This window comes from Candidatus Avelusimicrobium fimicolum (assembly GCF_021632165.1).
GTDB lineage: Bacteria > Elusimicrobiota > Elusimicrobia > Elusimicrobiales > Elusimicrobiaceae > Avelusimicrobium > Avelusimicrobium fimicola.
On the sequence record NZ_JAJWTS010000009.1, the window covers coordinates 1 to 57037 of the forward strand.

At 46.1% G+C, this 57037-nt stretch carries 53 protein-coding genes and 1 tRNA gene (1 of these 54 cut by a window edge); 16 read left to right on the forward strand and 38 right to left on the reverse strand.

Features of this window, described 5'->3' with window-relative positions:
* The 9 genes from ACQY2K_RS04545 to rfbF form a co-directional block, all read right to left on the reverse strand.
* The coding region (locus ACQY2K_RS04545) for a glycosyltransferase family 2 protein (RefSeq protein ID WP_428040911.1) at positions 1-1054 on the reverse strand (1054 nt) is incomplete at its 3' end.
* A complete protein-coding gene (locus ACQY2K_RS04550) occupies positions 1051-2340 on the reverse strand; it encodes a protoporphyrinogen/coproporphyrinogen oxidase (protein ID WP_428040912.1) in 1290 nt (429 codons plus the stop codon). The genes ACQY2K_RS04550 and ACQY2K_RS04545, both read right to left, overlap by 4 nt.
* Positions 2324-3151 (reverse strand): NAD-dependent epimerase/dehydratase family protein, encoded by an 828-nt coding sequence (locus ACQY2K_RS04555; RefSeq protein WP_428040913.1) that lies wholly within the window; start codon positions 3149-3151, stop codon positions 2324-2326. Before ACQY2K_RS04555 ends, ACQY2K_RS04550 begins: the two co-directional genes overlap by 17 nt.
* Entirely contained in the window at positions 3148-4923 is a 1776-nt protein-coding gene (locus ACQY2K_RS04560) for a thiamine pyrophosphate-binding protein (RefSeq protein ID WP_428040914.1), read from the reverse strand. Before ACQY2K_RS04560 ends, ACQY2K_RS04555 begins: the two co-directional genes overlap by 4 nt.
* Positions 4924-4936: 13 nt before the next feature.
* Positions 4937-5752 carry an aldolase/citrate lyase family protein gene (locus ACQY2K_RS04565; RefSeq protein WP_428040915.1) on the reverse strand — a complete coding sequence of 272 codons (816 nt, stop codon included), beginning with the start codon at positions 5750-5752 and terminating at the stop codon, positions 4937-4939.
* A gap of 9 nt (positions 5753-5761) precedes the next feature.
* Complete coding sequence (locus ACQY2K_RS04570; protein ID WP_428040916.1) at positions 5762-6649, reverse strand: NAD-dependent epimerase/dehydratase family protein; 888 nt, start codon at positions 6647-6649, stop codon at positions 5762-5764.
* Between the two features lie 3 nt (positions 6650-6652).
* Positions 6653-8005 carry a lipopolysaccharide biosynthesis protein RfbH gene (rfbH, locus tag ACQY2K_RS04575; RefSeq protein ID WP_428040917.1) on the reverse strand — a complete coding sequence of 451 codons (1353 nt, stop codon included), beginning with the start codon at positions 8003-8005 and terminating at the stop codon, positions 6653-6655.
* A complete protein-coding gene (gene rfbG, locus ACQY2K_RS04580; protein WP_428040918.1) occupies positions 7990-9057 on the reverse strand; it encodes a CDP-glucose 4,6-dehydratase in 1068 nt (355 codons plus the stop codon). Before rfbG ends, rfbH begins: the two co-directional genes overlap by 16 nt.
* Positions 9058-9059: 2 nt before the next feature.
* Entirely contained in the window at positions 9060-9839 is a 780-nt protein-coding gene (gene rfbF / locus ACQY2K_RS04585) for a glucose-1-phosphate cytidylyltransferase (protein WP_428040919.1), read from the reverse strand.
* Positions 9840-10231: 392 nt separating this feature from the next.
* On the opposite strand from rfbF, the gene ACQY2K_RS04590 reads away from it, so the two are divergent.
* Positions 10232-14365 carry a hypothetical protein gene (locus ACQY2K_RS04590; RefSeq protein WP_428040920.1) on the forward strand — a complete coding sequence of 1378 codons (4134 nt, stop codon included), beginning with the start codon at positions 10232-10234 and terminating at the stop codon, positions 14363-14365.
* 84 nt (positions 14366-14449) lie between these two features.
* Here the strand turns inward: ACQY2K_RS04590 and ACQY2K_RS04595 are convergent, their stop codons facing one another.
* From ACQY2K_RS04595 to ACQY2K_RS04610, 4 genes are all read right to left on the reverse strand, one after another.
* The gene (locus tag ACQY2K_RS04595; RefSeq protein WP_428040921.1) at positions 14450-15394 is read right to left on the reverse strand and encodes a glycosyltransferase; all 945 of its coding nucleotides are present in this window, start codon (positions 15392-15394) and stop codon (positions 14450-14452) included.
* On the reverse strand, positions 15391-15822 hold the full coding sequence (locus tag ACQY2K_RS04600) for a GtrA family protein (RefSeq protein WP_428040922.1): 432 nt from the start codon (positions 15820-15822) through the stop codon (positions 15391-15393). The genes ACQY2K_RS04595 and ACQY2K_RS04600 overlap by 4 nt, the downstream gene beginning before the upstream one ends.
* A complete protein-coding gene (locus ACQY2K_RS04605) occupies positions 15819-16247 on the reverse strand; it encodes a VanZ family protein (RefSeq protein WP_428040923.1) in 429 nt (142 codons plus the stop codon). The genes ACQY2K_RS04600 and ACQY2K_RS04605 overlap by 4 nt, the downstream gene beginning before the upstream one ends.
* A gap of 209 nt (positions 16248-16456) precedes the next feature.
* Positions 16457-17377 carry a helix-turn-helix transcriptional regulator gene (locus ACQY2K_RS04610; protein WP_428040924.1) on the reverse strand — a complete coding sequence of 307 codons (921 nt, stop codon included), beginning with the start codon at positions 17375-17377 and terminating at the stop codon, positions 16457-16459.
* Between the two features lie 345 nt (positions 17378-17722).
* Between ACQY2K_RS04610 and ACQY2K_RS04615 the strand changes: the two genes are divergently transcribed.
* From ACQY2K_RS04615 to ACQY2K_RS04640, 6 genes are read left to right on the forward strand one after another with little or no spacing between them, the layout of a single operon-like run.
* Positions 17723-17956 (forward strand): hypothetical protein, encoded by a 234-nt coding sequence (locus ACQY2K_RS04615; RefSeq protein ID WP_428040925.1) that lies wholly within the window; start codon positions 17723-17725, stop codon positions 17954-17956.
* An 18-nt stretch (positions 17957-17974) separates the two neighbouring features.
* A complete protein-coding gene (locus tag ACQY2K_RS04620; RefSeq protein ID WP_428040926.1) occupies positions 17975-18601 on the forward strand; it encodes a GTPase domain-containing protein in 627 nt (208 codons plus the stop codon).
* The gene (locus ACQY2K_RS04625; RefSeq protein ID WP_428040927.1) at positions 18598-19038 is read left to right on the forward strand and encodes a hypothetical protein; all 441 of its coding nucleotides are present in this window, start codon (positions 18598-18600) and stop codon (positions 19036-19038) included. The genes ACQY2K_RS04620 and ACQY2K_RS04625 overlap by 4 nt, the downstream gene beginning before the upstream one ends.
* A 25-nt stretch (positions 19039-19063) precedes the next feature.
* Entirely contained in the window at positions 19064-19837 is a 774-nt protein-coding gene (locus ACQY2K_RS04630; RefSeq protein WP_428040928.1) for a hypothetical protein, read from the forward strand.
* Positions 19838-19894: 57 nt separating this feature from the next.
* Entirely contained in the window at positions 19895-20377 is a 483-nt protein-coding gene (locus tag ACQY2K_RS04635) for a hypothetical protein (protein ID WP_428040929.1), read from the forward strand.
* Entirely contained in the window at positions 20374-21093 is a 720-nt protein-coding gene (locus ACQY2K_RS04640; protein WP_428040930.1) for a hypothetical protein, read from the forward strand. Before ACQY2K_RS04635 ends, ACQY2K_RS04640 begins: the two co-directional genes overlap by 4 nt.
* Before the next feature lie 206 nt (positions 21094-21299).
* On the opposite strand, the gene ACQY2K_RS04645 is transcribed toward ACQY2K_RS04640, so the two are convergent.
* Entirely contained in the window at positions 21300-22541 is a 1242-nt protein-coding gene (locus tag ACQY2K_RS04645; protein WP_428040931.1) for a DUF2130 domain-containing protein, read from the reverse strand.
* A 121-nt stretch (positions 22542-22662) separates the two neighbouring features.
* Here ACQY2K_RS04645 and ACQY2K_RS04650 point away from each other — a divergent pair, with 121 nt between their 5' ends.
* On the forward strand, positions 22663-23244 hold the full coding sequence (locus ACQY2K_RS04650) for an inorganic diphosphatase (RefSeq protein ID WP_428038164.1): 582 nt from the start codon (positions 22663-22665) through the stop codon (positions 23242-23244).
* A 195-nt stretch (positions 23245-23439) separates the two neighbouring features.
* Here the strand turns inward: ACQY2K_RS04650 and jag are convergent, their stop codons facing one another.
* The 5 genes from jag to rpmH form a co-directional block, all read right to left on the reverse strand.
* On the reverse strand, positions 23440-24747 hold the full coding sequence (gene jag, locus ACQY2K_RS04655; RefSeq protein ID WP_428040932.1) for an RNA-binding cell elongation regulator Jag/EloR: 1308 nt from the start codon (positions 24745-24747) through the stop codon (positions 23440-23442).
* A gap of 11 nt (positions 24748-24758) precedes the next feature.
* The gene (yidC, locus tag ACQY2K_RS04660) at positions 24759-26366 is read right to left on the reverse strand and encodes a membrane protein insertase YidC (protein WP_428038162.1); all 1608 of its coding nucleotides are present in this window, start codon (positions 26364-26366) and stop codon (positions 24759-24761) included.
* A 79-nt stretch (positions 26367-26445) separates the two neighbouring features.
* The gene (yidD, locus tag ACQY2K_RS04665; protein WP_177747005.1) at positions 26446-26682 is read right to left on the reverse strand and encodes a membrane protein insertion efficiency factor YidD; all 237 of its coding nucleotides are present in this window, start codon (positions 26680-26682) and stop codon (positions 26446-26448) included.
* A gap of 16 nt (positions 26683-26698) precedes the next feature.
* Positions 26699-27076, reverse strand: a complete 378-nt coding sequence (gene rnpA, locus ACQY2K_RS04670; RefSeq protein ID WP_177747008.1) for a ribonuclease P protein component — start codon at positions 27074-27076, stop codon at positions 26699-26701.
* A 5-nt stretch (positions 27077-27081) separates the two neighbouring features.
* Complete coding sequence (gene rpmH / locus ACQY2K_RS04675) at positions 27082-27222, reverse strand: 50S ribosomal protein L34 (protein ID WP_177747011.1); 141 nt, start codon at positions 27220-27222, stop codon at positions 27082-27084.
* 218 nt (positions 27223-27440) lie between these two features.
* Here rpmH and recO point away from each other — a divergent pair, with 218 nt between their 5' ends.
* The 3 genes from recO to ACQY2K_RS04690 all read left to right on the forward strand — a co-directional run bounded on the left by recO (position 27441) and on the right by ACQY2K_RS04690 (position 29674).
* Positions 27441-28142 (forward strand): DNA repair protein RecO, encoded by a 702-nt coding sequence (gene recO, locus ACQY2K_RS04680; RefSeq protein ID WP_428040933.1) that lies wholly within the window; start codon positions 27441-27443, stop codon positions 28140-28142.
* A 54-nt stretch (positions 28143-28196) separates the two neighbouring features.
* The gene (locus ACQY2K_RS04685) at positions 28197-28919 is read left to right on the forward strand and encodes a hypothetical protein (protein ID WP_428040934.1); all 723 of its coding nucleotides are present in this window, start codon (positions 28197-28199) and stop codon (positions 28917-28919) included.
* Positions 28920-29080: 161 nt separating this feature from the next.
* Positions 29081-29674, forward strand: a complete 594-nt coding sequence (locus ACQY2K_RS04690) for a hypothetical protein (protein WP_428040935.1) — start codon at positions 29081-29083, stop codon at positions 29672-29674.
* Between the two features lie 66 nt (positions 29675-29740).
* On the opposite strand, the gene ACQY2K_RS04695 is transcribed toward ACQY2K_RS04690, so the two are convergent.
* Positions 29741-30400 (reverse strand): HAD family hydrolase, encoded by a 660-nt coding sequence (locus ACQY2K_RS04695; protein ID WP_428040936.1) that lies wholly within the window; start codon positions 30398-30400, stop codon positions 29741-29743.
* 77 nt (positions 30401-30477) lie between these two features.
* On the opposite strand from ACQY2K_RS04695, the gene ACQY2K_RS04700 reads away from it, so the two are divergent.
* Together ACQY2K_RS04700 and glyS are read left to right on the forward strand one after the other, a co-directional pair.
* Entirely contained in the window at positions 30478-31344 is an 867-nt protein-coding gene (locus ACQY2K_RS04700) for a glycine--tRNA ligase subunit alpha (RefSeq protein WP_177747280.1), read from the forward strand.
* Positions 31341-33419: a glycine--tRNA ligase subunit beta gene (gene glyS / locus ACQY2K_RS04705; RefSeq protein WP_428040937.1), complete on the forward strand. Its 2079-nt coding sequence runs from the start codon at positions 31341-31343 to the stop codon at positions 33417-33419. Before ACQY2K_RS04700 ends, glyS begins: the two co-directional genes overlap by 4 nt.
* Positions 33420-33487: 68 nt before the next feature.
* On the opposite strand, the gene ACQY2K_RS04710 is transcribed toward glyS, so the two are convergent.
* From ACQY2K_RS04710 to lipA, 3 genes are all read right to left on the reverse strand, one after another.
* Positions 33488-33718 (reverse strand): hypothetical protein, encoded by a 231-nt coding sequence (locus ACQY2K_RS04710; RefSeq protein ID WP_428040938.1) that lies wholly within the window; start codon positions 33716-33718, stop codon positions 33488-33490.
* 277 nt (positions 33719-33995) lie between these two features.
* Entirely contained in the window at positions 33996-34352 is a 357-nt protein-coding gene (locus tag ACQY2K_RS04715) for a hypothetical protein (protein WP_428040939.1), read from the reverse strand.
* Positions 34353-34364: 12 nt separating this feature from the next.
* A complete protein-coding gene (gene lipA / locus ACQY2K_RS04720) occupies positions 34365-35252 on the reverse strand; it encodes a lipoyl synthase (RefSeq protein ID WP_428040953.1) in 888 nt (295 codons plus the stop codon).
* Between the two features lie 84 nt (positions 35253-35336).
* Here lipA and ACQY2K_RS04725 point away from each other — a divergent pair, with 84 nt between their 5' ends.
* Complete coding sequence (locus ACQY2K_RS04725) at positions 35337-37427, forward strand: SpoIID/LytB domain-containing protein (RefSeq protein ID WP_428040940.1); 2091 nt, start codon at positions 35337-35339, stop codon at positions 37425-37427.
* A 61-nt stretch (positions 37428-37488) separates the two neighbouring features.
* Here the strand turns inward: ACQY2K_RS04725 and ACQY2K_RS04730 are convergent, their stop codons facing one another.
* The 4 genes from ACQY2K_RS04730 to ACQY2K_RS04745 all read right to left on the reverse strand — a co-directional run bounded on the left by ACQY2K_RS04730 (position 37489) and on the right by ACQY2K_RS04745 (position 44351).
* Complete coding sequence (locus ACQY2K_RS04730; RefSeq protein ID WP_428040941.1) at positions 37489-39258, reverse strand: hypothetical protein; 1770 nt, start codon at positions 39256-39258, stop codon at positions 37489-37491.
* Between the two features lie 87 nt (positions 39259-39345).
* Positions 39346-41094, reverse strand: coding sequence for an aspartate--tRNA ligase (gene aspS / locus ACQY2K_RS04735; protein ID WP_428040942.1), 1749 nt, complete (start codon positions 41092-41094; stop codon positions 39346-39348).
* Entirely contained in the window at positions 41091-42320 is a 1230-nt protein-coding gene (gene hisS, locus ACQY2K_RS04740) for a histidine--tRNA ligase (RefSeq protein WP_428040943.1), read from the reverse strand. The genes aspS and hisS overlap by 4 nt, the downstream gene beginning before the upstream one ends.
* A gap of 75 nt (positions 42321-42395) precedes the next feature.
* Positions 42396-44351 (reverse strand): hypothetical protein, encoded by a 1956-nt coding sequence (locus ACQY2K_RS04745; RefSeq protein ID WP_428040944.1) that lies wholly within the window; start codon positions 44349-44351, stop codon positions 42396-42398.
* A 212-nt stretch (positions 44352-44563) separates the two neighbouring features.
* Here ACQY2K_RS04745 and ACQY2K_RS04750 point away from each other — a divergent pair.
* Both ACQY2K_RS04750 and asnS read left to right on the forward strand, forming a co-directional pair.
* Positions 44564-44639: transfer RNA gene (locus ACQY2K_RS04750), tRNA-Ala, on the forward strand.
* Positions 44640-45247: 608 nt separating this feature from the next.
* On the forward strand, positions 45248-46546 hold the full coding sequence (asnS, locus tag ACQY2K_RS04755; RefSeq protein ID WP_428038150.1) for an asparagine--tRNA ligase: 1299 nt from the start codon (positions 45248-45250) through the stop codon (positions 46544-46546).
* A 69-nt stretch (positions 46547-46615) separates the two neighbouring features.
* Here the strand turns inward: asnS and ACQY2K_RS04760 are convergent, their stop codons facing one another.
* The 11 genes from ACQY2K_RS04760 to nadE form a co-directional block, all read right to left on the reverse strand.
* A complete protein-coding gene (locus tag ACQY2K_RS04760) occupies positions 46616-47341 on the reverse strand; it encodes a type IV pilin protein (RefSeq protein WP_428040945.1) in 726 nt (241 codons plus the stop codon).
* Positions 47342-47972: 631 nt separating this feature from the next.
* Positions 47973-49763, reverse strand: a complete 1791-nt coding sequence (locus ACQY2K_RS04765) for an ankyrin repeat domain-containing protein (RefSeq protein WP_428040946.1) — start codon at positions 49761-49763, stop codon at positions 47973-47975.
* Positions 49764-49775: 12 nt separating this feature from the next.
* The gene (rnc, locus tag ACQY2K_RS04770) at positions 49776-50441 is read right to left on the reverse strand and encodes a ribonuclease III (RefSeq protein ID WP_177747056.1); all 666 of its coding nucleotides are present in this window, start codon (positions 50439-50441) and stop codon (positions 49776-49778) included.
* Positions 50442-50443: 2 nt separating this feature from the next.
* Entirely contained in the window at positions 50444-50689 is a 246-nt protein-coding gene (gene acpP / locus ACQY2K_RS04775) for an acyl carrier protein (protein ID WP_177747059.1), read from the reverse strand.
* A gap of 48 nt (positions 50690-50737) precedes the next feature.
* On the reverse strand, positions 50738-51481 hold the full coding sequence (gene fabG / locus ACQY2K_RS04780; RefSeq protein ID WP_428038146.1) for a 3-oxoacyl-[acyl-carrier-protein] reductase: 744 nt from the start codon (positions 51479-51481) through the stop codon (positions 50738-50740).
* On the reverse strand, positions 51481-52524 hold the full coding sequence (gene plsX, locus ACQY2K_RS04785; protein ID WP_428038145.1) for a phosphate acyltransferase PlsX: 1044 nt from the start codon (positions 52522-52524) through the stop codon (positions 51481-51483). Before plsX ends, fabG begins: the two co-directional genes overlap by 1 nt.
* A 9-nt stretch (positions 52525-52533) precedes the next feature.
* Positions 52534-52740 carry a 50S ribosomal protein L32 gene (rpmF, locus tag ACQY2K_RS04790; RefSeq protein ID WP_177747091.1) on the reverse strand — a complete coding sequence of 69 codons (207 nt, stop codon included), beginning with the start codon at positions 52738-52740 and terminating at the stop codon, positions 52534-52536.
* A gap of 43 nt (positions 52741-52783) precedes the next feature.
* Positions 52784-53278, reverse strand: a complete 495-nt coding sequence (locus ACQY2K_RS04795) for a YceD family protein (protein WP_428040947.1) — start codon at positions 53276-53278, stop codon at positions 52784-52786.
* Between the two features lie 25 nt (positions 53279-53303).
* A complete protein-coding gene (locus tag ACQY2K_RS04800; protein WP_428040948.1) occupies positions 53304-54665 on the reverse strand; it encodes an MATE family efflux transporter in 1362 nt (453 codons plus the stop codon).
* On the reverse strand, positions 54662-55666 hold the full coding sequence (locus ACQY2K_RS04805; RefSeq protein ID WP_428040949.1) for a S8 family peptidase: 1005 nt from the start codon (positions 55664-55666) through the stop codon (positions 54662-54664). Before ACQY2K_RS04805 ends, ACQY2K_RS04800 begins: the two co-directional genes overlap by 4 nt.
* Position 55667: 1 nt before the next feature.
* On the reverse strand, positions 55668-57037 hold the 3' portion of the coding sequence (nadE, locus tag ACQY2K_RS04810) for an NAD(+) synthase (protein WP_428040950.1). Its footprint extends 139 nt past the window's final position; the window shows 1370 of its 1509 coding nt (coding positions 140-1509); its start codon lies beyond the right edge, outside the window; the stop codon is at positions 55668-55670.

Sequence of the window (57037 nt, forward strand, 5' to 3'; positions counted from 1 at the left end):
ATATTAAACGGAATAATGGAATGTTTTTATCGGATAGAGGTTCTCTATAAGATAAATATACGGGATGTTCCGTATATAATTTCCTAAAATCAGCAACAAAATAATTAAATTTGTGTTCTATAAGCAGACGGATTTCATCATTATTAAATATTTCGGATAAGAACATACGTCCTGCAAAAACCCTGTAAATATCAGGAGAATCTGCCAAATATTTGGCCACAGCAAAGGGTAATAAGTTTTCTTCTCCTTTTTGTAATTTTTGAATAATGGTATTATCTGGGAATGCTTGCTTTAGAAGCATAACATTTTTTATGTTTAAAAAAATTTTAAGATAATTAAACACCTCAAACATAGAGCGGAATACGGCTTTGTGGTACTGGGTCAAACCTGTTGTTTGCCCGGGATGAATACGATACAAGGCTACGGGAGTATCAATAAAAATAGGAGTATATCCCTTAACCAGTAAATTAGCGTAGATAGCCATATCAAACATCATAATAGTTGTTTTATCAATAGAAAAATCAAATGCTTCCCGTGAAGCCAAAAAACCCGCATAAGGAAATGGTGAAAAACCATTAATCATTTTTTTTAAATATTGTGGAGCCGTTGCATTAATATCAAACCCATCCCTGTTTTGAAAGAAAGTGGAACCAAGTTTTTGTAATTTTTCATTTACATATTCAGCATTTCCGAAACAAAATGATTGTGCAGGCGCTTTTTTTAGTGCCGTAAGCAAAAGTTCAAAACAATGCGGTAACAATACATCATCGGCAGAAAAGGTTTTGATATAATTGCCTTTTGCTTGCTTTAAAAATTCGTCAAACAAAATAGCCCCCACCGCTCCGGTATTATGTTGTATGTCAATATGTTTAATGCGGATATCCTTAAACGAGTGGGCAATATCCCGAGAGCCGTCTGCTGAGTCGTGATTGACTAAAAATAATTCCCAATTAGTGTAGGTTTGGGCTAATATAGAATTAATTGCTTGCGGCAAAAAATTCTTATCGTTATAATATGGCAAGAATATGGATATCAAATCTGTGTGTTGGTTCATATGTTATCTCCTGTGATTTGCTCAGCAACATTTTTCCCGTTAAGGACACATTGGTCGGTCCATAAATATTCCCACGTTCCAAAGCGGCCCGCAGGGATAATTTGGATATGTTTTAAATAATCTAAAACTATTTTTCTATTATTATAAATTTGCAAATCAAAAATTACATTTGCATATGGCTCAAAACGAATATCTGTAAATAAAATATCTTTCTCTTGGATAATACCTGTTGCCAACAAGCCTTGTATTGTGCGTGTTAAAATCATTTCCTTATTAGGAACAGGGGTATCATTGGCGAAAAATATTTCTGCTTGTAAAGAACTTGCTCCGGCAGGGACATTATCCGGCGATTTAATAGAAGGAAAATAAACCCGGGAGAACGGAATCTCTTTATCATATACATAAAACAGTAAATTGCCCTTAAAGTCATATGACTTTTTTAGTGCGACTGATACCATATACCCGCAAGTATAACGCAACTTACGGGCGGCATCTTGTACCGAGGCCGGAACATTAGGCAATAATTTAATTACTTCCGGCAAAGGAATTGTAGAAATAAGATTCCGATATGTTATCCTCGACCCATCTGCGAAAAAGACCTCTTTTGTGTTTGAGTTTATTTTTACAGCCTTTTTATTTAATCTAATATCTGTTTTTTGAGCCAAGACGGACAGAAAAGATTTAAAACCGCCTGTCTGGGGATAGCGCATATTTTTAGCATAATAAAGTGTTTTTTGTTTCTTATGCATAAGCCCTTGCAGCATTTCTTTTATGGTAATGGGGCGCATTCGCTTCCCAACCCATTTTGTTTCTAATTCTTTTGCTTCAAGCCCCCAATATTTACGGGTATAATTCTTCGGAAAATGTTCTGCAAAATAATTGCCATATTGAACACGCAACCATTCATCATAATTAGTGGGCGTAATATGCGGTTTAGTTAAAAAAGAAAGAAAAATTTTCACTTTTTCCTGGAAATTTAAACATTGTAAATTATTTTGTGCCGGATGTTTTAACCATCTTCCATAATAAAAATTAGTAAGTTCCGGTTTATGAACAAGAATTTCTAAATTATGGGTAAATAAATTTTTAACATATTCGTTTTCTGTAAACGAAAAATGTACAAATTTATCAAAACGGAACCCTTGTATAGAAAAGTTTCCGCACAGACCGCCCCAATCATTAGAGGCTTCGCAAATGATTGCTTGTTGTTTCTTTTTATTTAAATGAAACGCACAAGAAAGTCCGGAAATTCCAGCCCCTAAAACCAGATTATTTATCTGTTCCATATTCTTCTCTCATAATATTACACAGCCCTTGTTCCAGCGAAACCTCGGCTTTCCAACCTAATGATTCAAGGGCGGTTGTATCTAAATCATAATCCAGTTGTTCATTTTTTCTATATGGGAGCGCGCCAAAGTTTAGGCGCGTAGCCGTGTTGCCGCAGGTGCGTTGAACCAGTAAAACTAAATCTTTTATGCTTGTTTTGCGGTTTGTTCCAACCTCAAAGGCGGTTACCTTTCCGCGCGGAAATTCGTCCGAGTGTTTTAATATGGACAAATATGCGCTTACCACATCATCTATGTAAGTAAAATCCCGCGTTTGCGCGCCTTCCGTTAGGTTTAATTCGGGCACATTTTCGCGAAAACTTTTAAATAGAAACGCAATAAACTTATTAGGAGTATCAAATGGCCCATAAAAATGGTCCAGCCGGATATTTACCGCCGTGATGTTATCGGCTGATAGTTTTAGCCACTCCGCAAATTGCGCCTTAGACAGCGCGTACGGATTAAGAAAACGCGTTAAAATCGTATCCGTATTTAGGAAGGCTTTTACTTTATGTTTTATGGCAAGGTGGAGAACCTTTAACGGAAAGAGCAAGTTTCCCTCCGTTAGTTCAGCCATACTCTCCCCATTTCTTCCATAACAGGTGGCTAAATGAATAACGGCAAATACGGGTTGATGGGTAAATAAGGCTTCGGCTTGTTCGTCCGAAAAGGCGCGGCGCAAGCATAAAACGTGGTATCCCTCCGTCTCCAATGCGGACGATAAATGTCTGCCAAGATAGCCGGTTCCACCGGTAAGGATAATGGTTTTCATTTAATAGTATTTTCTTCCATTTCTTTGCGGTCCAGGAACGGATACATATCTTCCAGGGACGGGCTAATCATTGTGCCGTCAGGCAGTTTGCGCGCGGAAAGTTTCGGCGCAAAGGTATAATTTTCGGTGCAATCCACCTCGCACACTACGGGGCCGGTCATATCCAACACCTGTTGTATTTTGTCAGCCAGTTCGCTATTGGCGCTAATGCGCACAGCGGGTAAGCCAAAGGCTTCGGCCACTTTTACAAAGTCCGGCACTTCCACCCCGCTTTGCACGTTGCATCCCGTCAGCCGTCCGTCAAAAAAGTTGCGCTGGGTTTGGATAATAGAAATATATTCTCCGTTTTTCAGTACAAAAATTTTAAGCGGAAGATTATTGGTTTTTACGGTTTGCAATTCTTGCAAATTCATCATAATACTGCCGTCGCCTTCCAGACAGATAACGTCCCGGCGGTTGTTCGCGGCGCACACACCGATAGCCGCGGGCAGGCCATACCCCATAGAAGCATCACCGGAGTTTAATAAAAGCCGTTCCCCCGCCTTGCTTTCAAATGCCTGAAAAAACGCCACACAGGCCGTACCGTTGGAGGCCACCACGCGGCTTTCGGGCGGAAGAATTTGGCTCAATTTTTCCATAAATAAATATGGGTGAACCTTATCTGCCTGATTAATGGAAAACTCCCGCAAAGGCGGATATTTAACCCGCATTTTACGGCAGTATTCGCGCCAAGGCGCAATATCAAGCAGGCCGATTTGTGCGGTCAATCCGCGGAGAAAATATCCCGCATCCGCGCAAATGGGCAAATCGGGGCGGACCGTTGGCTTTTCAAGTTCGGCAGGGTCAATATCCACCACTATTTTTTTTGCATTTTTGGCAAAATTTTCCCAGTTATAACTCACTTGGCGGATATTATTGCGTGTGCCCACGCACAGCACTACATCAGCGTTTTGCAGGGCAAAGTTCCCAGCACGCTGGCCTACGGTGCCGATACGCCCCGCAAACAGCGGGGCATCAGAGGGGATTAAATCAAACCCGTTAAATGTACCCAATACGGGGATTTGGGTTTTATCCAAAAACGCGCGCAAATCCTTTTGCGCCCGCGCACAATGGATGCCGTTCCCCGCAATAAGTACCGGGCGCCGGGCACTTTTTAGCAGGTCAGCCGCTTGGCAGAGTTTGTCTGCCATATCGGCAGTTTTTTCCGCCGGACGAACAAATTTTTTGAGTTTGGTTTCGTCAATTGGTGCGGCCTGCACATTTAACGGAATATCTATCCATACCGGGCCTGGGCGGCCGGTAGTCGCTTTAAAAACGGCCTCCTCTATGGCGGCATCAATATCGTAAGGGTCGGTAACCATTTTGGCAAATTTGGTCAGCGGTGTAACCACCCGGATAATGTTTGCTTCTTGGTCGCCCAGTTGGCGCAAGGGAATATCCGGGCAAGAAGATAAAGTGGTGGTATATTTTACTTGGCCGGAAATAAACAGTACTGGCGCGCTATCCGTCCAAGCACCAAAAACACCGTTTAAGCAGTTTAATCCCCCCGGCCCCGTGGTTACGCACGCTACGGCTAACTTTTGGTTTGCGCGTGCGTAGCCCTCAGCGCACATAGCGGAGGCTTGTTCGTTATGATTACAAATTAAGCGGATTTTTTTGCTTTTACCAAAACTGTCGTCTAAGTGCATTGCTCCGCCGCCTGACACCATAAAAGCAGTATCCACGCCCAACGCTTCCAACTTTTTAACCAAATAATCCGAGGTTTTAATCATAATTAAAAAATACCTAAAATTGTCCGCCCGCTTCTTCAATTAATTTTTTGTAACGGGCTTCCAGCATTGTCAGACGTTGTTCGTCCTCGCGGTAAATCATCCCGTAAAAATCGCGCTTGTTTTTAAGCCACATCAGTTCAAAGCCTACGGCCTTTAAAATGCCTTTATCGGCGTTAGGGTCTTTGATTGCGGCTTGGGCATCAAAAATAATTTTGCGCGTTTCAAACTTGGTTAAAGACCCTTGCGGCAGGCGAGAAAAGAACGGTAACGAGTGTGCAGATACCCCTCCGCCGATAACCATTTTCTTGCCTGCTTTATGTACTTTGGCACTCATTGTTTCGGCCATTTTAAAAATGGTTTCGGAGTTAATATCCTCACGAGAGAGCCCCATAGAACCTGTCATATCTACACGTCCCAACACAATGCCCGCCAATTCGTTAAATTCCGGGAGAGCCATCATAGCATCTAAATTTTCGGCTCCGGTATAGGTTTCCACGTTAATAAAAAATTCCATTTCTTGGCGTTCCTCTTCCGGAAAGACAAAGTGCGTCGCCTTGACATATTTGCTCATTGCGTAGGGGGTTTCTATCATCGGGCCGACAATACCCTTCACGCCAATAGTACGCGCATCAAACATATCTTTAATGGCTTCACAACCGCCTACTTTAATAACTAAATCCAACCCGGCCTTGGTTACCACTTCTTTTAACCGTAAGGCTTCTTCCATACGTGTACCCTCGGCCTCAAACTCAGCCTTAATGCCGATCACGTGGTGATTGGCTTTTAAATCTTGTAAGGTTTCCAACATTTTTCTTTCTAAATTGTTCATTGGGTGCTCCTATTTATCTGTTTGTAATAAATCCGGATTGAGTTCAGCCTTTTGGGTTTGGTAATATCCGTACAGGGCTGATACTGCTTCTTTTATCGGGGTAAACGTAAGCCCCGGGATTTGGACCTTTAATCTGGCATTAGAGCCGGAATAATTAAGGCCGTAACCTTCGTGCGCAACTTGTATGGGCAATTTTTTTCCGCTGACATCCAAAACCGTTTGCGCGGCTTGCAAAAGTTCGGTTTCTTCATCAGGTACTACGTTATAACATTTGAACTTCGGTTCGTGCTCTATAAAGTAATCCAGCACGGGCATTAAATCCGGCGCGTAGAGGTAACTAAAACGCCTGTTTTGGCGCAACGTAATAGGCATATCAAAAAGGACTTTGCAACAAGCATTGGAAATAAAGCGGATTTCCCAATCTTCGTACTTGCCGAAAATGCCGAAAATATTTAAGTCCACTGCGTTTTTTATATTTTCAATCTGTTTATGCACCACATATTTGCAAAAACTGTGGTCATCTTTCCCCATCCGCAGGCCGATTTGGTCCTCGGTTACTAGGCGGTTGTCGGCGGCGGAATCATACACTGCACCACTGCCCAAATTAATCAGGCGGCCAAACCTGTCCGTATGGCGGGTCAGATTTTCAAACATCCGTAAATTGGTGTAGAGCAGGTTCGTCGGGTCTTTGGCGTTGCGGTGGCCGGGCTTTACCGCGGCGTGGATAACCGCATCAAATTGGTGCGTTTTAAAATAATTATCCACGGCCGCTGTATCAGCCAAGTTAAGTTCGCTGCTGCGCGGAGCAGTAATATCATACTTTTGGGCCAAAAAACTCTCCCGTATGTTCTTACCGATAAACCCGTTTCCCCCGGTCAGCAAAAGTTGTTTCTTCATAGGTTATTTATGCCGGGCGGCAAATTCGTGAATAAGGCGCGAGGTCTTATCCAATTCCTTTTCCCCTAACCGCGGGAAAACCCCTACCCAGAAGGTATTGTTCATAATAAAATCTGTATTGGGCAATTTTTGGTAATCAGCCTCGGTCAAATCGCGCGAATTTTGCACCGCACCCGCGCCGATACGCAGGGTTACGTCGTTTTCTACCATTAGCGGTTGGCGCAAAAGGTTGCCCGCAAATAATTGGCGGGTTCCCACCCCGTTTTTTTCCAAGTATTCCACTAATTGTTGCTTGGTGAATTTGGCTTCGGGCTTGACGGAAATTAAAAAGCCGAACCAAGAGGGTTTTACCTTGCTGTCCACCTTGGGTAAAATAAGCACATCTGTCAGGTCCGCAAGTTTGTTCATTAAATAAGCGGCATTTTCGGTGCGTTTTTGCAGGTAACCCGGCAATTTTTTCAGTTGGCTTACCCCCACAGCGGCCTGCCAATCGGTAATTTTTAAGTTGAACCCGATATGGGAATAGGTGTATTTATGGTCGTAGCCAAAAGGCAGGTGCCCCAGTTGCATATTAAAACGGTTTTTACAGGTGTTATCCACCCCCGGCTTGCACCAGCAATCGCGGCCCCAATCGCGGAACGATAAAATAATGCGGTAGAGTTGCGGGTCGTTGGTTACCACGGCGCCGCCCTCGCCCATTGTCATATGGTGGGCCGGATAAAAACTGTATGTGCCGATATGCCCAATCGTGCCCGCCTTTTTGCCGTCCCATTCGGCTCCCAAAGCATCACAGGAGTCCTCAATCAGCCACAGATTGTGTTTTTTGCAGATGTCCATAATGGCATCCATATCAAACATATTTCCCAACGTATGTGCCAGGAAAATAGCCTTGGTTTTGGGCGAAACGGCCGCTTCAATTTGTTTGACGTCAATATTATAGGTGCCGATTTCGCAATCCACAAATACGGGAATTAAACCCTGCTGGATAATCGGGTTAACGGTGGTGGGAAAGCCGGCAGCAACGGAAATGACTTCGTCGCCTTTTTTAAGCCGTCTGTCGCCCAATTTATAAGAGGTAAGGGCGGATAAGGCTAACAAATTGGCCGAGGAACCGGAATTGGTAGATAAGGCGAATTTGACACCCAAAAAATCGGCAAAATCCTTTTCAAACTGGTCATTAAACCGTCCTGCCGTCAGCCACATATCCAAGGTGGCATCAATCATTTTGGACAGGTCTGCCTTGTCTAACAGTTTGCCCGAAGCAGGAATATAAGATAACTCTTTTTTAGTGCCACAAACTTCGTCAAAATACTTGGCCGCCGCCGCTTGGACAGCCGCTCTTAATTCTTTTTCCATTGCATCTTCTCCATATATTCACTAATCTGTTGTAAGGTAAAATCGTACATTGGTTTTCCTTCGTAAAATTGTTTATACCAACTAATGCTTTTTTCCACAGCCTGCTCGGCCGTATAGGTTGGCGTCCAGCCCAAGCGTTCCTTGGCTTTGGTAATATCCAGCATTAGCAGGTTGGCTTCGTGCAAATTATCTTTTTTATGCACCACCACTTCACCTTTTCCGTAATACTTTACCGCCAGTTCGGCTACCTCTGCCACGGTTAAAACGCTGTCCGCCTTTGGCCCAAAGTTGAAGCCTTCGGCATATTCACGCCCCTTGGTATAGAGCAAATGCCCCAAAAGCAAATAGCCGGAAAGCGGCTCCAAAACATGTTGCCAGGGGCGCGTAGCGTGCGGGTTGCGGATTTCTATGGTTTTTCCTTCCTCTATGGAACGCACACAATCGGGCAATAAACGGTCTGCCGCCCAGTCGCCCCCGCCGATCACGTTCCCGGCGCGGGCCGTAGCCAACGCATAGCCGTCCTGCAAGAAACTGCGGCGGTAAGACGAGGATAAAATTTCCACACACCCCTTGGAGGACGAATACATATCATACCCCCCCATCGGCGCATCTTCCGTATAGCCCCGGGCGATTTCTTTATTTTCGTAACATTTATCCGTGGTAATATTTACAAAAGCCTTTACAGAGTGTGTTTTGCGGGCGGCTTCCAATACATTTAGGGAGCCCATTACGTTGGTTTCATAGGTAAGGACCGGCTCCGCATAGGATAAACGGACTAACGGCTGGGCCGCCAAGTGAAATACTATTTCCGGCTGAAATTCGGCAAAGGTTTTATTTAAAAGATTTTTATCCAAAATATCGCCAAAAACATTTTTGGCGATTTTATGTTCAATATCCAGGGCCGTAAACATAGAAGGCACCGTATTGGGTTTTAAGGAGTATCCGCAAACTTCGGCCCCTAATTGGGTAAGCCAAAGCGCAAGCCACGACCCTTTAAATCCCGTATGCCCGGTAAGTAAAACGCGCTTGCCTTTATAGGTATCGCTCCACATATTTATTCCTCCCACACTTTCCACGGGGCTTTTCCGGCGGTCCATTGTTCGTTGAGTTCAATTTTGTCGCGCAACGTGTCCATCGGATGCCAAAAGCCATAGTGCTTATATGCGTTTAATTGGCCTTCCTTGGCCAGTTGGGTAAGCGGTTCGCGTTCCCACATAATATTATCCCCATCCGGAATATAGTCAAAGGCTTTGGGTTCGCAAACGAAAAAGCCGCCGTTTACCCACGCGCCGTCCCCTACCGGCTTTTCCTGGAAGCGTGAAATGATGCCGCTCGGTTCAATATTAAGCGCGCCAAAGCGGCCTGTGGGCTGGACGGCTGTTAAAGTTACCAGTTTGCCCGATTTTTTGTGGCAGTCTAACAACTTATTAATATCCACGTCGGACACTCCGTCCCCGTACGTCAGCATAAAGGGCTCGTCTCCTACAAACTTGCAAGCCTGCTTAATGCGCGAGCCAGTCATTGCGTTACGCCCTGTATATAAAAGGGTAACTTTCCACGGTTCGCAGCGGTTCATATGGACATCAATTTGATTGGTTTGGAAATCTATCGTAACATCAGAGTTGTTGGTGTAGTAATTGACAAAGTATTCTTTGATGACTTCACTTTTGTATCCGCACAGAATAACAAAGTCCGTCAGCCCGTAGTGGGTGTAAAGTTTCATAATGTGCCAAATAATCGGGTAACCGCCTATTTCCACCATCGGTTTGGGGCGGATAGAGGTTTCTTCCCCCAATCTGGTACCAAGTCCACCTGCCAGCAAAAGTACTTTCATAACAAACTCCTGTTGTAAAATGTAAACGGGTGCACCCGTAACTTTTATTGTACGAAATTAACACTTTATAGCAATCCCTGATATCAGAATTGCCAAGTAAACAGTTGGAAGAGAATTTTTGTAAGCAGCAAGGGCGGGTTTCCCCGCTGTAAGACTATTCTCCGCCAAGAGTTTATAGTTCCTTTCTATTATAACACATAAAAGACTTCTTTTGCATTGCTTAAAAAAAGCAACAAAAACATATAATTGTAATATAATATAAAAGATAAAAAAGACGGGGCCTATAAATGATATAGGACTTTTGGTCCCGTGTGAAATAGGTCTTTTGCCCCCTGGAAAAAATGTATAAAAGCGGTACAATATAACTAGGCCTATTATACAAGGAGCGTTCTATGCAATCTTTTTTCTGCCGTGTACTTGCCGTTGTATTTGCTTTAAATTGTGTTCTCCCCACCCCCTCGGCGTGGGCACAGGCGCGCCGTCCGTCAGGACAAAAAAACACTACGGGTACGACTGCCAGACCTAATGTAGGTGCGGCTGTTTCCCAGGCGGCTAATAAACAACTGCCTACGCAAATTAATCAGACAAGGAAACATTTTGAAGATAGAAGCCGTACGTATTACCAACGTTTCCAAGATTTGGATAAATTACACCAATTAAAGAAAAAAGAGGCAGACAACCAAGCCGCTGAGGAAAAACGCGCCCAAGAACAGGCTTTTGCAGATTATCAACGGGATGTCCGCTCTGGGGCAGTTATGGAGCGGGACGCTACTTATGTGGCCCCGCGTGTACAGGCGCTCCCCCTCAAACGCCCGCAAAATGACGTCCTTGAACTGTTAGCCAAGGACGAACTGACTCTCCAAAACATGGGTGACTTTATTGACCCGATGGGCAATACCAACGACTCCTTTTTAATGAACACCGTCTATGCGGCCGAAGCCTTGGGCAACACGGTGGATTATATGTTGCAGGCTGTAAAAAGCGGCAACGCGGATAAAGCCGCGTTAGAAGAGTTTAATAATGATTTGGAAAGTGTTTATCTGCGTATGGCATATCGGGAAGGGATGCTTTCCTCTCTGCCGCATGAATCTATGATTCGTACGATGGCTGTGGGCTCTTTGCGTATTGCTATGCTCAAAACGCATAATTACTTGGTTGCCGTAAAAAAACAGGATCCTCTTTTAACCCAACAACAACTCCCCGGTCCTGGTAAAAAAACGACTGTTATCACTTATGATATGGTTATGGTCAGAAAACCGGGTACCGACGGTCAAGTTTCCTTTCAAACCAAAAGAGTTCCCAAAAAGGTTAGCCAATATGTAAAACAATCTGGTTCTGTTCTCCCGGCAGACCATTTCCAGTCGGTACAAAATAAATACTTTTCCGAAATGGCGGCTGCTGCCCAAAAAGGGCTTAACTCCAATGATGAACACTTCCAAGATGTTATAGCCTTGGCAGACTATGCCACCAAATATACATTGCTTAATGATCCGGCCTCGGTGGGCATATTAGTCAAAAAATTTGATAGTGGCGTCAAGAATACCGATTTTAAAGCGGATAATGCACCGGTAGTAAACCAAATTATTGCGGGCATAGTAGATGAGGTCCGCCAAGAAGCCCGCGGGTCGCAAAAGTGGAATAATGCTATGCAATTCTTCAAAAACTTCTCCGACCCCAAGGTTTATTCCCTTTCCACGCGCGTAATTGCGTTGGAAGCGGCATCCGTATTAATGGGTAACCAGGCCGGCAAAGAAACGAGTAAGGACGAGTTTGCTTTCCGCAAAACTTTTGCCCTCCGCGTGGCTGATTTGTATGAACCTTTGCAAGGTTCTTATTATAAGGACTATGGTTTGGATTCCAAACAAATGCAGGCATTATCGGATAAGTTGGCGGATATCTATAACCAATTTGCTACGGAACCGTTAATTCTGATGAAAATTACCAATAAGGGTGGTGGAGACATTGATGGCCGATGCAAGAGCCTAGCTGCTGTTAATACCTTTATAGTGGATGGGGCGAAGGTGAACCGTGACGGGAAGTGTTTCCTTGTATTCAGGGATAAGGACGGGATTATTGATGGTGTGAACGGGCCGATTTATCCTGGGGAAGAAGGAATTGTTATCTTAAATAGCCCTGAAACCTCTATCCCTGCTATTGCGCCTTCTAACCAAGGCAATATGCTGCAAAACCCGGACGGCTCCATCCGTATGATTTACGGGTATATATATACCTCTAAGGGCCGCTGGGTGGAAATTGCCCAACATAACGGCTTAAATAAAGCCAAAGTGGATAAAGAAAACGCAGCGGCGTTCTTCTGGTTTGTCGGGGAAGCGACTTTGTGGGTATATGGCGGCACTCTGATTGAAGCGGCCAGCCAAGCGTTCCGTTTTGCGCGTGGGGCCATGCTTGCTTTGCCGAAAGCCGTTAACGCAGCGGCCAAATCTAATAAAGGACGTGCGCTTTTGACCTTCCGCGTGGAATTGACCAAGGCTGGCAGGTTGGCTTCTTATACGTCCAAGGCTGTTAATAACAATGTAACAATGGCGGTTCGTTATATTGAGACAGGCAAAGCACCGGCTACAACGCTTCCGTCCAAGGTGGGCGAAGGGTTGGCACCCGTTGTCAAAACAAAGATAATTGCCCAGCCTGGTAAATCTTCTATGCGTTTTTTGCAAAATGAATATTCCCGCTGGAACCCGAGACGCTGGGTAGGGATGACCCCCAACCGCCAAATTGTGGGTGTGGATTTCTACCAAATATTACCGGGTGGAGCACAAAATGTTGGCTCGGTTAATTTCGCGGGCCGATTAGCCACCTTGCAAAACGGTGTGAAAGATTATGATATGCTGCGCTTAATGAACCACGGCGTGCAAGGAATGCAAAAAACCGAAGGAATGATGTATCCTTGGCTGAAATTATCGGTGCCGGAACTGCGTGCTGCACAGGCATATTCCCGTATGCAAGGTATCAGTTTTGATGCGGCCAAATCTGGCGGGTTTGACGGCTGGGTAAATATTAGAATGCCGGTTTACGGTTCGGACAAAATGCCGGTACTGGCCAGTCAGCCGGGCGCTACGGGGGTTGCGATGGAGTCCTCTTGGTGGAACATAACTAAGTTGGGTAAACCGGGCAACGAACTGTTTAGTACGGATGTGGTAGTGGCCCCGGCTATGAGCCGCACGGCGGCCCGGACGGCGTTTGACCCGCTTTCTATCCCCGGGGCAGTTAAATTCCCGGCGCAGATGTTGGCAAACGGTCAGTGGGCGGAACAGGTAGGCAGTCAGTATTTTAGAATTGCCAACTATAACAATAAGTTCTTGGATTCGTTGATGCCGCGCCTGGTGCCGACAAAAGCCTTTACTAAGGAATTTTTGACCAACCCGCGCTTTGCGTGGAGTATGGGCAAGGCTTGGCTGAAAACCAGTTACTTTGTACAAGGGTTAAAAAGTAATATTCTCTTCTTTGGTGGATTAGCAGGAGCGGACTATGTCATCTATCCGTATGTGAAGTTCCATATTACGAATGAAGGACAAAAGGAAGTACAGAACGAAATGGCTAGCCCCAAATACGGCGGTGCTTATGACCCGGACAAACTCAAACAGGACGAAAAGAACCAAGAAGCCGTTTTAGCCCAACTTAAAGCCGAAGGCCAGGATTATAACACGAAGCAAATGGATGCCTATGAAACGGTAAGCGGAGCGGAAAAGGAATCGTCAGAAGGTATGTTTATGGGCTCTCCGATTATCTTTGGGCGCGAAGCCTTGGGCAAATTGGGCGTAATGGACAATATGTATGTTACCACGCCCTTAGTAAAACGCTTGCAATATCAGGCGTCTAGCGTGAACTTTAACCGTGCTTCCGGAGAGGGCAACAAGATAAAGAACCAAAAGGCTATTGATAACATTATTAAGGCGCAAACCGAAGCAATTGCGGTACAAAAACGCGTTACTTTGGATAGTTATAAACCATATGTTTCCGCAGACGAACTGAAACAAATGGGTGCTTGGTATGATGAATATTTAGCCTCGGTTGTTGCGACCTTGCGTAGCAATGAGTCGTCTGACAACAAACAGAAACAGCAGGAAAAGGCTACTAAGTTGCTCAATTCCCGCTTGTTGAACAAGAAGGAAAAAGTGGAGCGCCGACTGGAACTTTTGGGCCAAGAAGCCGCCAACCAAGAGAAAGCCCTATCGGAAATGGCCCTGGCTAATGTGAAATCGTACTGGATTATGGCATTTGAACAGTATGGTTTGGAGGGCAAATCAGCCGAAGTAACAGCATTCTTTGATTCCTTTACCCCGCGCTTTTTGAACGCGTATGATATTAAGGATGCCACCGCCAGAAATGCGACTCTTGCGAAACTGGCTAGTGAGTTGACGAATAAGGAAGAAGTGTGGAAGGAGTCGGTTGAAGCAAAAATCTTCAAACACAATGAGAAAGTAAGCACCGAGGAGGCGAATCCATTTGCCGAGGATGATGACCAACTCCAAAACTTTCAAATAGAGGAACCTGAACCGGTGCAATAAAAAGTCTGCAAAATGTACAACACCCCGGGATATTGATTAACCCCGGGGTGTTTTTTATGATAATGTAAGATGTATTTTTAGACTTTACTTAAAATTAATACGCTCCTTTTCTATTACCAGCGGGCGCTTTAACACTTGGGTTAAAATAGCCCCGATATACTCGCCAATGATTCCAATAAAAAACAGTTGCACAGAGGAAAAGAACAGTACCCCTAACAAAATAGGGGCTGTGCCCATTGGAAAATTATTCCAAAACAATAATTTTAAAATCAAATAAACAAAGGCCAGGGCTAAACTTATCCCCCCCAGTACAAAGCCGCCCATTGCCGCCAACCGCAAAGGAACCTTGGAGTGATTGGTAAATCCAATCATTGCGTTATCATACAGCGTGTAAAAGTTATTTTTGGTAAATCCGCGTTTACGGGTCGGCTGAACAAACGGCACGAGAGCGCGCTTGTAGCCCAGTTCGCATACCAGCCCGCGTAAATATGGATAAGGGTCATTTAAGCGGCGCAGTTCCTCCACCACGCCTTTGTCGTACAGGCCAAAACCGGTGCAGTTGGCCGGCAGTTGCGCGCCGGAATCATTAAGCAGGTTAAGCAACCAATAATAAAAGCGCCGTACGGCAAAGAACAAAACAGATTCCTTGCTTTGCGTTTTCTGCGCAAGCACTACCTTGAAGCCTTCTTCCCACTTGGCTAAAAACTGTCCAATAAGTGCGGGCGGGTCCTGCAAGTCAGAGGCCATATAAATAACGGCATCCCCGCTGCACTGTAAAATGCCATAATAAGGCGAGCGGATATGCCCAAAGTTTCGGGCATTGGCAATTACTTTAAAATGCGTATCCTGCGCAGCAATTTTGCGCAGTTCTTCAAGTGTTCCATCGGTGGAAGCGTTATCCAGCAGCACCTGTTCATAATCGTATTTATCCGCGTATTTGGCCATTTCGGCCTTTACTTGCTTGTAGAGTTCCCACACATTTTCCTGTTCGTTAAATGCGCTGGAAATAATTGAAATTTTCTTTTTCATTTGTGAAATACCAACTTTTTATTAAGTATAAAACCGAGCATTGCAAGAGGTAAAACTAAAATTGCCCCCGCTATGTATAAGTTAAGCCCGACGGAAGATAATATTTTCAAGCCTGCCACGTTACACAGGTAAACCACACCATACACGCCGAAGAACTTTCCTAAAAGTGCGTTGTTGTGGCTCTGGAACACAATTCCGCCAATGGTCTTAAAATTGAACAGTACCCCTAAAACGGTGGAACAAAGCGGTGCGAAAATATAATTCAATCCTATCCATACAAAGAACACATACAGGCAGTATGCAAAGGCGGTATTCAAAGTGCCTATATATAAAAAGCAGACAAATTGCTCCGGCAAATGTAAAATGCGTGCCGTAATTTGCACCACTTTTTTAAAAAGAGCCGCTATTAATAGGCGAAAATTCATCATTTCATCTCCTGCGGGTTGAGCCGTACGGCTAATTTAGCCAAAAAGTACCCCAAAACAGCCCCCAGCACGTTATTTAGCACATCATCTATATCGCATACCCCCAAATGGGTATAAGCCTGCAAACCCTCAATTATGCAGGAAATAACCGCACCGACAAAAAGCGTTTTCCACCAAGTGCATTTTTTCCACAAAAAAGGCAATAAAAAACCTAGCGGCAGGAAAAATACGATATTTAAAACCATATCTTGCAGCGGTGCCTTTTGGGATATTTTAAATACATTGTTTCTTGTTTGCAAAATATTGTTGCAGACATAGGCAGAAACGGTGCCGTCTTTTAACAGACAATGCGCCGCCAAACGGTAAATTTTCAGCACTTCCATACGCAATACAAGCCCCGGCTTGGGGGTGCGGCACAAAAAGGCCAAATATATAACACTCCCCGCATATAAAAACGTCCAAACGGGATAGTAATATTTCCGGCAGGTTTCCCCAAAAAATTTCCGTCCCCAAGGCAGGATCAGGAGAGAAAAAACAATAAATAAAATAAAAATAATGGTGGCTGTCATTGTTTTGCAAATAGGTGCGTCGTCGCAAAATACCGTATAAAACATTGTAAGTAAACGGGAGTTGCTTGTCAATGTAAATAAGCCTTTAAATCGGCCCGCAGTTGCGCTTCCAGGCTCTCCGGGGCCAGCACCTTTACATAGGGCAGCCATTGCTTTATTTGGGGCAAAAGTTGCATAAAATTAGCCGTTTTACAGGTTAAAATAAGCGCCCCGTCCGCCAGCGTTTCTTTTATTTGCTGGTGCGAAAACACCACCGTTTCTTTAAAATACCGGGCCGCTTCCGGCGCAACCCGCAACGTAACCTCTATATTTTGCTCCTGGTCAAACCAAATATTGGGCTCCGTGCGCAGTTTATCCTCTATGTTTATGGGCGTAAAATGCTCCTTTAACAGGCGGATATCCATTATTTGCGAAAGCGTAAACTTCATAAAGGTATTTTCGCTGTTTAGCGTGATAAGATACCAAGTGCCGAACAAGGCGATTTTTACGGGGCGCAAGTGGTTGTACCAAACCCGCTGGTTGCGCTTATTGATATAGCAAAGGTTAATATAGGTATATTGGTAGAGGGCTTGTTCCAGCCGGGTCATTACCTGCGGGTTGGATTTACCCTTTATCTCCGGGGTTTTAATAAAATAAATATTTTTGCCTTCCGGACGGGCCGCAGCCTTTTGCAGGCGCGTAAAACTCTCTTGCCACTCCGGCCCAAGGTCTTGCGCCACTTCCCCCATAATAGCTAACAGCGCGCTGTCCCGCGCGGAAAGCGGCAGTTTAGCCAGCGAAAACCCCTCCGCCAGCCGGTATAATCCCGGTCCCGTTTCCGCTATTGGGAAACAAGCCTCTTCAATAAAAAGGATATCCCGCTGCAAGGTGCGTACGGAAAACCCCAATTCACGCGCTTCCACGGACAAATTAACACTTCCGCGCTGTAATTTGGCAAGTAAATACAAAATGCGGTTCATTTTGCTTAAAGAGGCTTTTTTAATAGACATATTCATATAATAGCATACTTCCAAACATTGTGATATAATAAAAAAGGCGGCTTGTCCGCCCTACAATTTGAGTTGGCGAATTAATTATTTTCAGGAAGCCCGGTTTGGGACTGGGCAGAGCTGACGGAATAATTCCGTCGGCACTTTGGAATCCTAAAATAATCGTTCCTGCTTATTCTTTTGGAATAAGCAAGCGGCGATTACTTGGGTTATTCCAAAGGCTCCGGTAATTCGCCGCTTTTTTATTCCGACACCTCGCTTCCCAATTAATTTTATTATAGAACGACTGTGCGACAATAGTATTGTCGCGCCCTCGTGTTACACTTTTGTAAAAGGAGAATAATTATGAGCCAAATAGTTCAAGTCGGTAATGAAATCTTACGCATCAGCCCCAAAAATCCCTGCCATATAGAATATTCCTATAACGGCGGCCGCAGTTGGTTAAGCCGGTACATCGGCACCGTGGCGGGTCCGTTTAAGGACTTGCAAACCGTCGGCACGCAGTTGGTAGCCCTCTCTGCCAAGGGAACCTTTTATTCCAAGGACCAAGGCCGCACCTGGTTGCTAAAAAGCAGATAAAAAATTAAGGAGACAAAAATGAATGTTGTAAATCATATAAAAAAATCCATTAGAGCCCAGATTCTGCTCAAATATCTTCTCCCTTATAAAGTTTTACTTTGTGGGGAAAAAGGTGCCGGAAAAACGACTTTCTCTCATAAACTGGACGGCAAGGACACCTCTGGTACCTATCAAGCAACCCCAGTGGGAGAGTTTATAAAATCAAGAGTAATTTGGGAAAAAATCTGGGAATGTGGAACGCAGGTTATTGATACAGCAGGGCAAGGCTATGACGTAATAGATAGGAAAAAACTGTTTCAAAAGGCAAAAAGTGCGGATTGTATCTTATACTTTCTCAACCTTGAATCCTTAAAAGATGATGATAAGCATAAAAGGTGTTTACGTGCTATGAAGGCTATGATTAAAGGGTTTGAAAATGTTATGAGTAAAGAGGATATAAAAGAAAAGTTAATTATAGTAGGAACTCACTCAGATAAAATTCCCAACTGTGAAATGACCATACAAAAATGGCAAGAAGAAGAAATGTTAAAGGATTTACTTACCTACGCCCACAAACCTCGCATAGAATTTGGGTCTTTTGAGGCTTCAAATGGAAACAAATTCTTTGATGCGTTAAAGAAACAAATAAAGGAGATTACAAAATGAAAGAGATAATTATTTTTTCCCAATCTTTAAATAATGATATTGACGACTCCCTTTGGTATGCCGGGAAATACTACAAAGGACCGTTTACGGACATTAATATCTCAAAAATTCTTAAACCGCTAATTAAGGCGAGGGGTAAAAGAATACGTAAAGATGAGGAAACTCAGATTTATTATCAAAAAAAACTCCCTTTTTTTTATTTTTCGCTGCCTTCCAACGAAAAAGATGTTGCTGGGAGAACATCCAGGATAGAAATTTACTGTTCTGCACGCCAAAAGAACAAACTACAAGATGCCTTAAAGCAGTTCCTTGCCGAAGGCCATCGCTCTATTGCGCAAAAAGCAGAAGCCAAGGTACTTGAAATTCTAAAAATTGTCTTACCGTGCCGAGATGTCGGGTTTTTGAAATGGGAAGGGATAGAAAGACCAGAAATGTAATTTTACAAAGCACAAGGAGCAAAAAATGCAAATAACAAAAGAACCAACCGAAAGGAAAATAATCATTGTAGTTGATGATGTCTTAAAAAACAAAGCAAGGGATGAGGAAAAGAAATGGAGTGATGTAGGATTTTGCAAACTTCACAATACTGTGGTAGTAAATGTAGATGATGATTACGAAGGAGCCCTATTTGAGTACTTAAAAGGAACGGGCTTTTTGCAACCCGGTAACACATTACTACAAGACCCCTATGATACCGACCATTATGTGGTATTGAAAGAGGGCAATGTGCAAAATCTATTATTAGAGAGTGCAAAGAATCGTTGGAGCAAATTTAGCGAAATAGTAAATGCTTTGGGAGTTAAGAGGTGCATCTGTGTTGAAGAACAAACCCAGACAGGAAATAAGAATACTACTGTAACGCATCCTTACGGTTCTGCAAAAATAGATATTAAATCAAGTATGATGATTTCATACAGATCAGAGCAGACATCCCCTGGCGCTACTCCCAATAAAGAAAAGGCAAAAGCCCTGCTTTTCCAATATCACTTAGAAGATGATCCAGAATTAAACGCTTTAATTAATATGCGTTGCAATCAGGAAAATCCTCTGAAAAAGCGCAAGGTTCAGTTTCAAGTTTGTACGGAAATGGCAAAAGTCTTTGAAATTGCCATAGATATAAATGTTCCGGGTTTACCCAGAGTTCCTTGGTTAAAAAAAATATTAGGAGGACTAAATTTAAAAAGAACCATAAATAATAATAAAAAGAGTTATGTTAATTTTACTTTAATATTTTAGGAGCCGCATTATGATAACTTTAAAGGAAATTGAGCAATACCAAACGGAGGGGCAAAAATGAACGAAGTCTTTGCATTTAATATCAACAGACTTGATTATGTTTCTCACAAGATAAAATCGGAGTCCCCTAATAAACATCAGGATAACGCTCCGCTAGAAGGGTTGCAATCCTTTAAAATACTAAAAAAAGATAAGAAACGCGAGATACGCGAAGCGTATCAAATTCCCCAAAATGAAAAAATCCTGTTTTTTTCTACCGAAGAAAATGAAAGGGTTGTTATTACGGAAAACGAACTCATATGGGATGACCCGGAATTAGACACCATTTATCGGATTCCGTGGGCCAAGATTAAAAAAGTGTACTATAAAGACGAGCAATATATAGTGCAAACATTGGACAACGCAGAAAGCGCTATCCCAACTAGTTATTTCTGGGGAAATTCGCTAGATATGGAAAAAATACCTGCTTCCTGTAACCGCATTGCTTCCATTTTGACCGATACCGCCAACTGTGTAAACAAAACAGGAGCCACATTATGATAACTTTAAAGGAAATTGAGCAATATCAAACGCAGTCGTTTGACCCAACCTTTGAGGCTCTCTGCCAGGCGGGAAAACTCGCTTGGTACCCGTGGGTGGGCAAAAATTATCTTTCGGCGTCCAATAAAATATTGGTAATCTTGGAATCGCATTATATTGATAAAGCAAAATCCAATGTAGAAGACGTCCAAAATCCGCTCTACACACGCCGCTTGGTGGCGGAGCGGTGTTATCCCCAACATTGCTGGAACAGCCCGACCTGGAACAATTTAAACGCGTTTTTGGCGGGCAGAAAACTGGCGGCGGAAACCGCACCCAAATTATGGGAAAATATCGCGTTCTATAATTTTGTACAACGCCCAATGCCCTCGCCGTCGGACCGCCCGAGCGAACGGGATTTTGCGCAAGGCTGGCAGGCATTTAAAGATGTTTTAAACACCTTAAAACCCGGAATTTGCATTTTTGCCGGGATGTCCGCCCTCTCGCATACGGAACAGTTTCCCCCCGCTTTAACACTTGGCAAAGCAACCCCTTGGGGCGAAAAGATAAACAATACCTTTACGCGCCCGGTGTTCTCTATCCGCGCGGGTAACGTGTCCGCCAGCGGGGCCGCTATCCGGCACCCCGGGTCTTTTTTTACCTGCGAAGCGTGGCACAACTGGCTAAAAGCCGTCCTCCCCGCCGCGGCACAACACCTGGAAGACTGGGCAAAATAAAGCCTTTTAGCCTCCTACAAAAATCCCCGGGCCACATTACAACCCGGGGTATTTTTTTCTGTGCGTTGATTATGCAGAAAAAGGCGAGATGCGCGCCTGTATAACTATTCTACCAGCAAGCGGCGACAGCGTCTTGTCGCCCAACTAAAAAAACTACCCCGCGCGGGAAATTGCTAGGCGCGGGGCGAGTATCATAAATAGGTCGGCTAGTCTAAGGCCGGGCCGTTACCCGTACCAGCAGGTTTATTAGCGGCTAAATCTGCGAATTTTTGAGCCATTGTAGGATTCTTTTTAACCAGTTTTTTAACGGTTAAATCTTGCGCCTTATCATTGGCTAACCGCAGGTTATTTTCCGAGGATAACAGCGCATCTTTGGTTTTTTGCAGGTGGTCAATCGTTTTATCAATTTCCTCAATGGCTTTTTTGAATTTGTCGCTGGCTAATTGGTAGTTGCGCCCGAACTTGGCTTTGAAATCGTTAATGTCGTCCTCAAAGTGCGAAATGTCCAAATTTTGGCTTTTTACTTCTGCCAGTTGCCGGCGGTAATCGGCCGAGTTTAACGCGGCATTGCGCAGTAGCGTAATCATCGGGATAAAAAACTGCGGGCGGATAACGTACATTTTGGGATATTTGTAAGACACGTCCACAATGCCCGTGTTGTACAGTTCGTTGTCGGCCTCCAACAGCGACACGAGCACCGCGTATTCGCACCCTTTTTCCTTGCGGTCCTTGTCCAGTTCCTTGAAAAAATCCTCGTTTTTATGTTTGGTGGCGGTGGTATCCATTTCGTTTTTCATTTCAAACATAATGGATATAAATTCCACCCCGTCGGCGGTTTGCTCGCGGAAAATATAGTCGCCTTTGCTTCCGGTGCGGGCATCATTATCCTTTTCAAAATACGCATTTTGAAAACCCGTGGCGCGGTAGCGGTTAAACTCAATTTCACAATGCTTTTCCAAGGTTTCGCCTAACATTTTAGTTGACATTTTAGCCTTTAAATCCTTATAGAACGCAATTTCCTGGTCTTTGGCTTTTAGTTGGATTTCGTAATTATCCTTTAAAGATTGCGCCTGCAACTGCGTTTGATTTTTGGCATCGGCCAGTTGCGCCCGGAGCGACAAAAGTTCTTTTTCTTTATCGTTTAAGCGCTCCTTTTCCCCAGCCACCGCACGGCTGACGGCTAGTTCCTGTGTAGTGTGCGCGGAGGAAATCTGCGCCTTTAAAGATATTATTTCCTGCTCGTAGGCTGCTGCGGCCTGTTGCTTGTCGGCTTGCGCCTGGGTTTTTAATACAGCAATTTCTCCCGCCTGTTCCCGGGCCAGTTGCTTGGCACGGGCTTCCAACTCCTGATGAAATTCAGCGGTCCGCACCTGGCTTAATAAATCGGCATAGCCGGACTGGTCCACTTGAAAAATTTGTCCGCAATGCGGGCATTTAATTTCTGGCATAATATAAAACTCCTTGGGAAAATCTTTATTCTATTATACCAAGTCAGTGTTATATAGTGTTTAATCTATGCGTGAAAATTGCTACAATAGATAAGTAAATTACAGATTAAAAGAGGAAAAAATGTTTGCAAATTTTAACCCGTGGCACCACGTTTCGCCCGGAGATAAAGATTCTTTACCTTATGTTGTAAACGGGATTATTGAAATTCCGAAAGGCACCCGCGCCAAATACGAACTGGATAAAGCCAGCGGCCTTTTGCGCTTGGACCGCGTACTCTATTCGTCCGTGTATTATCCGGCCAACTACGGTTTTATTCCGCGTACTTATGGTGCCGACAAAGACCCGTTGGATATCCTTATTTTATCCCAAGCCGAAGTGGTACCGATGTGTATTGTTCCTGCGCGTATTATCGGGGTAATGCGGATGCTTGATAACGGCGAAGCCGACGATAAAATTATTGGCGTAGCACAAGGCGACCCGAACGTAAGCCACTATACGGATGTATCCCAACTGCCTGAGCACTTAATTTCGGAAACAATGAGTTTCTTTGAAGATTATAAGAAGTTGGAAAATAAAACGGTTGTAGTGGAAAAGATTTTTGATAAGCAAACGGCTATCAAAATTTTGAAGGAAGCCTTTATTGCGTACGAAGAAAAATTTGTAACGTATAGCAACTTTACCCGTACATTAGACAATAAATAAAGGTAAGGATACTCCCGCTTTAACGCCCGGCAATAACCGGGCGTTTTTTTGGTAAAAAACTATGCTCAAAACTATAAAGGACCTCCTTTAAATTTTGGTGGTTTAGGCTGATTTAGGATGAACTTTATACCATATAAAAACCCCGCCAGGCAGAAACCTTAGCGGGGTTTTTGTAGATTTTACCAAATGTTAGCGCTATTTGGTTTCGGCGGATTGGTCGGCCGGGGTTTCAAACAGCGGGCCGCAGTTGCAAGAGCCACAGCACCCGCCGCAAGATTCCTTTTTCTCTGCGGCGGCGGGCTTTTCCGTTTGGGCAACAGGAGCCGCTTCGGGCGCTGTTTCAGCCGCAGGGGCTGTTTGGGCGGGTTCTTCGGCCTGGACGGGCGTTTCACACGCACAAGAATCGTGTTCGTCCTCACAGCAGGAGCAATCATCGTGTGCTTCTTCCTCGTGATGGCAGCAGGGGCATTCTTCCACTACTTCTACCGCGCAGGTTTCCTTTTCGGCACCGTTTTCCACGGTTACAACCACTTCTTCCTGCACCGTTTCAGTTTTGGTTTCTTCGGGGATATCCTCGCCGATTACACCGGGTACAAAATCCGCAGGAGCGGTGTTGGCGCGTGCGGCTTCCAATGCTTTTTCTGTCGGGCGCAGGGTTACTTTGCGCCATTTGCCTTCGCCCTCGCTGGCGGTGGTTACAAATTCGTTACCTTCTACCGCGCGGTGAATATAGCGGCGCAGTTGCGCGCTCATCGGGCGGAAGCGGAAAACGCTGTTGCCGCGCTTAATCATATCAATACCTTTTTCAATTTCGGCATTAATTTTGTCTTCGGCCTTTCTCCAATAATTTTGCGTATCGGTAATAACGGAAATCGGCTTGTCAAAATGGCGGCTTAATGCCAAAGTGCACAAATATTGGATGGCTTCCAAGGTTTTTCCCTCTTTACCAATCACAATAGCCGGGTGGTCGCAGTCAAACGTCAGCAAAATGCGTTGCTGCTTGTCATCCCACCATACGTTCAAATTTTCCGCTTTTACGCCCATATGAGCAAGTACCTTCTCCAAATATTCCTTGGCTTCGGCCATAGGGGCTTTCAAATTTTCCGGGATGACGGCATTGCGGATAGCCTCGCAGGGCAGCATTTGGGGTTCGTTGGCCTTAGGAGCCTTTTCGCGCGGTTCACGCACGTCTAACACCCGTTCGCTTCTGCGGTTATTGCGGCGGTTGCCGTGGGCTTCCTTGCGGTTGTTGCGTCCGTTGCGGGATTTGGCAGGGCGTTTTTTCGGAACGTCCATATAAATTTGCGCATCTAAATTGGCGGTGGACCAGCGTTTTTGGCGCAATTCTACAACCGCCGGGCGGGAACCGATGCCCAAGAAACCCTTTTTAGGCGTTTCTAATACGGTTACTTCCACTTGGTCTCGTCTTAAACCTAATTCTTTTAATCCCTTGGCAATAGCCTCGGATACATCTTTTGCTTGTACTTTAATTTTATTCGGCATAAAATGACTCCTTAATTTGCTTTCGCAATTTTGCGGTTAATAAGCGTTTGAATCCCGTAAGTGAGCAGGCTGTTTGTCAGCCAGTAAAGCACCAATCCGGACGGGAAATTCATAAACAACAAGGTAAAAATAAGCGGCATATACTTAAACATAGCCGCTTGGGACGGATCCGTCCCTGCGGGGATATTGCCCTTTTGCTGGAAGAACATCACAGCACCCATCAAAATAGGCAACAAATAGTACGGGTCTTTTGAAGACAAGTCCGTAATCCAAAATACAAATTTAGCCCCGTGCAAAGACCAAGAAGTGCGCAATGCATTAAACAGAGCCAGGAAAATAGGCAACTGGATAAGAAGCGGCAAGCACCCGGCGAGCGGATTGACGTTGTACTTTTTGTACAAGTTCAAGGTTTCGCGGTTTAAGGCTTCGGGATTACCTTTGTATTTTTCTTGAATACGTTTCATTTCGGGCTGGACCTTTTTCATTTGGGCGGCCGATTTTAACTGCATAATCGTAAACTTGAACAAAATAGCCTGCAACAGAACGGTCAGCATAATAATAGCCACGCCGTAGTTGCCCGTCCAACCGTAAAAAGTTTCCAACACGTTGCGCGCGATTTTGCCTAACGCGCCAAAAAAGCCGAACGCAATGGAACGGTCCAAATGATAGGGCAAAGTCAAAAACGCCTTGTAATCTTTGGGGCCAAAATAGAAATCGGAATTATATTCTACTTTGGATTTGGCTTCCACCGTGGTTCCCGCTACGGCAATAGAAAATTGCGGGCCTTTTAAATCGCCTTCTCCGGCTAAACCCCACATCCGTTTTTGGGTGCCGATTTTTTCGGAAGAAGCGGCCAAATCTCCCCCTTTCCAATTCTGCGGAATTAAAACAGAAAGGAAGTAGCGGTTTTGGATACCGGCCCAAGTCCAAGGCAAGGAGGGTTGTTTATCCCCTTTGGCAAAAGTTTCCAAGGTCGGCTTTTTCTTGCCTTCTTCCTGCACCAAATAAACGGCTTTGGATTCGCGTTCGTTATCGTTCATCTCGCTTTTGACCGTAGCCAAACCGGGGCCAAAATTCCAACTCCACGGAGCAACAGCCAAGTTTTGCGAGGTTTTGTTTTCAAATGTAACATTTACATTATTAATTCCGTTTTCGTTAAAACGGAACGTTTTATAGACGCTAAACCCGGGAACAATGTCGCCCACAAAAGTAATGGAATCTTTTGTGCGGGCAAATTCGGCAAAGTCTACCTGCGGCATAGTGGAAAAATATCCTTCTCCTTTATAGGGGGTCAGGTCCACATCGCCGACAACATCTTTAAACAAATAGGTTTTAATACCCGCCCCTTTGGACGAAAAAGTAACATCCGCCTGAGGTAAATTAAGCGTAATTAATTCCTCGGGCTTGGCTGCGGATTTTTTTTCTTTGGATACGGAAATAGGGGCTGCCAGCACGGTTTGGGAACCGCTTGCTTGCTGGGCCTCCTGTACGGATTTTTTCAGTTGGGCCTCGGCGGCTTCCTTGGCCGCACGGGCTTTGGGGAGGGCGACAAACTGGTTGTAGCCGGTAATTACCAGTAAAAACAGCATTACGGTAATTAAGAACTGTCTGTTATTCATAAAACTCCTCTTGTGGCAAAACCGCCCGGCGCGCCGGACGGCCGGATAAGAGGAAGCGCAAACTGTAGAAAAACTGCGTTTAAGGAACCGGGTCGTATCCGCCCGGATGCAGCGGATGACATTTCAGCACCCGTTTGAGTGCCAAATATCCCCCTTTAAACGCGCCATATTTCACAATCGCCTGCTTTGCGTATTGGCTGCAAGTGGGTGTAAAACGGCACACCCCGCGCGGACCTAAAAAAGGCCGCACCAGCAACATAAACAAATTGAGCAGTAAAAGTAAAAAATTTTTACACACGAGCGAAATTTGGTTCATATGTCCCTCAATAGGATTACGGCAAATTATCTGAAGAGGACAAAAGTAAAGCGGCCTTGCCGCATAGTAACGTGAGCGCTGATTGCGCTGCTTGTACAGTTGGTAATTTTTCGCTGTTGCGGGGGCTGACAATAATATCCGTCCCCGGCTTGATGTCTTTTCTACTCAGTCTGAACGCTTCTCTTAACAGTCTTTTGGTACGGTTGCGCACAACCGCAGGCCCCAATTTACGGGATACCACTACCGCAAAACGGGCCGGCCGGGTATTCTCCGGGCCGGACCGCCACCACAGTACTAATCCTGGGTACTGCAATTTTACGCCGCCTTGGATAACAGCCTTAAAATCTCTTTTAAGGTGCAGGCGGCTACTTCGCGGCAGACCGTAAGGCGTCATAGCGCTTAGGCGGCTCTGATTAATTCGTGGCGGCCTTTGGCTCTGCGGGCACTTAATACTTTTCTACCACCGGCGGTAGCCATTCTGGCGCGGAATCCGATGTGTTTGGCACGTCTTCTTTTGTTAGGTCTGTATGTCGGTAACATTTTTATCTTATACGTTAATTCTGGCCCGGAAACCGAACTGGAAGAAACGTATCTCCTGTTATTAATTTAAAATCGTTTCTGTATGAAACTTACAAATATTATATCTTTTATTGCAAAATTTTGCCAACCGTTTCATAAAATTATCCGGCTGAACTTTTATATTATCCCATATCCCAAGGTTGTATGCAAGCCCTCAAAAAATGCTATGCTGTACATAGATGATATTTACCGACTCGGGCATTATCCTTTTCCGCCAAGAATTTAGGGAAGCGGACCGTATGGTGTCGCTCTACACCCGCGAACACGGGCGACTCAACGCGCGCCTGCCCGGGGTATTGCGCGCCACCGGCAAATTAAAAGCCGTCAGCGAGCCGTTTGCCTGTGCCGATTACCGCTTTTATGTGCGCAGGGGCGGCACGGTAGCAACAATTACAGGCGGTAAAATCAACAGCATCTTTCCCCATATCCGCCAGGATTTAAAGCGCACCACACTCGCTATACACTTCTGCGAATTAATACAGCGTTTAACCCCCCTGCACCAACCGAGCGAGGCCAAGTATGAACTCTTGCTTGCTGCCCTGACCGAATTGGAATTGGGCGAAATCAATTCTGCCTTTGCTGCGGCATTTACACTGCGGTTAATGACGCTGGCTGGCTTTGGGTTAGAAAGGCCTGTGCTTAAAATTTCGGCTGAATTTTGGCGGCGTATGCACGAGGACGAACTTTCCTCTCTCGTATTTTCGGAGCCGGAAGATTTGCTTGCCCTTTCCAAGTGCAACAGCGTTTGCCGACGTTTCTTAAACCAATATTTAACCTTCCCGCTAAATACCCTAAAAAACTTCGGCCTAAACGAGCCGGCCCCGCTCCCCGAGGAAAACCAAACCGAACCGGAAGAATTGGTTTTGCATCCGGCACATTAAAACACCTTGCCGTAAAGCATTTCAATTAGTACAATAATTTTTAAGGAGAAAAAAATGAATTATAAGAAAGTATCTGTTTTGTGGCTGTTTGTTTTATTACTTTGCGTATCCGGGCTTGCCAATGCCCAAACTAAAAAAGATAACCGTTTTGTAGGCGGAGTTTTTGGCGTGAGAGTAGGAGAAGAAGTCCAAAAAATTTATGCCCGCGTAAAAACCCCGGCAAAACCGGCGGCTAAAAAACGCCCCTATTATACTTCTTGGCAAAAGGCCATTTTAAAGGCTCACCAAGATATGAATAGAGCCAACGGCCCGTTGGGGGCTTCCGTTTCCAACGCCGTAACAAAAGCCCGCGCCAATTCGTATGAAGAGAACCGTTTGGCAGATTTCTTTGCCAAATTGGCGGCTACGCGCCCGTCGGTATTTACACAATCCTGCCGAACCTCTTATACAATGCTTACCCGCGCCGCCAAAGAGAACAAACTCTTTCATCACTACAAATTAACCGCGATTGACGTGCGGGATTTTTGCTATATGCCCAAAGATGCGGTGGCGTATTTTATTGAATTTTTTAAAGGCAAGGCCTATCCGTATCAGGCGGCACAATACAAAAGAGCCATTTTGCTTACCTTAAAAAACCCTAAGGATGAACGCAACCGAACCTTGTCTATTGTGGTGGATACGGAAAGCCAAGTCCTGTTCCTCAACTATAATAAGCCGGCTAACTTGCAATACAATCCTTTGTTGCAAGGTTCATATATTCCCTTGGCAGTACGGTAAATTTAAATTGGTATTTATAAACCCCCTCCTAGGCTATACGGCCCGGGAGGGGGTTTGGTATATAAGACCCATAGCGTTTATAGGTCCAAAGACCCTTGTTCGGAGGGGTCGTAATTTTGGAAAATAATATGAAGGATGATTTAAATGATTAAGGAGAAAAAATGAATTTTAAGACTTTTTTTACTGCTGCTGTATTGTGTATTATGCTCTTTTCTGCAACGATGGAGTCTAAGGCTCAGACATTTCTGATTAATAAGCCTGTTACTTGGCAAAACACGCTCCGCCGAATAAATATGCAAGACGGTTATTCCGTATTGGGCGTAAAGGTTGGCAAAGCCATAGGCCGTATTAGAATACATCACCAGGAACAAAAGGAATTGGACCGTTTTTTTGCGTCGTTACCCGTTAAAAAGGCTTCTGCCTGCAAAATGCAGTACACGCTGCTTAAAAGAGCCGTTGCGCAGAACCCGGTGTTAGGCGGGTATCTACTGACGGCCCGCCCATTAAGGGATTTTTGTACTCTTTCCGCACAAAACCGTAATCAGATTATCAAAATGTTTCAAAATAAAATTACCGCCTCGTCCGCTACCCAATACCAAAATGCAATCTTGCTGAGGCTGGATGTTCCCGGGGCGAATTTGTGGTTTGTGATTCTGCCTAACAAAAAATTAATCAGTTACACTTTTAATGATCCGGCTGATTTTGACTTTTTGCCAGAATTGGATGGACCTTCGCGCAACTTACCCTTACGATAAGAAAACTATTTGATAAAAAATACCCCCTCGGACAAACCGAAGGGGTATTTTTTAAGGAATTTTTTATTACCCCAGCAATTCGTCCATATCCGGATAAATATCCGCCAAAGATTTATAAATTTTAAAGGCATTTTCGCGCACGAAAGTATTGGGCTGTTTAATTTGCGGCACCACACAGGTACGCATACCCGCGGAAATAGCCGCGGTTGCCCCGGCCACCGAATCTTCAAACACCAGGCATTGTGATACATCCGCCTGTAATTTTTGGGCCGTTTTTAAATAGACTTCCGGGTCCGGCTTGGGGTGTTCCACGTCGTCGGTAGTAGTAATAGCAGAGAAGTATTTGATAATATCTTTTTTAGTTAAAAAATGGCGCGCCCATTTGCTAATGTTGGAGGAGGCCAGCCCCACTTTCAGCCCCCGGTTATAAAAATATTCCACGGCTTGTTTTGCACCGGGACGGAAATTAATTTCCCCGTCAGCCGCCAAATATTCTTCTACAATTTCCATCGTGCGGGAATTTATCCGCGCAATATCCGCCTGCGGGCCGAAATGTTGGCGCATAAAACGGGAGGCTTCCTCCCGGCTGATGCCAACGCACGATTCAAACAGTTCAAACGGGAAAGTTTTTCCGTCCTCTTGGGCGGCTTTTTTATAGCACTCAAAATAGATAAGTTCGGTATCAAACAAAAGTCCGTCCATATCAAAAATAACGGTGGTAATCATATTTTTATTATACCAGTTTTTTCTTTTTCCCCCGTACAGTTATATTTTATATAATGTATTTACATATGAAATACGGTATGAATTTTCAGGATATGATATCCGCTTTGAACCATTACTGGACTAAACAAGGCTGCGTTCTTGTTCAGCCCTACGACGTGGAAAAAGGCGCCGGAACCTATAACCCGGAAACCTTTTTCGGCTCGCTTACCAAAAAACCCGTCAACCGTGCCTATGTGGAACCGTGCCGCCGTCCCGCAGACGGCCGCTACGGCGAAAACCCCAACCGCTTGGGCAAATATTACCAATACCAGGTAATTATGAAGCCCGCTCCGGCCAATATTCAGGAAATCTATTTAAACTCTTTAAAAGCCATTGGCCTGGACCCCAAACAGCACGACGTACGCTGGATTGAGGACGACTGGCAATCGCCCACCTTGGGGGCTTCCGGAGTCGGTTGGGAAATTTGGCTGGACGGTATGGAAATTACACAATTTACCTATTTTCAAAATATGGCCGGATATGCTCTAAACCCTATTACGGTAGAAATTACCTACGGTTTGGAACGTATTGCTATGTATTGCCAAAAAGTGGACAATGTGTTTGATTTGCGTTGGAACGAGCAGGTAACTTACCGCGACGTACACCACGAAAACGAACGCCAGTTTTCCCATTATTATTTTGAAGAATCCAATGTGGAACATTTGCGCCGTTATATCCACGAGTGCGAAGAGGAGTGTCTGGCCTTGTGCAAAAAAGGGCTTTATCTGCCGGCTTACGACGATGCAATGAAACTTTCTCATTACTTTAATATGTTGGAAGCGCGCGGGGCTATTTCCGTATCCGACCGCACCAACAATATTACCAAAATCCGCAATTTAGCCAAGGCCTGTGCCAAAGCCTATGTGGAAAGTGTAGAAAAACAGGAAGAGGAGGCCGCTAAATGAACGCGTTTTTGGAAATTGGTGTAGAACATTTGCCCGCCCGCTTTATGGCCCCGGCCTTAAAGCAGTTAAAAACTTTAACCGCTCAGATTTTAGACGAAAAAAGGCTGACCTATAAGTCTGTGGACTCCTTTGGCACCTACCGCCGGTTAGTAGTATTGGTGGAAGATTTGGCCGAAAAATCGCTAGACGTGCAAAAAGAGGTAAAAGGACCGCCTGCCAAACTGTTAAAAGATGCAAACGGCAACTTTACCCCCCAAAGCGCAGGTTTTGCGCAGAAAAACGGTCTAAACCCCGAAAAATTAACCGTAAAAGAAACCGAAAAGGGTCCGTTTATTTACGCCGTTGTCAAAATCAAAGGCGAAAAAACAGTCAAACTGTTGCCTGAAATTTTTACCCGCATTGTAACGGGCCTGGAATTTGCCAAAAATATGATTTGGGAAGAATCCGGCCTGCGTTATGGACGTCCGATTCGCTCCCTTATTGGCCTGTATGGGCATAAGGTAATTAAATTTACCGTCGCTGGGGTTACTTCGGACCGCAACACCTATCCGCTGTCCTCTTTCGGACGAAAACCGATTAAGGTGGAACAAGCCGACAAAACTTATTACGCCGACCTTTTGCGCGCCCAACCGCAACCGATTTTGGTTCTGCCGGAGGAGCGCAAGGAAGCCCTCATCAAAACCGTTACCAACGAGGCCGCCGTCCGCGGTTATCACGCGGATTTGGACCCGGAACTGATTGAAGAAACCGTCTGGTGTACCGAACACCCGGTGGCCGTCGGCGGGGATTTTGAACTTAAATTTTTAACACTGCCCAAAGAACTCATTACAACTGTTCTTAAAAAGCAGATTAAAATGTTCCCCGTAACCAACGATAAAGGCGAATTACAGCCGTATTTTATCGCTGTGCGCGACGGTATTTCCGTCAACCAAAACGAAGTGCGCGACGGGTTTAAAAAAGTAATGTCTGCCCGCTTGGCTGATGCCGTATTCTTCTTTGACAACGACAAAAAGGCCGGATTAAACGCATTTAAAGACAAACTTAAAAATGTCTTGTTCTTGGAAGGATTAGGCTCTATGTTTGAAAAGTCCGCCAGGACCCAACAACTGGCCGATTGGTTATGCGAAAAATTGGGTAAAAACCAATTAAAAAATACCGTAGATTATGCGGCTTCGCACGCCTACGCGGATTTGGCAAGCCACGTCGTGTATGAATTCCCGGAATTGCAGGGCTATATGGGTGGCCAGTATGCCGCTTTGGAAGGCCGCCAAGATGCCGCCAAAGCCTTGGAAGAATTTTATTTTCCGCTTACCTCCACCTCGCCCTTGCCATCTACCGAGGAAGGAAATATTGTTTCACTTGCCGGAAAAATAGATACTTTGGTAGGTAACTTTTTAATTGGGCAAATTCCTACCGGAAGCGAAGACCCTTTCGCGCTGCGCCGCCAAGCCTTTGGTGCGGTGCGTATGCTTTTGGAAAAGGGTATGCAAATTTCGCTTAAAGAATTGGTGGAAAAATCGGCCTCCTTATATCCTGCCGGAACGGTGGACAAAGGCTTAAAAGAATTGCCGAATTTTCTGTTCCAGCGTTTGGCCTTAGTGCTTGAACAGCGCGGGCATAATGCCGCTACGTTAAATGCCGTTTCCAACTGGTACGAACTCCCGTTCACGCAAGCGGAAGCGCTCGTCAGCGCGTTGGAAACCGTTAAAACAAGTGCAGAATTTGCCGCCGTGCTTGAATCGGCAAAACGTGTATGCAACATCCTTAAAAAAGCCGGAAACGTAACCGAAGCCGTGGACGAAAAACTATTTGAACTCCCCGCCGAAAAAGCGTTATACGACAAAATTCACGAAGTAGATTCTTCTTTGGGTTGTGCGGTAAACACCGCCAAAACCAAGGAGGAATATTTAAACGTGCTGAAAACTTATGGTGCGTTTAAAGAACCGTTGGAAAATTTCTTTAAGGACGTAATGGTAAATGATGAAAATCCCGCCGTTCGGCAAAACCGATTGGCCCTGCTTGCACGAGTGCGCCGATACCTGACGCAAACAGTAGCCGACATTATTAACCTGTAAATTAGTTTTCCGTAAAAAATCCGCGCCGGAGTAAAATCGGGCGCGGATTTTTTTGTCCGCTCATACCTTTACGAGGATAAAAAAGATAAAAAATTCCCCCTTGACAAAATCGCCAATCCGCTTATACTATCCTTACGGGAAGCAATTCCCACCAAGCCGGGAGCCGCAGAAGCGGAAAATGCGCCGGTGTAAGACGTGTATAAAAGCGATAGTGCCATAGGCTGGAAGAAGTTGGGCGTGTGCGCTTGGAAAGGCCAGGACGGTTGGGTTACATAACTGTCCGGGTGTCTGGTAGGCACAGTGCAGGACGTATCTGGCGGCCGGTCGGGCAGTCCGTTAAGGGCGGTTTGATTGGATAATGATGGTGCTGTTGTAGCGAAAGACGTGGGCGCAGAAGAAAGGTAGTGTTTCCGTTGGTTGATGTACTTGGTTCGGCCAGCGGGAAAAGCGGAGTGGCATAAGGCCCGGCAGTTGGCGTATAAAACGCGGAAAGCAGTGTAGTAAAGGAGTAGAAATGAACAGTAGTAATTAAACCCCTCGGTTTAACTCAACCGGGGGGCTTTTTATTGGTCTAAATCACTCCAACACGCTAGGCGGCGGAAGCATACTCCCCGTACTTGCCGACGGAGTAATATCCATTGTGTTTTGGGTATCCTGCGGTGTTTTGTTAGCGGGGTCCTCGGTTTCCTCGTCTTGCAAAGGTGTTAAAATCATTTCTTCGTAACTTTCATCAGGCAAGGGTGTTAAATTTTCTTCGGCAGGTGTAATCTCTTGCTCCCCGTTATTAGGAGCGACTTTAACCGTTTTGGGAGCAGAACCACGGACTTGACTCGGCCCATTATAGGAATTGGACGGGTTCCACCAAGCGGGCGGATTACCCGCGCAGGCGGCCATAAAGAAAGAAACCAAGAAACAAAATACAATCTTATTCATAATCTTATTATACTATTTTACACTTTGCCCCGCCAAGGCGCGGCGGTATAAAGCCCCCGCCCGGTAACTGCTGCGCACTAATGGGCCGCTGGCAACACCTTTAAAACCCAAAGAAAGGGCGTAATTTTCCCACGCCTTGTACTCCTGCGGTTCGGGATAGCGCGCCACCGGATAATGCGCGGCAGAAGGCGCCAAGTATTGCCCGATAGTTAATAAATCTACCCCGACGGAACGCAAATCTTTCATTAAGGTCTTTACCTGTTCTTCCGTTTCACCAAGGCCCACCATAAAGCCTGTTTTGGTAAAAATTTCGGGAGCCAGTTTTTTGGAATTTTCCAATAGGGTCAGAGTGCGTTTGTAGTCAGCCCCAATACGCACCGCACTATACAGTTCCTGTACGGTTTCCACATTGTGCGCCAATACCGCCGGGTGGGAATCCAACACCGTTTTAAGGGCCTGTTCGTCCCCCTTTAAATCGGAAATAAGAGGTTCTACCAACACTCCCGTGGTCAGGTGGCGGATAGCATTAATTACGCGCGCAAAATGTGCGGCGCCGCCGTCTTGTAAATCATCACGCGTGGGCATTGTAAGCACCGCATAGCGGATACCCCACTCTTTTACGGCTTCGGCTACGCGTTGCGGCTCATTTCCATCAGGCGGCAAGGGGCGCGCTTTGGTTACAGCGCAAAAGCGGCAGCCGCGGGTGCAGATATCCCCCAGCACCATAAAAGTAGCATCTCCGCAGTTAAAACACTCGCCACGGTTAGGACAATGCGCCGCGTGGCACACAGTATGCAAAACGTGTTTATCAATAGAAGCCTGCGCCGATAGTGCGGCCGAAGTACGCAGGGCAGCTTTATTGCGTCCGGCCAAGTCTTTAAGCCATTGTGGTATTGGAATCGTCATAAAAATTATTATACAAAAACAGGCGCGTACCCCGCCTAAAACGATATAATATAAGAAATCTTTACTTTGGGGCTTTTTGTGAAATATTTTATTCTTTTATCCGGTTTTTTATTCCTTTTTACGGCGGGGCACGCAACAGAAGAACGCCCCAAAACACAAGACGAACGTTTGAAAGAGGCGGGAGCATTATACTTTGCCTACAAGCCCGATGAGGCCTTTGACGAATATATAAGCCTTTCCAAAGAAACCAACAACCGCCAAGCCTTTTTAAATGCTGCGTTTATCGCAATGGAAAAAAACGAACCTAAAAAAGCAGTGGATATTGCCCAAGCAGCCTATAAAATTTATCCCAAAGACCGCGAAGTTATAGAAATGTCCGCCGAAGCCTTTTTGGCTGACGGACAATATGCCGCCGCTGAAAAATTATTGGCCCAACTGCCGGAAGATAAGGCCCGTTCTGGTTTTTTATATATCAATTTAGCGCGCGCGCAAATCGGCCTAGGGGACAAAAAACTTGCCAAGTACAACCTGAAACTGGCCGCCCGCGCCGGCACGCACCCGGCATTAGCAAACTATTTATTGGGTATTCTTTATGAGGAGGACAAGGAATACAAAAAGGCTGCGGACGTGTTTGAAAAAGCCGCCACTTATGACCACCAATTTATTGAAGCCAAAAAACACTATGCCGCCGTACTTGAAAAACTGGGCAATTACAACGAAGCCTACCGCCAGTACCGTATGATTTATTCCTCCGATAAAAGCAGTACGGATGTCAACAAAGCCCTTGAACGCTTGCGCCCGCGCATTACCCGCACGGAAAAGCAACTAACAGGCGGCAAGGAAATTTTAAAACACACCTTTGTAAAACCCTTTGCCCTGCCGGACGGTGTAACAACACGCGAAATAAAAGTAGGTATCGGTATGCGCCAAAACGGCCGCCCCGCAGACAGACACACCCTGCACTTTATCCCTTCGCACGCTTTTACCATTAAAGATGCTAAAACGGGCAAACTGTTAGGAAAGGGCCGCGCGCGGGAAAGTTGGGTGGCTGTTTTGCAAAACGGAAAAGCACATTTATCATCTCCCTCGGGCCAAAAAATCTCTTTTTCCAATTCCGTTATTATTACTCCTCTATCCAAAACACAGGGAGAAGGAAGCACCATTATTGTTAAAAATGTAATGAGCGGTGCGGGGATGACCTGGGCCAGCGTGGACGATAAAGAATACCGCGGGAAATTGCAAATCACACACAGTACCAAAAGCAATACACTTATTCCCATAAATATTGTAACCATAGAGGAATATTTACAGGGAGTTATTTCCTCCGAAATGCCGACAAAATTCCCGATGAACGCCTTGCGTGCGCAGGCTGTTTTGGCCCGCACCTACGCGCTAAAACACTTGGGAAAACATAAAGCCTATGGGTATGACTTGTGCGACACGCAAAACTGCCAGGTTTATGGCGGGGTAAGTGCGGAGAGTGAACGCGGAAACGCTGCCGTAGAATCCACTGTGGGTGAAGTGCTGGAATACAAAAATAAACCGATTGAGAGCGTGTTTTCAGCCAACTGCGGGGGCATTACGCAAAGCGCAAAGGAAGCCGGGTGGAGCGAAACACCCTATTTAAATCCGGTATCCGACTACAAAGATTTTAATTTTGACACACTGCAACCCTACCAGTTTAAAGAACTTTTGCAATACCCGCATGATGCGTACAGCCGGTATAGCAAAAATGTCAGTTTGGCGGCCTACCGTTGGACGCGCGTGGTAGATGAAAACGATTTACGCCAAGTAATTAAACGCCAGAAAAAAGATATCGGCCGCATTACCGCTTTAATTCCCTTGCGGCGCGGGCGTTCGGGCTATGTCAGCCGGTTGCTTGTAAAGGGAACCAAAGGTACTGTTACGCTAAATAAAGAAAATGTCATCCGCAACAATTTAAGTTTAGGAATGCTGCGCAGCAGTTACTTTATTGTAGAGCCCAATTACGAAAACCGCGAACTGAAATTTTTTGTGTTTTACGGCGGAGGCTGGGGGCACGGTGTGGGTTTTTGCCAAACAGGCGCCGCCGGACGGGCCGACGCAGGGCAAGACTACAAAACCATTTTAAACCATTATTTTCCCTTAGCAGACTTCGTTTCCCCCCACGCCAATACTCCGGACAAATAAAAGCACATCAAAAAGCCCCGATGAAAATACACCGGGGCTTTTTATATTACGTTCAAAACAACTATTGTCCGGAAAGTTGGCGTTGCGCTTCGGCTTGCGCTTGCTGTATTTGTTTTTGCTTTTCGGCATTGGAAAGATTGGAAGCGTTAATCTTATCAATCTTTTCAAATGTCGCGGCCAGTACATCGTGCGCGTGGGCGCGTAAAGCCTGCTTTTGTTCGGCCGGCAACTGCGACACCGAGGGGTCGCGCATAATAGCATCTACCTGTTTATTTACCCGCGCTTCCTTCATCTGCGGGGAATCTTGGCGGGATTGGATATCCTGGTTTACTTTCAAACGCAGTTCCATTGCTTTTTTATCAAATTCCGCGGCGGAAATTTCCTGATTATTAGCCAATTCCATATAATCTTGCTGATATTTTTGCAAGAGCATATCAATTTCCCGCGCGCCGGCTTCGCCGTAAATTTGCTGGGCATTTCCAACCAAACTGTTGCGTTGTTGCTGTAAATCGCCCCGGACAGCATTTAACTGCGCTTCCGTCATTTTGTGTTTACGCGGAAGGACTTTTCCCCCCTCTTCGTCAGCCAGTTGCTTTTGTACCTCTTCCATTTGCATACCGTCTTCAATTTTACGCAACCCGTCCAAAGGCATTTTATGTTGGTGGATGACCTTTTCAATCTCACCGCGGCGCACGCGCTGGTTTTCCAGTTGTTGTTTGTAATATTCCTCGGCAGGCAGACCTTGACGGGCCAGTTGCATATCCTTAGCGCGGGCCGCATCAATAGCCTGCGCGGCTTCCCCCGCAATTTGTGAGCCGTATTGCTTGGCAAGAGCCTCCTTTAACTGGTTATCCTTGGTTAAGCGCTCCTGTTCAAATTGTCTAAAACCGTTGTCTTGGCTCATTTTTTCCAACTTTTGTTGGTATTTATTGGCCACTTCGCGTACTTTATTCGCAATTTGCTGAGGAGTTTGCCCGGGCGCATTGACGGCAGAAGCCATTTCCTTTTGGAAAGAATCCATCATTTTGCCCGCTTGTGCGCCGGCTTGTTTGCCATAGGCTTGGGTCATACTCTGCACAACACTGTCCTTTTGCGCGGCCACTTGCTTTAACACCGGGGCAAAGGGACCGGCGGAAACTCCGCGCGAGGAGTTGCGTTGGAGGTATTTTTCAATATTGGCATCTTTTTTGCTCTTGGGCAAAAGAGCCTTGGCTATTGCTCTGTCCAAGCCGGAGGAAAGCGTTTCCAACTGTTTGCTTAACTGTTTTTGCTTGTCTTTATTGGCTCCGGCCAAATAGGGAGCAAAAGCATTAGCGCGTTCGCGGCGCATAGCCTCTTCCCGCGTGGGCTGATAAACACCGGGAGCGGCGGAAGTATTAGCGTTCCCTGCTTTATTAGCCGACATACCCGCGCGGTACGAGCCGTAATCGTTACGCATCGTACCTGTCTGGCCTGCATAAGAGCCGTTATAGCCGCCGTAAGAGCCCCGATAAGGCTTATTCGTGTTGGGGGCGCGCAAAGTATAGTCCGCCTGATTTAAACCCGTTTGAGCATAGTTTTCAGCGGGATAATAGCCACTATCCTGATGGCGGTTAGATGGGTGTGGGGCGTTCTGATACGGCTCAGCCACTTGCCCGGACGAAGGCACCCCCAAAAATTCCTCGTTTTTTAGTTCGGTTATCGTCGGTTGGCGGGGAAAGGAAGATTGTTCCGCAACAGCCGCGCGGCGGGCAGCAGAACCGGCCCCGGTCGTTTTCATAAATGCCAGCCCAAACGCCAACAGCACAACAATAATAAAACCCAGTTGAATTAATTTTTTATTTTTTTCCATAATTTCCCGCCGATATATGATACTCTTATTATAATGCAAAAACGGCAAAAAATAAAGAAGCCCCGCTTTTGGGCGGGGCCATTTAAATTACTCTTTGGTAATGCTGATGCCCAATTCTTTGAGTTGGATATCATCTACCGTATTGGGAGACTCTGTCAGCGGGCAGACAGCCTGCGCCGTTTTCGGGAAGGCAATTACCTCGCGGATAGATTCTTCTCCCGCCAAAAGTGCGGTAATGCGGTCCAATCCCAAGCCGATACCTCCGTGGGGAGGCGCACCCGCTTCCAACGCGTTTAACAACATACCGAAGCGGCGGGCGGCTTCTTCCTTGGAGTGTTTCATCAAGGCTAAAATGCGTTCCTGCACCTCGCGGCGGCAGTTGCGCACGGAGCCGGAGGCCAATTCGTTACCGTTTAACACCAGGTCAAACTGGTAAGAACGGATAGAGGCCGGGTCCTTTTCCAAATTGGGCAAGTCTTCTTCCACCGGAGCGGTAAAAGGGTTATGTGCGGCATCCCAACGGTCCTCTTCGGGGATATATTCCAAGAGCGGGAAATTAGTAATCCACACAAACGCCCAATCGCTCACCTGCGGCAACTCTTTTACGAGTTCCTTGCGTAAAGCTCCCATAAAAATTTGGCAAGTGTGGAGTTTGACGTCGCTGCCGATAAAGATAATATCGCCGTCCTGCGCGCATACGGCGGACTGCACGGCTTTTAATTCTTCTTCGGTAAAGAACTTGGCGGACGGGCCTTCAAACTTACCGTCTTTTACTTTAATCCACACCAGGCCCTTGGCACCGTTCTTTTTGACGAGTTCGGTTAATTTATCCAAATGCCCGCGGGAATAGGCTGCGCCTTTTTCACCGCGAAGAGCGCGGATAGCACCGTTAGCGGTTAATATATCTTTAAATACTTTAAAGCCTGTATTTTTGAAGATTTCGTTTACGTTCTTCATTTCCAGCGTATAGCGCAAATCCGGCTTATCGGAGCCGTATTTTTCCATAGCGTCGTGGAAAGAAAGTTTGGGGAACGGGGTTTTTAATTCTTTGCCTGCCGTTTTAAAGATTTCTTTCATCAACCCTTCTACAATTTCGTGGATATCGTCAATCGTTACAAAAGACATTTCCATATCAATCTGCGTATGTTCGGGCTGGCGGTCGGCGCGGAGGTCTTCGTCGCGGAAGCAGCGGGCCAACTGGAAATAGCGGTCAATGCCGCTGGCCATTAAGGTTTGCTTAAACATTTGGGGGCTTTGCGGCAGTGCGTAAAATTCGCCGTGGTGCACGCGGGACGGAACCAAATAGTCGCGCGCGCCTTCGGGCGTGGAGCGCGTTAAAATAGGAGTTTCCACTTCCAAGAATCCGTTAGCATCCAAATAGCGGCGCGCGGCTTGCGCAATGCGGTGGCGCAAGAGCAAATTGGCAAACATTTTGGGGTTGCGCAAGTCCAAATAGCGGTATTTCAAGCGGATTTCCTCGGCTACCGCGCGGGATTTATCCACATCAAACGGCAACGGGATAGAGGTATTTAATACCTTAAATTCATCCGCCACCACTTCAATTTCCCCGGTCTTCATATTTTTGTTGACAGCCCCTTCAATGCGGCGCTGTACGGTGCCGGTTACCTGCAAAACATATTCGTTGCGTACGGCGGAAGCCTCGTTAAAAAAGGGTTTAGAGGGTTCCACCACCACTTGGCAAATGCCGCTGCGGTCGCGCAAGTCAATAAATAACACACCCCCGTGGTTGCGGTAACTGTTTACCCAACCGCACAAGGTTTGTTTAGTGCCTAACAGGGATGCGGTTACATCCCCGCAGTAATTGGTTCTTTTCATATCCGTTTTTTTACCTCGTCAGTTAAAACGTCAAAAGCAATTTGGGTTTGTTCTCCCGTTTGCAAATCTTTTAAAGTGGCTACTTTTTGGGCCAGTTCGTCGCCGCCTAAAATAAGCGCATACGCCGCACCACAGCGGTCAGCCTGTTTCATTTGGCCTTTTACGTTCTTCTCAAAAAGGCCTCCTTCCGTACGCACACCCGCTTCGCGCAGGGCTTGCATTAAATTGAAGGCCGTTTCGTTGCAGTCTTTTTCCAGAGACACCACGCAGACGCTTTTTTCTTTGGGGCGGGAAACCTCTCCGCGCGACAAAATCACGCGTTCGGCTCCCATAGCCCAGCCGATAGCCGGGGTAGCCGGACCGCCCATATTTTTAATAAGGGTATCGTAGCGTCCGCCGGCGGCGATGGCATTTTGGGAAGCATCACCCGCCTGAAATTCAAACACGGTGCGGGAATAATAGTCCAACCCGCGCACGAGCATCGGGTCCACTTCAAAATCAATTTTCCCCTTTAACAAGCGTTGTACTTCGTCAAAGTGCGCTTGACACTCGGGGCACAGGTGCATTGTCGGTACGCGGCCCGCAAAGCGTGCGCCGTCCAATTTGCAATCTAACACGCGCAAGGGATTTTTTTCCAAGCGGGTTTGGCAATTTTCGCACAGGGTTTCTTTCTCTTTGGATAAGAAATCAATCAGCGCCTGGCGGTAGAGCGGGCGGCATTTGTCGCAACCTAAACTGTTGATTTTTACTTTATAGTTTTTGGCGCCAAATTTAGCCACAATATCTTTCAACATCAAAATAACTTCGGCATCAGCGGCCGGGGCAGCGTTGCCGATATATTCTGCGCCAATTTGTTCAAACTCGCGGTAGCGGCCCGCCTGGGGGCGTTCCGCGCGGAACATATTACCAATGTAATAAAATTTTTGCACAGGCGCATTTTGCGTAAAATTATTTTCCAAATATGCACGCACCACACCGGGGGTGCCTTCGGGGCGGATAGCCAACTGGCGGTGCCCGGCATCTTCAAACGCGTACATTTCCTTTTGGACAATGTCGGTCGTTTCGCCGGTGGATTTAATAAAAAGTTCTTTTAATTCCACGGTGGGCAGGCGTAATTCGCCGAACCCATAAAGGGAAAACACGCCACGGGCGCAATTTTCCAGTTCTGTAAAATTTTTAGATTGGGGTTCAAAGATGTCTCTAAACCCGCGTACAAGTTTAGCCATATAAATAATTTTAGCATTTTAGAGGGAAATAAGAATAGGCAAATGCTAAAAACCCCGGTTTCCCGGGGTTTTTAATTAAAGGGCTTTGATTTGGACAGATAATTCTTTGCACCTAGGTCTATTTTGCACCTGCTCTAAACGTTGGCTGTATGCGTTCCACAAGGAAGATTGCCGCGCGTTCAACTTTTTCCCCTTTTCCAAGCGTTTGCGGATGGGAGTAAGTTCCTTTTCGTATTTCTGCTCAAAACTAGACAAAGTGCATTGTGCCTTATATTTGGCTTCCAATTCCTTTCGTTTATTCGCATTGTTTACATTGGTTTTATTATCAGCCTTGGGGGCTTTGTTATCAGCCGCCGGGACGGAAGCGGGCATCTGCGCGGATGCTGTCAGCATCTTGGGTTCTTCCCCTTTTTTGTATGCTTCAAACAATGCCTGAAATTCCATCACCTCACGCGCCTGCGAAGGCAGAGCCGTACCCGTGCGAACAGCCAATAAAGACTCTCTTAACTCGGGGTGCGCCGCAATATAGCGGTCCAACGCAGCCTTGGGATTGTTGCTTACCCGTACAGGCTGGGGCTGAACAGGCGTTGCCATCGGCTGAGCCTGAGGCTGTTGCGCCGCTACCTTTGGGGCCGTGTTGGCTACTTTGGGAGTTTCCCTTTGGGCGGGTTTAGCGGTTTTAGGTGTGGCCGCCACTACTTGTGCGCCTTGCGGGCCCACATAGTTGCCACTAATCACGGGGGTGGATTTAGAGGATAAACTTGCTTCCCCTTTCTTACCCGTAGTGGGCGCGGCCAGCGCCGGTGTGTCCTTTTGGGATAATTCGGGGAATTTTCCCGACGCCATATTGCCTTCCAGTTGTGCGATTTCCTGCTCAACTGTATTGAACTCCTCTTCTAATTTTTTCAATTTGGCCTGTTCTTCCTTTAATCGGCGCGGAGTCCATTTGTAAAAGTCGGCATGTTTAATTTCGTATTTTTTAGAAGTAATCTGTCCCTCTAATTCGGCCTTTTTATCGTTCAAGGCAGATAATTTTTTGGTAGTTCCTGCAAGGCGGGCCGCCAAATCGCGCTGCACTTCAAGGGCTTTTGAAGCAAATGCAGGCTTATCGGCGTCCTTATACCCATTAGCCGCCCACTTTGCAAAAGCATCGTGCTCTTGCTTGGCCTGTGCGAGATTCTTGTTGCGTTGGGGAATACCGTCCATATAAATATAATTGCGCCCGCAGAAATCCGCCCAACCGTGCTTCAAGCGGTTGGAGGTTTTGCCTTTCTGGCGCATAATAAAGTCCATTGCGTTAATAAATCCTTCCGCATCGTCGCAAGTCAATTTTTTTCTTTTGTCCATAGATGAGCCCTGCATAATGGAATCTATTTTCGTTAAGTCTTCAAAAGCCTGCAAAGAATAGGTTTTGTCGGCTGTAAAATTGGAATATTGGTCAGCCAACCCGAACAAATGGGAAACCTCGTGCAACGCAATTTCTTCCCGTTCTTCCTTGATAGGGGTGTCTGTGGATAACATAATAGACCACGAAAAAGTTTCAGAGTTCTGCACAGGCAACGCGTGGCCTTGTTGTCCATAAGAAAGCCTAAAACCCGTGTCAATTGGAATGCGGGTTTGCGCTCCCTTGATTTCAAGGTCAAACTGCCCGGATATTGCCTTGCAGTTTTTACCCGCAGGATAAGTTATACGTTGCAATTTAAAGGTTTTCGGCCAAACAGCTAAAAAGTCCGCAAATTCTGCCGTCCGTCCGCTTTGCTCAATTTGTTGCCGAACGAACGTAAATATGGACGAAAAAGCAGTCTGTATATTTTCAAACATTTCGTCTTCGGTTTCTTTATCATAGGGATTTACGCATACGCGCAATTCAGGGCGGCCCTCATAAATATCGTCCAATAAAAATTTGAGGTAGCCGTCATTTTTCTTATATTGTTCAGGCTGTAATTTAGTAAATTCCGGCAATAGCCCCCACGCTCCGGCGGTAGAAGCGGAAAACAAACAACCAAAAAGTAAAAATAGAAGTTTTTTCATTTTACTCTCCAATAAAAAGGGATTTGAGCCAAACACGGAAACCGTTTCAGTTCAAATTACACACATATTATAGTATAGTAGTAAAAAGTGATATTTTCAAGTGCGGCAAGCGCCCGCGGTGTTTTCCGACGGGAAAAAATAAAAATATTTTTATTTTTGTTTTCGTATATGCTATAATAAATATGTTGAAAGTAACGCTGTTGCCGATTTTCGGGCGTGTAGCTCAGCTGGGAGAGCGCCTCGTTCGCAACGAGGAGGTCGTCGGTTCGATCCCGATCACGTCCACCATTTAAAAACCTCACGAAAGTGAGGTTTTTTATTGGGGGATGTGCCCAAGCACTATACAAAGAGGCGCGGTTCTCTTCCGAAGTGAGCCGAGAAGGTCCTGCCGCGTTTTATCCCCCACGTCCACCATTTAAAAACCTCACGAAAGTGAGGTTTTTTATTGGGGGATGCGCCCAAGCGCTATACAAAGAGGCGCGAGCAGTATTCATACTTTTTGTACCGACAAAAAGTATGACAAAAAACTCCCCGTCCAAAGCGTTATAAAAGCCAGAATTAGCCGGGCATTTTTATAACTCGCTATGCTCAAACAAATAAAAATGCTACTCCGCCTAAACCGGCTTTTATAGGCAACGCACGAACGGCCTTAACAGTCAAACGACATAACAGAAAACCCCTTGCACGCCTTTTATAAGAGGGCTAATGCCCGCAAAACAATTCAAAGAGGAATTTCCTTATATATGCCGTCATACCCAAGTGTCTGCCGACGCGGAGCACTCGGAAATCTGGTGTCACTCAAAAGGAGGCAAACACCTCTTTCTTTTCCCGTCGCTTTTCCTCTCCAAAAAAGATAAAATAGATATGTACCCTATTTCTTTATTACAGAGGAATATATGTCTAGTAAAATTCGTGTTAAAGATGTAGGCCAATATCTCGGCCAAGAAATTACTCTAAAAGGCTGGCTGTATAACAAGCGGTCCAGCGGCAAATTACACTTTTTGCAACTGCGCGACGGCAGCGGCATTATCCAATGCGTAATGTTCAAGGGCGAAGTTTCTCCCGAACTGTTTGAACTGGGTGATAAAGTTACTCAGGAATCGTCCATTATCGTTACCGGCACCGTACGCGAGGATAAACGCTCCCCGCTCGGTTTTGAACTGGGTGTAAAGAATTTGGAAGTCGTACAAATGGCAAAAGATTATCCCATTTCCCCCAAAGAGCACGGCCCGGAATTTTTGATGCACTACCGCCACCTGTGGTTGCGTTCTGCGCGCCAAACGGCTATTTTGCGCATCCGCGACGAAATTATTTTTGCTATCCGCGAATATTTCCATAAAAACGGCTTTGTTTTGTCCGACTCCCCGATTTTGACCCCCGCCGCCTGCGAGGGCACCAGCACGCTTTTTGAAACCGATTATTTCGGCGAAAAAGCCTTCTTGTCCCAGAGCGGGCAGTTATACAGCGAAGCCAGCGCTATGGCATTAGGCCGCACCTATTGCTTCGGGCCGACTTTCCGCGCCGAAAAGAGCAAAACCCGCCGCCATTTGACCGAATTTTGGATGGTGGAACCCGAGGTAGCCTACAACGATTTGGACGACAATATGGACCTGGCCGAAGACTTTATTAAATACATTGTTGCCCAAGTGTTAAAGAACCGCGCCGACGATTTAAAATTGCTCGGGCGCGACACGACTAAACTGCAAGCCACCGTGGAAAAGAAATTCCCGCGTATTGACTACACGGACGCGATTGAAGTGCTGCACAAAAAGGGCAACGATACACCTTGGGGCGGCGATATCGGCGGAGACGAGGAAACATTGCTCGGCGAAGATTACGACACCCCGATTATGATTCACCACTATCCTACCGCCATTAAGGCCTTCTATATGAAGCGCGACCCCAAAAACCCCAAAACGGTGTTGGCGGTTGACGTGATTGGCCCGGAAGGTGCGGGCGAAATTATCGGCGGAAGTGAAAGAGAGGCCGATTATGATGCCCTGCTGGAACGCATTAAAGAACAGGGGTTAGACCCCAAAGGCTACGAGTGGTATTTGGACCTGCGCAAATACGGCAGCGTGCCGCACTCCGGCTTTGGTATGGGTATTGAACGTATGGTCCGCTGGGTATGCGGATTACAGCACGTGCGCGAAACGATTCCGTTCCCGCGTATGATGGATAAAATTCATCCGTAATTGTTACTAGACTTTATGCAAAACACCCCGCAGAGTTGATTTTCTGCGGGGTGTTTTCGTCTTATTGGATTAAGGTAAAATATACCGAGTACAACCACCATTAGTAGTACAAGAAGCATGTGAAACTGTTGGGCCAACAACTCCTCCTAAACTTTTACAAAAACTAGTTCCCTCTTCATCTTGCGTACGAGCCCAACATTCGCGTTGGGCAGGATAAGGCGAATTATCCAACCATTGTATGTACCCTACTTTTAAAATACCATTTACGGAATAAAACCCCACTAAATTTTGGTTATTGGCATCAAAAAAATCAAAACTTAATTGATTTTTCTTACAATACATCCAACCTCTATCCGCTCCAGTATTAAGACTACATCCTGCGGGCAAATCCAAATCAGTGTCCTCCCAACTCTGAGGATAATCACCATTAGCCATATAATAAACCTCGGAAGCATTTTTAAAAGCAAAAATAGTAGTTTGCAATTCTGTATAACGGGCTTTAAGGACAGCCTTAGTGTATTGAGGAACAGCCACCCCTGCTAAAATACCGATAATGAGTACGACTACTAATAGTTCTATAAGCGTAAAACCGGCCTTTATTGTTCCTTTGTTATTGTCATCATCCCGTAAGGTTGTTATACGGGTTCTGGTGTTATTACCGCAATGATTATTACCGTCATTTCCGAGTGTTTGGCGGCCCGCAGGGCTCGGGAATCTGTCGTTTTCCTTTTTTAATAAAAACAGATCCCCGACAGAAACCTTCGGGGATGACAAAATAGAGGCAAATCCTTTCATTTTTTCTCCTTTTAAGGCCTTTATATTTAAGCAAAACAGCCTTTTATACGCATTTTTATACAGCGGATACATCCGGGGATATCCGTCGGACAATATCAAAATTTTAGCAAAAAAAAAAAACGAAACAACCCCTTTACAGAAAACGACGGAAAAGCAACAACCAAAAACCCAAAAAGCAGATACTGAAACCTATCAATAGACCCCGTACAGAAACACTACGGGGTGATGCCTAGCGGTATGGGCGGCAATTCAGGATAACTTTTTATTTTGCGGGTCCTGACACATATAACTGGCGTGCAAAATGTTTGCTGCTATGTCGTTTGGTTGTTAATGCCGTCCGTGCGTTGCCTATAAAAGCCGGATTAGGCGGAGTGGCATTTTTATTTGTTTGAACATAGTGAGTTATAAAAATGCCCGGCTAAGCCTGGCTTTTATAACGCTTTGGACGGGGAGTTTTTTGTCATACTTTTTGTCGATACAAAAAGTATGAATATTGTTTGAGCCTCTTTATAAAGCACCTGGGCACATCCTCCAATCACTATCCCCCGGCCTAGCCGGTGGTTTGCTAGATACAAAAAAGAACTCCCGGGGTATTTCCCTGGGAGTTATCAAAATTTAGCCACTTAAAAAACTATCTGCGGCGGCGGGATTGGGCGGCCGCCTTTTTGGCGGGCTGCTTTGCCTGCGGAGCGGGCGTAAGTTGTTTGGCTTGCGTAATTTTGGCCTTACATTGGGCCATTAAATCAGCAGGCGTTACATAGCCAAGCATATTGGGCGTAGTAGTCAAATTGCCCGGCTTAGCCCCCACCGAAACCAAATAGTTGTAAATCTCTTGGTTGCAGACTATCGCGGCAAAGGCCAAGGGCGTCATAGCCTGTTTGTAGCCCGCAGGCACGGCCTTATATTCAAGCATCATCGCCAAGCGGCCCTCGCGGCGGGAGAGAAGCACTAAATGCTTTAACATATCAATATTTTGCGACAAAACCGCCAAATGCAAAACATTTCCCTTGGGAGAGGCCTCAAACAAGAGTCCGCCTTTGGTAATCAGAAAATCTACCAATTCCGTGCGTCCGTTTTCTACCGCAATATGCAAGGGTGTAAAGCCCGCTTTGTTTTTATTAAACACAACGGCTTTATTCATATCCAACACACGTTTGGCTAAATCTAAATCTCCCTGTGCGGCGGCTGTAAAAATATCGTCATCCGTCAGCGGTTTTTCCGCCGGGGCCGCGTTCGGGTCCGGCAGTTCGCGCCCCTCGGCCTTGGCCTGCGCCATTAAGGCCTTATTGTCTTCGTCAATTACGCTGTTTTTAACTTCGCGTAAATCTTTATTAAACCATTTCAAAATCTGTCCGCGTCCGTTTTTCTGTGCGGCAATATACGGCACTAATCCGTTGTTATCGGCCAAGGTAGGATCGGCATCTGCGGCTAACAAACGGCGGACAACATCTTCAAACCCTTTGGATGCTCCCCAATAAAGCGCGGTTTGCCCCAATTTATTCTGCATATTTACGTCTATGGGGGTTTGCATTGTCTGCGGTTTTAACAGTTCGCGGATTGTGTCCGGGTGATTGTAACGGGCCGCGTAAATGAGCGCGGTGTTCCCGTCATTATTGGCGGCGTTTACGTCGGCACGGTAAGCCATTAACGAGCGTACACTCGGCACGTCGCCAAGCGAAGCCGAAATAATCAGCGGAGTATTGCCTTTCTCGTTCTTTACGTTCGGGTCCACCCCGCCTTTGAGCATTGCCAATACGCCCATTGCGTTTTTGGTGGCACAAGCGCGGAACAAATAATCACTATTCAGCCCCTCCCGCACACCGCTGGAAAGAAATAAGTCAATAAACTCGCCCTGGCGTTTTTCCAAGGCCAAATACATAGGAGAGTGGTTATAGTTATTCTTCGCGTTGATGTCCGCACCGGAATAAACCAAAAAGCGCGTAATCTCCGGGAAATTGCCATACAAACTGCGCAGAAGAGCCGTATCCTTGGAAAAGGAATTGGGTTTGTTCACATCCGCGCCGGCTAACACCAAATCTTGTACTGCCTGTAAATTGCCAAAGGTAGCCGCCATTACAATAAGGGGGTCGCCCTTGCTGTTGACAATATTTATATCGTTTTTGATTTTATTTTGCAGAATATCGGAGAAGGTTTGATAGTCGTTCTTTTGCAAAGCGGCGGTGGCCTCGTCCGCCAGTTCGGCAGAGGTTTTGACGGAAACGATTTTATCAAATTTTCCGCCCTTGGAAGAGGGTGTATATCCGCTTTTAAAGGTAAAGGCCAAAAGTAACACAAGGGGCAACGCCGCGATTACCGCCAAAATAAGCCAAGGCTTACCGGCTGCTTGGGACAGTGCCTGCGGCACCTTCCGCTCCGTCGGTGCAGAAACGATGGTTGTGTTCTTTTTTTTACCCGGGAACATCCTCTTCTCCGTTTATTTTTTCAGGTGAGAAAAAGCGTCCTGCGCGGCGGCTTGTTCGGCCAGTTTTTTGTTATGGCCTTTGCCCACCCCCAGGGCTTTTCCGTCCAGGCTCACGCGCACAGTAAACACCTTGTTGTGCTCGGGGCCGACAGTTTGGATAACTTCGTACTCGGGCGTATGCGGCCCGGATTTTTGCAAGTATTCTTGCAATAAACTTTTGAAATCTTTTTCGTCCTGCGTGAGTTCCTGCGTTTTTACCCACGGAAGGATAACCGATTCCGCGGCCGGATAGCCGCCGTCAATATAAACAGCGCCTAAAACGGCTTCCACCGCGTTGGAGATGATGCTGTCGCGTTCTCTGCCGCCGGTAGCCAATTCACCGCGGCCCAGGCTCATATAGCGGCCCAGGTCCAGTTGTTTGCCCCAAAGATACAGGTTGCGTCTGGAAACTAAGTTAGACTTAATTTTAGAAAGCACTCCCTCTTCTACGTGCGGACATTTGTTGTAAATATAATCTGCAACAATGGCGCCCAAGATACTGTCCCCCAGGAACTCCAAGCGTTCGTTATGTTTAACGCTACGGTGCTCCCCGGCGTAAGACTTATGAGTGAGTGCTTCCTTTAAAACGGCCTTATCTTTAAAGCAATATCCAATGATATGCTCTATATCCGTGTACACAATTATTTATTGGCGTTTTGTTCAATATAGTCAATCGCTTCGCCAACGGTTTTGATTTTTTCGGCTTTTTCATCAGGAATTTCAATATCAAATTCTTCTTCCAAAGCCATAATAAGTTCAACAGTATCCAAGGAATCAGCGCCCAAGTCGTTTACAAACTGCGCTTCCGGTTTCACCTGGTCGGCTTCAACACCCAACTGTTCCACGATGATATTTTTTACTCTTTCTTGCACATTTTCTACAGACATTTTAGTCCTCCGGTTTTTTTAAAGGGGCTTCCCCTTGTTACTAATTAATTAAATATAAAGCCCGCCATTGACGGCGAGAACGTGCCCCGTAATATACGAAGCGTCTTCGCTGGCCAAAAACATTACTGCTTTGGCGATATCTTGCGTCGTAGCAAATCTTTTAAGCGGTACGGCTTCCAACGCTTTGTTTTTTACATCTTCGGGCAAAGCGTCCGTCATAGCCGTTTGAACAAACCCGGGAGCCACCGCATTTACACGGACGTGGCGGGAGCCGAATTCCTTGGCCAACGTCTTCGTTAAACCGATAATGCCCGCCTTGCTGGCCACATAATTGGCCTGGCCGGGATTGCCCATTTCCCCCACTACGGAAGAAATGTTTACAATATTGCCGCTTCTTTTTTTGAACATTACCTTCAAAGCGGCCTTGGACATTAAAAATGTCCCTTTCAAATTGACGGCAATTACGTCATCCCAATCCTGTTCGCTCATACGAACAGTCAGGTTATCTTTGGTAATACCCGCATTGTTTACCAGCACGTCTAAACCGCCCAAGGCCTTTACGGCGTTTTCTACAAAAGAATCACAATCTTTTGCGTCCGCTACATTTACCTTTTGCGTATAGACTTTTGCGCCGTAAGCCTCCAACGTTTTGGCAGCCTGGGCAAGCGCATCTTCGCGCGTACCGCACACGGCTAAATTAGCCCCCGCTTTGGCAAATTCTTCCGCCAAGGCCAAGCCAATACCGCGCGTAGCGCCGGTAATCATCACATTTTTACCTTTAAAATCCGCCATTATTTTTCCTCCTGATGAATTTCTTTTTCAATTTCATCAAAAGTCGGTTTCAACGCGCTCATTTTAGCCGCAATATCACCGATAAAATCTTTTTCCACCAAACGTTTGGCCGTTTTAATGGCATTAAAAATGGCAAAATCATTGGATTTTCCGTGGGAAATAATCGCCACGCCGTTTACCCCCACCAGCGGCGCACCGCCGTAACAATCGGGGTTGGTGTGGTCCTTTACGGCTTTAAACGCACCCTTTGACAAAAGCGCGCCTAATAAGGCAAGCGGACGCTTTTTGACTTCGCGTTTAATCATATTAATCATTGTTTTCGCCAAGCCTTCGGCCATTTTTAAAACAATGTTTCCCACAAAGCCGTCGCAGACGATAACGTCCGTATCGCCAGTGTTTACGTCGCGGCCTTCCACAGTACCTTTAAAGTTCACACCGATTTCGCGCATATGCGGAATGGTGTGTTTGACCAAAAAGTTACCTTTGGTTTCCTCTTCGCCGATAGACAATACACCGACCGACGGAGCCGGGATATCAAATACTTTTTGCATATAGGCCGAACCCATTACCGCAAATTGCAGTAAATGAATCGGCTTGCAATCGGCGTTGGCACCGCCGTCTAAAAGCAGGCTTACACCCTTATAAGTAGGCATCGGGGTAGCAATCGCCGGGCGTTGTACGCCCTTAATGCGCCCCATACCAAACAGGGCCGCCACCATAGCCGCGCCGGAGTGCCCGGCAGAAACAAAAGCGTCAGCAACCCCTTTGTGAACCAAATTGGCACAAACGACAATGCTGGCGTCTTTTTTCTGGCGGCACTCTTTGGCCGGTTCTGCGCCCATATCAATAGTGTTAGGCGCGTGGACGATAGAGATATTGTTCGGAACGTCCGAATAACCTAACGCTTTGAGTTCACGGCGCAAGACAACTTCGTCCCCCACCAAGATAACTTCAACATTCAGTTTCTTGGCGGCTTTCAAAGCACCCAATACGTTGGGCTTTGCGCCGTAATCTCCGCCTAATGCGTCCAGGGCTATTTTCATAACGGACCGTTATTTGGCTTCGGGCTCTTCGGCTTTGGTTTTTTGGGCCACTACCACTCTGTCCTTATAGAACCCGCAAGTCGGGCAGACATTGTGCGGCAGCCGGGGAGATTTGCAATTCGGGCAGGCCACTAACTGCGGCAATTCTACTCCGGAATTGTGGGATCTTCTCATATCCCGGCGGGAACGAGTGTGTTTTTTCTTTGGATTGGGCATTGGTAATACTCCTGTTACTTATTAGTAAAATTCAAAAGAATTGTTACTTAAATTTTCCTTTCAATGCTGCGAAAGGAGACAAATTTGCTGGTTTACAACCGCACGGACCGTCGTTCAAATTCCGTCCGCACGTTGGGCACAGCCCTTTACAATCGGGGCTGCACAGAAAACGGATATCCTCCGTCAATGCCAGCGTTTGCCGTACAACTGATATTATATCAATTATTTCTTGCTTGGTGCTATATGTTTCTATAAATTCTTCGGCAAACGGCTGAGTGCTCATCTTTAAACAGCGGGCGCATTGGATAAGTCTTTCCCCTTTTACGGCCCCCCGCACCAAGATTTCCTTGGAGGCTACCGAGAACGAAAGCGACACCGCCACTTTGGTAATTTTATTGGGAGCGGAAAAAACATCTTCAAAATATTTTGTGCTTAACTGTGCGCTACAATCCAACCCGCCCATACGCAAAATATCGGCAGTTTTAAACTGCAAGTCCTGCGGAACATCATATTCTTGATAAAAGGAATTTTCGCTCATACATATATTTTAGCAAAAAGCACGCCTACCGAGTAAAACCTTTACTCATCCACTTGCGGCTCTTCCAACGGCGTTCAAATATTACGGCGCGGATATTTTCGTCCAGTGCCATCGCCAGCCAAATACCGTTAAGTCCCCAGCCCCACCAAATGCCAAGCACATAAGATAGAAGCGTAGCCACCAACCACATTACAATAATGCCTGTAACAAACGGGTACATCACATCGCCCGCGGCTATCAGGGAATCCACCGAGGTAATATTAACCGCTCTGCCAATTTCCAGCACTACATCAATATATAATACCATTGCCCCCAGGCGGATAACCTCCGGATTAGAAGAAAGCAATTTAAAAATATCCGTACCCGCCAAGGCCGTCAAAACGGACACGAACACCGTAACCCACAGAGCCAGACGAATAGAATATTTTTCAAGTGAAAAAGCGGCATTTCCCTTTTCCGCGCCTACCAAATGCCCGATAGCAATTGCCGCGCCGTTGCCGATAGCCAGGGAAAACACATACGAAAACATCACAATACTCATCGCATACGTTCTTGCTGTCAGGGCCGCATTACCCATCATTACGGATAAATAAGTAATCACGACTTGGGATAAATTATAGGACACCTGTTCCCCCGCCGCTGGCAAACCGACCAGCAGTAAGTTTTTAATTTTATCCCACGGGAACGGTTTAAAATATTTTAAGGGCGGAACAGGAGCCACCTTGCAAAACAGTAAGTACGTCAGCAAGATAACCGCTACCGTGCGGCTGATAACCGTGGAAATACCCGCCCCGGTAATCCCCAAACGCGGAGCCCCAAAGTTTCCGAAAATCAAAAAATAGTTACCAACGACATTAATAACATTGATAAGGAGCGTAACAAACATCGGGTAATAGGCTTTGTTGTGGCTGCGCAAAATGGCGGAAAGCGTCATCGCTAACGACTGCAAAAACGAAAACCCGCCGACAAGCGTCATATAAGATACGCCATATCCTACCAAATTATCGTCTAGCCCCATTAACTTTAAGGAAGGGGCGGCAAACACCCACAGCCCCACGCTGACAATCCCCCCCATAATCAGGTTTACCAACAGGGAAATGCCAATCACCTGCGCCACGTTCTTTTTTTGTTTGGCCCCCAAATATTGCGAACACAATACGGACGTGCCCAAGGTGGTAATGCCATACAAAATAAACACGAGGTTTAACAGTTGGTTGACCACGCCCCCGGCGGCTACGGTTTCGTCGGAGTAACGGCTGAGCATAAAAACGTCCGTCGCGCCCGTGAACATAATAAGGAGCGTTTCAATAAAAATGGGACTGGCCAAACTGAACAGTTGTCTGCGAACTATTTTGCGAGGTCTTTTGGTTTGCTTTGCTTGCGTCATTTTGTTACACTAAACTGCTTTTCCACCTTGCGGATATCAATCATCCCGTTGCCTTGGGCAATATCGGGCAAACCTGGAATTTTAACAGCGGCTTTTTTTAAGGAATCTTTTACTTCTTGTGCGGTTGGATAGCGGCCCAGTTTCTTTTTAAGGCCTTCCACGGCTAGGGCAGCCGCACCGCTGACAAATCCGGCCGCGGCAGAGGTTCCGCTCATTAAGGTATAGTCTCCGTCAGCCGCGGCGGTGAAAACCTTATCGCCTGGCGCAATAAAATCAACCTCGGGGCCGTAAGATGATTGGGGATAAATGTTCTTTCCGTCTGCGGACAAGGCGCTCACCGCAATCACCGTAGAAAGTTTGCCAGGGTAAAACACTCCGGGGAACGGATAATTTCCCGCCGGGCACACAATAGTTACGCCGGAATCGTGCGCTTTGTTAATCGCGTTTGTAAGGGGAATAGAACCGCCCGCGGATACACCATAACTTAAATTTAAAACGGTTATTTTATCGTCCGGGTGTTCCTCGTTATAAGTAAGCAAGGTGTTTATGGCGGAAGTTACCGCCTGCGGGCCGATTAAGCGGCTGCCGTCGTCAATCTTATAAACCACGAGAGAAGCCTGCGGAGCAATACCCGTAAACTGCACGCCGCGCGCACCGATTATGCCCGCTACGCCGGTGCCGTGGTTTTTGATATCGGTAAATGAGCCGGACATTGTAAAATCCTGCCCCATAATGTGCTTGCCGTTAAATTCCGCGTGCGAAACGATCCCACTGTCCGCCACCGCCACCTTTACACCTTTTCCTTTCAGGTTTTTAAGGGGCGGATAAAGGCGGTAAGCCCAAAAATTATCAAAGGGGTCCTCAGCCTTTTGTTCTTTGGGTGCGGCGGAAAAGTCGCCGTCGTCGCTAATGCGTAAATTTGTCGGCCCCAAAAGCATCGGGTCCGCCATTACGGATACAGATAAGCCAAATAAAGCAAACAATACAAACAAGCGTTTCATATTATAAGTTAATTTTTTTAATGACAGGCCAACGCACACCGTTAAGCGGGTGCGCGCTAACCTCTAATGCGGGAGCCGTCTGGCTGCGTTTTAATTCCGCCGCGTTAATGCGTGTTAAAACATCTATTACGGTTTCCAGTTTCGTATGGCACTTTTTGGCAATTTCCGCCGCCGCTAATTGTTCTTCAAAATACAAACGCAAAATTTTATCCAACGCCGCATAGGGCGGGAGTTGGTCCTCGTCCTTTTGGTTGGGGCGCAGTTCGGACGTGGGCGCACGCTCAATAATGCCCTGCGGGATAACCTCCTGCGTTTGGTTTAAATAGGCGGCCAGTTCATAGATTTCACTCTTATACAAATCACCAATCGGCCGGAGCGCACCGCCTGCATCGCCATAGAGAATAAATGCCCCTACCGCCGATTCGCTTTTGTCGTCCGTGGATAGAAGCATAGCATTATATTCCGTAGCCAGTGCCCCCAAAATAGTCGTGCGCAGGCGGGATTGCAGTTCCTGTTCTGTGGCATCTTTGGGATGAGAAACAATATGCGCAAACGATTCTTTTAATGCCGTCAGGCCGGGCATTACGCCGATTTCTTCCAAATTCACCCCAAGCGACCTTGCCAACTGGCCCGCCAAACTTTTGCTTAAATCACTTGTACAATAGGACGGCAAAGAAACACAATACACGCTCTCCCCGCCCAAAGCCTTGGCCGCCAAAGCCGCTGTAAAGGCGGAGTCAATTCCGCCGCTAAGGCCAAACACGACCTTGTCCAACCCGCTTTTATGCACATAATCGCGCAATCCAAACGCCAAAGCATTAATGAGTTCCTCTTGCCAAGGCATTTCGTAAGATACGGGCTTATATGCGGCTTCGGTATCGTAGGTAAGAACCTGCTCTTTAAAGGGTTCCCCCAACAGTACCAGGTTGCCCTTTTTGTCCGCCGCGGCGGTCAGTCCGTCAAAAATCATACCGTCCCCGCCGCCTAACAAGTTACACATCAAGGCGGGCTGGGCGTGCTTTTTGGCGTATTTTTTAAGAGATTCTAATCGCGGTGCAAGATTTCCTTTTAAATAGGGCCTGGCCATTAAAAACAGCACTATATCGGCATCCGGGTCAGGCGAAAAATTTTTATCATCAGGCATACCTAACACCAGTTGCAGATGAAGGCCTTTGAAATCAACCGTTTCGCAATCGTAAATTTTGGTAACTTTACCTTTATATATAAAGGCAAGCGCAGTGGAGGATTCTTTATTTACGCGCTCTGCTAAGCCGAAAACAACCGCAGTATCTTTTGTTTCCTTGGCAATGTTTTTAAGTGCCGGAGCCGCTTGCGAGAGCAAGCGTTTATCGTCAAACAAATCAAAAAGCG

What these genes read in the sequence shown, in the direction of transcription:
- ACQY2K_RS04550 (WP_428040912.1), bottom strand. Translation starts at nt 2,340, where the DNA reads ATGGAACAGATAAATAATCTGGTTTTAGGGGCTGGAATTTCCGGACTT.
- ACQY2K_RS04555 (WP_428040913.1), bottom strand. Translation starts at nt 3,151, where the DNA reads ATGAAAACCATTATCCTTACCGGTGGAACCGGCTATCTTGGCAGACAT.
- ACQY2K_RS04560 (WP_428040914.1), bottom strand. Translation starts at nt 4,923, where the DNA reads ATGATTAAAACCTCGGATTATTTGGTTAAAAAGTTGGAAGCGTTGGGC.
- ACQY2K_RS04565 (WP_428040915.1), bottom strand. Translation starts at nt 5,752, where the DNA reads ATGAACAATTTAGAAAGAAAAATGTTGGAAACCTTACAAGATTTAAAA.
- ACQY2K_RS04570 (WP_428040916.1), bottom strand. Translation starts at nt 6,649, where the DNA reads ATGAAGAAACAACTTTTGCTGACCGGGGGAAACGGGTTTATCGGTAAG.
- rfbH (WP_428040917.1), bottom strand. Translation starts at nt 8,005, where the DNA reads ATGGAAAAAGAATTAAGAGCGGCTGTCCAAGCGGCGGCGGCCAAGTAT.
- rfbG (WP_428040918.1), bottom strand. Translation starts at nt 9,057, where the DNA reads ATGTGGAGCGATACCTATAAAGGCAAGCGCGTTTTACTTACCGGGCAT.
- rfbF (WP_428040919.1), bottom strand. Translation starts at nt 9,839, where the DNA reads ATGAAAGTACTTTTGCTGGCAGGTGGACTTGGTACCAGATTGGGGGAA.
- ACQY2K_RS04590 (WP_428040920.1), top strand. Translation starts at nt 10,232, where the DNA reads ATGCAATCTTTTTTCTGCCGTGTACTTGCCGTTGTATTTGCTTTAAAT.
- ACQY2K_RS04595 (WP_428040921.1), bottom strand. Translation starts at nt 15,394, where the DNA reads ATGAAAAAGAAAATTTCAATTATTTCCAGCGCATTTAACGAACAGGAA.
- ACQY2K_RS04600 (WP_428040922.1), bottom strand. Translation starts at nt 15,822, where the DNA reads ATGATGAATTTTCGCCTATTAATAGCGGCTCTTTTTAAAAAAGTGGTG.
- ACQY2K_RS04610 (WP_428040924.1), bottom strand. Translation starts at nt 17,377, where the DNA reads ATGTCTATTAAAAAAGCCTCTTTAAGCAAAATGAACCGCATTTTGTAT.
- ACQY2K_RS04615 (WP_428040925.1), top strand. Translation starts at nt 17,723, where the DNA reads ATGAGCCAAATAGTTCAAGTCGGTAATGAAATCTTACGCATCAGCCCC.
- ACQY2K_RS04620 (WP_428040926.1), top strand. Translation starts at nt 17,975, where the DNA reads ATGAATGTTGTAAATCATATAAAAAAATCCATTAGAGCCCAGATTCTG.
- ACQY2K_RS04625 (WP_428040927.1), top strand. Translation starts at nt 18,598, where the DNA reads ATGAAAGAGATAATTATTTTTTCCCAATCTTTAAATAATGATATTGAC.
- ACQY2K_RS04630 (WP_428040928.1), top strand. Translation starts at nt 19,064, where the DNA reads ATGCAAATAACAAAAGAACCAACCGAAAGGAAAATAATCATTGTAGTT.
- ACQY2K_RS04635 (WP_428040929.1), top strand. Translation starts at nt 19,895, where the DNA reads ATGAACGAAGTCTTTGCATTTAATATCAACAGACTTGATTATGTTTCT.
- ACQY2K_RS04640 (WP_428040930.1), top strand. Translation starts at nt 20,374, where the DNA reads ATGATAACTTTAAAGGAAATTGAGCAATATCAAACGCAGTCGTTTGAC.
- ACQY2K_RS04645 (WP_428040931.1), bottom strand. Translation starts at nt 22,541, where the DNA reads ATGCCAGAAATTAAATGCCCGCATTGCGGACAAATTTTTCAAGTGGAC.
- ACQY2K_RS04650 (WP_428038164.1), top strand. Translation starts at nt 22,663, where the DNA reads ATGTTTGCAAATTTTAACCCGTGGCACCACGTTTCGCCCGGAGATAAA.
- jag (WP_428040932.1), bottom strand. Translation starts at nt 24,747, where the DNA reads ATGCCGAATAAAATTAAAGTACAAGCAAAAGATGTATCCGAGGCTATT.
- yidC (WP_428038162.1), bottom strand. Translation starts at nt 26,366, where the DNA reads ATGAATAACAGACAGTTCTTAATTACCGTAATGCTGTTTTTACTGGTA.
- yidD (WP_177747005.1), bottom strand. Translation starts at nt 26,682, where the DNA reads ATGAACCAAATTTCGCTCGTGTGTAAAAATTTTTTACTTTTACTGCTC.
- rnpA (WP_177747008.1), bottom strand. Translation starts at nt 27,076, where the DNA reads ATGACGCCTTACGGTCTGCCGCGAAGTAGCCGCCTGCACCTTAAAAGA.
- rpmH (WP_177747011.1), bottom strand. Translation starts at nt 27,222, where the DNA reads ATGTTACCGACATACAGACCTAACAAAAGAAGACGTGCCAAACACATC.
- recO (WP_428040933.1), top strand. Translation starts at nt 27,441, where the DNA reads ATGATATTTACCGACTCGGGCATTATCCTTTTCCGCCAAGAATTTAGG.
- ACQY2K_RS04685 (WP_428040934.1), top strand. Translation starts at nt 28,197, where the DNA reads ATGAATTATAAGAAAGTATCTGTTTTGTGGCTGTTTGTTTTATTACTT.
- ACQY2K_RS04690 (WP_428040935.1), top strand. Translation starts at nt 29,081, where the DNA reads ATGAATTTTAAGACTTTTTTTACTGCTGCTGTATTGTGTATTATGCTC.
- ACQY2K_RS04695 (WP_428040936.1), bottom strand. Translation starts at nt 30,400, where the DNA reads ATGATTACCACCGTTATTTTTGATATGGACGGACTTTTGTTTGATACC.
- ACQY2K_RS04700 (WP_177747280.1), top strand. Translation starts at nt 30,478, where the DNA reads ATGAATTTTCAGGATATGATATCCGCTTTGAACCATTACTGGACTAAA.
- glyS (WP_428040937.1), top strand. Translation starts at nt 31,341, where the DNA reads ATGAACGCGTTTTTGGAAATTGGTGTAGAACATTTGCCCGCCCGCTTT.
- ACQY2K_RS04715 (WP_428040939.1), bottom strand. Translation starts at nt 34,352, where the DNA reads ATGAATAAGATTGTATTTTGTTTCTTGGTTTCTTTCTTTATGGCCGCC.
- ACQY2K_RS04730 (WP_428040941.1), bottom strand. Translation starts at nt 39,258, where the DNA reads ATGGAAAAAAATAAAAAATTAATTCAACTGGGTTTTATTATTGTTGTG.
- aspS (WP_428040942.1), bottom strand. Translation starts at nt 41,094, where the DNA reads ATGAAAAGAACCAATTACTGCGGGGATGTAACCGCATCCCTGTTAGGC.
- hisS (WP_428040943.1), bottom strand. Translation starts at nt 42,320, where the DNA reads ATGGCTAAACTTGTACGCGGGTTTAGAGACATCTTTGAACCCCAATCT.
- ACQY2K_RS04745 (WP_428040944.1), bottom strand. Translation starts at nt 44,351, where the DNA reads ATGAAAAAACTTCTATTTTTACTTTTTGGTTGTTTGTTTTCCGCTTCT.
- asnS (WP_428038150.1), top strand. Translation starts at nt 45,248, where the DNA reads ATGTCTAGTAAAATTCGTGTTAAAGATGTAGGCCAATATCTCGGCCAA.
- ACQY2K_RS04760 (WP_428040945.1), bottom strand. Translation starts at nt 47,341, where the DNA reads ATGAAAGGATTTGCCTCTATTTTGTCATCCCCGAAGGTTTCTGTCGGG.
- ACQY2K_RS04765 (WP_428040946.1), bottom strand. Translation starts at nt 49,763, where the DNA reads ATGTTCCCGGGTAAAAAAAAGAACACAACCATCGTTTCTGCACCGACG.
- acpP (WP_177747059.1), bottom strand. Translation starts at nt 50,689, where the DNA reads ATGTCTGTAGAAAATGTGCAAGAAAGAGTAAAAAATATCATCGTGGAA.
- fabG (WP_428038146.1), bottom strand. Translation starts at nt 51,481, where the DNA reads ATGGCGGATTTTAAAGGTAAAAATGTGATGATTACCGGCGCTACGCGC.
- plsX (WP_428038145.1), bottom strand. Translation starts at nt 52,524, where the DNA reads ATGAAAATAGCCCTGGACGCATTAGGCGGAGATTACGGCGCAAAGCCC.
- rpmF (WP_177747091.1), bottom strand. Translation starts at nt 52,740, where the DNA reads ATGCCCAATCCAAAGAAAAAACACACTCGTTCCCGCCGGGATATGAGA.
- ACQY2K_RS04795 (WP_428040947.1), bottom strand. Translation starts at nt 53,278, where the DNA reads ATGAGCGAAAATTCCTTTTATCAAGAATATGATGTTCCGCAGGACTTG.
- ACQY2K_RS04800 (WP_428040948.1), bottom strand. Translation starts at nt 54,665, where the DNA reads ATGACGCAAGCAAAGCAAACCAAAAGACCTCGCAAAATAGTTCGCAGA.
- ACQY2K_RS04805 (WP_428040949.1), bottom strand. Translation starts at nt 55,666, where the DNA reads ATGAAACGCTTGTTTGTATTGTTTGCTTTATTTGGCTTATCTGTATCC.